At 65.9% G+C, this 57,671-nt stretch carries 36 protein-coding genes and 1 pseudogene; 23 read left to right on the top strand and 14 right to left on the bottom strand.

The features are described from left to right. Positions 1-22 precede the first annotated feature (22 nt). Both FHW79_RS33395 and FHW79_RS27620 read right to left on the bottom strand, forming a co-directional pair. A complete protein-coding gene (locus FHW79_RS33395; RefSeq protein ID WP_183181886.1) occupies positions 23-3,346 on the bottom strand; it encodes a carbohydrate-binding domain-containing protein in 3,324 nt (1,107 codons plus the stop codon). Between the two features lie 197 nt (positions 3,347-3,543). Then, positions 3,544-4,563: a sugar phosphate nucleotidyltransferase gene (locus FHW79_RS27620; protein ID WP_247884636.1), complete on the bottom strand. Its 1,020-nt coding sequence runs from the start codon at positions 4,561-4,563 to the stop codon at positions 3,544-3,546. A 240-nt stretch (positions 4,564-4,803) separates the two neighbouring features. Here FHW79_RS27620 and FHW79_RS27615 point away from each other — a divergent pair, with 240 nt between their 5' ends. From FHW79_RS27615 to FHW79_RS27600, 4 genes are all read left to right on the top strand, one after another. Then, on the top strand, positions 4,804-5,973 hold the full coding sequence (locus FHW79_RS27615) for a DegT/DnrJ/EryC1/StrS family aminotransferase (protein WP_183181885.1): 1,170 nt from the start codon (positions 4,804-4,806) through the stop codon (positions 5,971-5,973). 62 nt (positions 5,974-6,035) lie between these two features. Beyond that, positions 6,036-6,791 (top strand): crotonobetainyl-CoA--carnitine CoA-transferase, encoded by a 756-nt coding sequence (locus tag FHW79_RS27610; RefSeq protein WP_183181884.1) that lies wholly within the window; start codon positions 6,036-6,038, stop codon positions 6,789-6,791. Continuing rightward, a complete protein-coding gene (locus FHW79_RS33580) occupies positions 6,788-8,563 on the top strand; it encodes a glycosyltransferase (protein ID WP_183181883.1) in 1,776 nt (591 codons plus the stop codon). Before FHW79_RS27610 ends, FHW79_RS33580 begins: the two co-directional genes overlap by 4 nt. A gap of 268 nt (positions 8,564-8,831) precedes the next feature. Continuing rightward, positions 8,832-10,025 carry a tetratricopeptide repeat protein gene (locus tag FHW79_RS27600; protein ID WP_183181882.1) on the top strand — a complete coding sequence of 398 codons (1,194 nt, stop codon included), beginning with the start codon at positions 8,832-8,834 and terminating at the stop codon, positions 10,023-10,025. Positions 10,026-10,287: 262 nt separating this feature from the next. On the opposite strand, the gene FHW79_RS27595 is transcribed toward FHW79_RS27600, so the two are convergent. The 3 genes from FHW79_RS27595 to FHW79_RS27585 all read right to left on the bottom strand — a co-directional run bounded on the left by FHW79_RS27595 (position 10,288) and on the right by FHW79_RS27585 (position 14,307). Further along, positions 10,288-11,361, bottom strand: coding sequence for a kinase (locus FHW79_RS27595; RefSeq protein ID WP_183181881.1), 1,074 nt, complete (start codon positions 11,359-11,361; stop codon positions 10,288-10,290). Positions 11,362-11,515: 154 nt separating this feature from the next. Further along, the gene (locus tag FHW79_RS27590; protein WP_183181880.1) at positions 11,516-12,460 is read right to left on the bottom strand and encodes an NAD(P)-dependent oxidoreductase; all 945 of its coding nucleotides are present in this window, start codon (positions 12,458-12,460) and stop codon (positions 11,516-11,518) included. 299 nt (positions 12,461-12,759) lie between these two features. Then, complete coding sequence (locus FHW79_RS27585) at positions 12,760-14,307, bottom strand: radical SAM protein (RefSeq protein ID WP_183181879.1); 1,548 nt, start codon at positions 14,305-14,307, stop codon at positions 12,760-12,762. A 1,181-nt stretch (positions 14,308-15,488) separates the two neighbouring features. Between FHW79_RS27585 and FHW79_RS27580 the strand changes: the two genes are divergently transcribed. From FHW79_RS27580 to FHW79_RS27555, 6 genes are all read left to right on the top strand, one after another. After that, a complete protein-coding gene (locus FHW79_RS27580; protein ID WP_183181878.1) occupies positions 15,489-16,334 on the top strand; it encodes a transketolase in 846 nt (281 codons plus the stop codon). Next, complete coding sequence (locus FHW79_RS27575; RefSeq protein WP_183181877.1) at positions 16,331-17,251, top strand: transketolase C-terminal domain-containing protein; 921 nt, start codon at positions 16,331-16,333, stop codon at positions 17,249-17,251. The genes FHW79_RS27580 and FHW79_RS27575 overlap by 4 nt, the downstream gene beginning before the upstream one ends. Before the next feature lie 176 nt (positions 17,252-17,427). Continuing rightward, complete coding sequence (locus tag FHW79_RS27570) at positions 17,428-19,173, top strand: cobalamin-dependent protein (protein WP_183181876.1); 1,746 nt, start codon at positions 17,428-17,430, stop codon at positions 19,171-19,173. A 133-nt stretch (positions 19,174-19,306) separates the two neighbouring features. Next, complete coding sequence (locus tag FHW79_RS27565) at positions 19,307-20,395, top strand: class I SAM-dependent methyltransferase (protein ID WP_183181875.1); 1,089 nt, start codon at positions 19,307-19,309, stop codon at positions 20,393-20,395. A gap of 162 nt (positions 20,396-20,557) precedes the next feature. Beyond that, the gene (locus FHW79_RS27560) at positions 20,558-23,389 is read left to right on the top strand and encodes a hypothetical protein (protein ID WP_183181874.1); all 2,832 of its coding nucleotides are present in this window, start codon (positions 20,558-20,560) and stop codon (positions 23,387-23,389) included. A gap of 198 nt (positions 23,390-23,587) precedes the next feature. After that, positions 23,588-24,892 (top strand): nucleotide sugar dehydrogenase, encoded by a 1,305-nt coding sequence (locus tag FHW79_RS27555; protein ID WP_183181873.1) that lies wholly within the window; start codon positions 23,588-23,590, stop codon positions 24,890-24,892. 6 nt (positions 24,893-24,898) lie between these two features. Here FHW79_RS27555 and galE read toward each other — a convergent pair whose 3' ends face one another. Then, positions 24,899-25,900 carry a UDP-glucose 4-epimerase GalE gene (gene galE / locus FHW79_RS27550; RefSeq protein WP_183181872.1) on the bottom strand — a complete coding sequence of 334 codons (1,002 nt, stop codon included), beginning with the start codon at positions 25,898-25,900 and terminating at the stop codon, positions 24,899-24,901. Between the two features lie 516 nt (positions 25,901-26,416). On the opposite strand from galE, the gene FHW79_RS27545 reads away from it, so the two are divergent. The 9 genes from FHW79_RS27545 to FHW79_RS27505 all read left to right on the top strand — a co-directional run bounded on the left by FHW79_RS27545 (position 26,417) and on the right by FHW79_RS27505 (position 41,109). Then, positions 26,417-27,436: a calcium-binding protein gene (locus FHW79_RS27545; protein WP_183181870.1), complete on the top strand. Its 1,020-nt coding sequence runs from the start codon at positions 26,417-26,419 to the stop codon at positions 27,434-27,436. Between the two features lie 313 nt (positions 27,437-27,749). Then, positions 27,750-31,895: a glycosyltransferase gene (locus FHW79_RS27540; RefSeq protein WP_183181868.1), complete on the top strand. Its 4,146-nt coding sequence runs from the start codon at positions 27,750-27,752 to the stop codon at positions 31,893-31,895. A 20-nt stretch (positions 31,896-31,915) separates the two neighbouring features. After that, positions 31,916-32,563, top strand: coding sequence for a class I SAM-dependent methyltransferase (locus FHW79_RS27535; RefSeq protein WP_247884635.1), 648 nt, complete (start codon positions 31,916-31,918; stop codon positions 32,561-32,563). 73 nt (positions 32,564-32,636) lie between these two features. Then, on the top strand, positions 32,637-33,914 hold the full coding sequence (locus FHW79_RS27530) for a glycosyltransferase family 4 protein (RefSeq protein ID WP_183181866.1): 1,278 nt from the start codon (positions 32,637-32,639) through the stop codon (positions 33,912-33,914). Next, positions 33,911-35,482 (top strand): class I SAM-dependent methyltransferase, encoded by a 1,572-nt coding sequence (locus FHW79_RS27525; RefSeq protein WP_183181864.1) that lies wholly within the window; start codon positions 33,911-33,913, stop codon positions 35,480-35,482. The genes FHW79_RS27530 and FHW79_RS27525 overlap by 4 nt, the downstream gene beginning before the upstream one ends. 155 nt (positions 35,483-35,637) lie before the next feature. Next, positions 35,638-36,210, top strand: coding sequence for a D-sedoheptulose 7-phosphate isomerase (gene gmhA / locus FHW79_RS27520; protein WP_183181863.1), 573 nt, complete (start codon positions 35,638-35,640; stop codon positions 36,208-36,210). Between the two features lie 446 nt (positions 36,211-36,656). Next, positions 36,657-38,420 carry a M10 family metallopeptidase C-terminal domain-containing protein gene (locus FHW79_RS27515; protein ID WP_183181862.1) on the top strand — a complete coding sequence of 588 codons (1,764 nt, stop codon included), beginning with the start codon at positions 36,657-36,659 and terminating at the stop codon, positions 38,418-38,420. 117 nt (positions 38,421-38,537) lie between these two features. Further along, positions 38,538-40,217, top strand: coding sequence for a glycosyltransferase family 4 protein (locus tag FHW79_RS27510; RefSeq protein ID WP_183181860.1), 1,680 nt, complete (start codon positions 38,538-38,540; stop codon positions 40,215-40,217). A gap of 37 nt (positions 40,218-40,254) precedes the next feature. After that, the gene (locus FHW79_RS27505; RefSeq protein ID WP_183181859.1) at positions 40,255-41,109 is read left to right on the top strand and encodes a GNAT family N-acetyltransferase; all 855 of its coding nucleotides are present in this window, start codon (positions 40,255-40,257) and stop codon (positions 41,107-41,109) included. 31 nt (positions 41,110-41,140) lie between these two features. On the opposite strand, the gene FHW79_RS27500 is transcribed toward FHW79_RS27505, so the two are convergent. The 7 genes from FHW79_RS27500 to gmd all read right to left on the bottom strand — a co-directional run bounded on the left by FHW79_RS27500 (position 41,141) and on the right by gmd (position 50,703). Further along, a complete protein-coding gene (locus FHW79_RS27500) occupies positions 41,141-42,877 on the bottom strand; it encodes an SEL1-like repeat protein (protein ID WP_183181858.1) in 1,737 nt (578 codons plus the stop codon). A gap of 37 nt (positions 42,878-42,914) precedes the next feature. Then, positions 42,915-44,273 (bottom strand): HlyD family type I secretion periplasmic adaptor subunit, encoded by a 1,359-nt coding sequence (locus FHW79_RS27495; RefSeq protein WP_183181857.1) that lies wholly within the window; start codon positions 44,271-44,273, stop codon positions 42,915-42,917. Beyond that, positions 44,236-46,473 (bottom strand): peptidase domain-containing ABC transporter, encoded by a 2,238-nt coding sequence (locus tag FHW79_RS27490; protein ID WP_183181855.1) that lies wholly within the window; start codon positions 46,471-46,473, stop codon positions 44,236-44,238. Before FHW79_RS27490 ends, FHW79_RS27495 begins: the two co-directional genes overlap by 38 nt. 324 nt (positions 46,474-46,797) lie before the next feature. Further along, the gene (locus tag FHW79_RS27485; protein ID WP_282184038.1) at positions 46,798-47,778 is read right to left on the bottom strand and encodes a GDP-L-fucose synthase; all 981 of its coding nucleotides are present in this window, start codon (positions 47,776-47,778) and stop codon (positions 46,798-46,800) included. 40 nt (positions 47,779-47,818) lie between these two features. Then, a complete protein-coding gene (locus FHW79_RS27480) occupies positions 47,819-48,580 on the bottom strand; it encodes an ABC transporter ATP-binding protein (RefSeq protein WP_183181853.1) in 762 nt (253 codons plus the stop codon). Further along, positions 48,580-49,425, bottom strand: coding sequence for an ABC transporter permease (locus FHW79_RS27475; protein WP_247884634.1), 846 nt, complete (start codon positions 49,423-49,425; stop codon positions 48,580-48,582). The genes FHW79_RS27480 and FHW79_RS27475 overlap by 1 nt, the downstream gene beginning before the upstream one ends. Before the next feature lie 195 nt (positions 49,426-49,620). Then, positions 49,621-50,703 carry a GDP-mannose 4,6-dehydratase gene (gmd, locus tag FHW79_RS27470; RefSeq protein WP_183181852.1) on the bottom strand — a complete coding sequence of 361 codons (1,083 nt, stop codon included), beginning with the start codon at positions 50,701-50,703 and terminating at the stop codon, positions 49,621-49,623. 376 nt (positions 50,704-51,079) lie between these two features. On the opposite strand from gmd, the gene FHW79_RS27465 reads away from it, so the two are divergent. The 3 genes from FHW79_RS27465 (at position 51,080) to FHW79_RS27455 (ending at position 55,047) form a co-directional block, all read left to right on the top strand. Beyond that, a complete protein-coding gene (locus FHW79_RS27465; protein ID WP_183181851.1) occupies positions 51,080-53,293 on the top strand; it encodes a glycosyltransferase family 2 protein in 2,214 nt (737 codons plus the stop codon). 189 nt (positions 53,294-53,482) lie between these two features. After that, positions 53,483-53,812: an NAD/NADP transhydrogenase alpha subunit-like protein gene (locus FHW79_RS27460; protein ID WP_247884633.1), complete on the top strand. Its 330-nt coding sequence runs from the start codon at positions 53,483-53,485 to the stop codon at positions 53,810-53,812. Continuing rightward, positions 53,809-55,047 carry a peptidase G2 autoproteolytic cleavage domain-containing protein gene (locus FHW79_RS27455; protein ID WP_183181850.1) on the top strand — a complete coding sequence of 413 codons (1,239 nt, stop codon included), beginning with the start codon at positions 53,809-53,811 and terminating at the stop codon, positions 55,045-55,047. Before FHW79_RS27460 ends, FHW79_RS27455 begins: the two co-directional genes overlap by 4 nt. Positions 55,048-55,080: 33 nt before the next feature. Here FHW79_RS27455 and FHW79_RS27450 read toward each other — a convergent pair whose 3' ends face one another. Further along, the gene (locus tag FHW79_RS27450; protein WP_183181849.1) at positions 55,081-56,259 is read right to left on the bottom strand and encodes a hypothetical protein; all 1,179 of its coding nucleotides are present in this window, start codon (positions 56,257-56,259) and stop codon (positions 55,081-55,083) included. 431 nt (positions 56,260-56,690) lie between these two features. On the opposite strand from FHW79_RS27450, the pseudogene FHW79_RS33575 reads away from it, so the two are divergent. Next, positions 56,691-57,233 (top strand): annotated as a pseudogene (locus FHW79_RS33575) (CatB-related O-acetyltransferase); the annotation flags it as partial. Between the last annotated feature and the right edge of the window lie 438 nt (positions 57,234-57,671).

Here is a 57,671-nt window from a genome sequence, read left to right as displayed (position 1 = left end):
CGGGTCCTGCGCGCGGGGCTGGCTACAGGGTGATGAACGCGATGTAGGAGTCGTTGCCGGCCATGCCGGTGGTGACGGTCATCGCGCCCACCGACTTGCCGGTGAAGGTCATGCTGGCGTCGATGGTGCCGTTGCCGTCGATGTCGCAGCGGACTGTGGCGCCCTTGTAGCCATCGGCGCCGCCCATCTCCTCCCAGGTCAGCCGGGACTGGCCGGGCACGAACCCCCAGAGGGTCGCCCATTCGCCCCGCTCCAGATCGACGATGGTGGACCAGGTGACCTCGCCCCCGCGCCCGTCCACGAAGAAGGTGTCGTGGCCCGGCCCGCCGATCAGCCAGTTTGAGCCCGAACCGCCGTCCAGCACGTCATCACCCGCACCGCCCCAGGCCGCGTCGTTCCCGCCCATCAGGTGGATGAAGTCGTTCCCGTCCGACCCGCCGACCACCTCGTCCTCGGCGGTGCCGTAGAAAGCCCATTGCAGGTTCGCCACCGGGCCATCATAGGCATAGGCGGCCACCGTCTGCTGGACCCCGTTCACGGTCCGGCTGAAGGGAACGAAGGGCCGTTCCGACGTGGCGTCGGGAAGCGGGGACGAGGCGGGCGGGGTGGGGGACATGCCGCCGCCCGGCTCGAGGACCGGCGGTGTGGCGGGGGTCCCGTTGTCGGGCGCTGGCACCGGGGCGGGCGGCTGGTTGGCCTGGGGATCGGACGGGGGAAGGGGGGTGATGCCCCCGCCACCTTGCTGCGGGGGTGTCGTGCCGCCGCCGGAGACGATGCCCATCAGCGTCCAGGCGAGATCCTGGAGGCCGGCGGTGAGCGCCGGGGACAGCGGCAGCAGGCTGTAGTCGTGGTTGTAGGCGTCGGCGAACAACGGGTCGCCGGCCCGGTCGTTCGCCCCATAGGCGCCGACCTGGTGCAGGAAATTGGCGTCGATGGCGTTCTGCCCCGCCGACAGGACCGTCACGTAGCCGCCGAGCGGCACCGCCCCCGACACGAGGTTGCCGGTGACCGTGTTGTTCGCCGGGATGCCCGCCGCGCCCGCCAGGGGCACCCATTCGATGCGGATGAAGCTCTCGCCGTTGGCGCCGAGCACGCTGACGTTGTTGGTGACGGTGTTGTCATGGCCGCCATGGATCATGACGGCGGCCCAGGCGGTGTTGCGCAGGAAGTTGCCCGTCACCGTCACGCCGCTGGTCAGGTCGTCCAGATAGATGCCGTAGCCTTTGTAGTCGCGCAGCCACTGGCCGGTGCTGGTGGTGGCGATGCCACCGGTGTGCTCGACCCGGTTGCCTTCGATCCGCGTCCCGGTGTTCAGGTTCGACCGCCCGAGCAACTCGATGCCGCCGGAATCCGCCGTCTCCAATCCCGTGTTGCGGACGCGGTTGTAAAGGATGGCGTTGTTGAGGCTGATCGTCGCGGTGTCCCAGTTCTTGACCGAGATGCCGTAGCGCGAACTGTGGTCGATGTCGTTGTGGGAGATCACCGTGTCGCTGATCCCCGACGCCATGATGCCGCCGGCGTATTTGCGCACCTCGCCGATGTGTTGGATGCGGTTGCCGGTCACCGTGTTGCCGATCGACTGGCCGGTCAGCGCGATGCCGTTGATGCCGAGATGGTCCAGATAATTGCCGCTGACCAGATTGCGGTCCGACCCCTGGGTCAGCCGGATGCCGGTGCCGACGTTCACGAAGCTGTTGCCGGCGATGGTGTTGACGTCGCCGTTCAGGACGTCGAGCGCGTTGCCGTCCGTCGTCGTGTTGGTGAAGGTCAGCCCCTGGATCGTCACCCCGTTGGCGCCGTTCAGCCGCAGCAGCGTGCCGAGCCGGGCGACCTCCACCCCGGTTCCGGTGAAGTCCTGCCCCGCCTTGATGACCAGCCGCCCGTCCGAGGCGCGGTAGGCGAACTCGCCCATCTGATCGACGTGGGCGCTGTTGCCCAGCAGCTTGAAGGTGGAGCCGTCGCGCATGGTGAAGGGCGCGTCGGAGGTGAAGGTCAGGGTGCGCGTCACCGTGTCGATTCCGGCAACGGTCAGGATCGCGTCCTGGAGCCGTTCGGTGTCGAAGACCTGGACCCGGCTGCCCGGCACCAGATCGGCCGTGGTGACGTCGCCCGCGCGGTAGCGCAGCGCGTTCTTGCTGGCGCCATAGGCGCTCGCGTCGGCGATGAACCAGCCGGTGGTCGCGTCCTCCGGGTCGTAGGCCCCCTTGGAGGCCAGCCGGTAGCGCACGCCATCGACGGTGACGTCCAGCCCCGGAGCCGCGGACAGGGGCGCCGACCAGACGCCGTTGCCCTCGTAGGTGAAGCCGGTGACGCGCTCGCCGCCGCTGAGGACCGCCTGCTCGCCTGGATAGCCGAGGATACGGACGCCGCTGTCCGGCGCGCCGAGGCTGAGCGTGCCCGTCGGATTGTAGGAGCCCTCGCGGATGTAAGTGGTCTTGACGGTGCCGGCGCGCATGGCCGCCTGCGCCCGTTCCAGGCTGGCGAAGGGGCCGTCGGTGCCTTCGGCGTTGGGGGCGGCCAGCCGCCCGGACCAGGCGTCGTTGCCGGTCTTCGCCACGTAGAAGGCGTCACCCTGCGGGGCCGGAGCGTCCGACGCGCTGCCCTGAAAGACCGGGGCGGTGACCGCCAGGGTGACGGACCCGTCGTTGGACGGCGCAAGGGGGGGCAGGGTCTTGCCGTTCACCGTCACGGCGCCGAGCGTCAGGTCTCCCACCGGCAGGATCCGCACCGTGTGGGCAACGGACGGGTCGAGGGTGACGCCGAAGGTGAAGCGTTCGGCGGTGCCGGACACGGCCTCCGCTTCCCCGACCAGGGTGCCGTCCACCAGGATCTTGAAGCGCACCGGCCCTGTGGCGGACGCGCCGCGCGCCGCCTCGACGGCGATGGGGATGGGCCGGGTGATGAGCTCCTCCGGCTTGGGCGGGGGGCGGACCAGCGGGCCGCCGAACATCTCCTCTCCCAGCCCGAAGGACAGCAGGCCGCCCCAGTAGAGGCCGACCTGGCCGGCAACCACGTCCTTTCCGTCCACCGCCCCCTTGTCGTAGGTGACGCGCGTGTCGGTGGATTTGACCTCCTGCCCGTCGACGACAATGGAGCCGACGAAGAGGTTGCGGTCCACCCCGTTCACCACCCCGTCATTGTCGTACCAGATCGAGATCCGGTGGGCCTGATCGGGATCGACCGTGGCGGTGAAGCGGTAGGGCGTGCTGGAGGTGGCGGCGACCCACGCCTCGCCGATCATCACGCCATCGACCAGGAGTCGGAAATGCGGCGCTTGGCCAGCGGACACGCCCCAGGCGTTCACGACGATCGGGATGTCGATGGTCCGTTGCGGGGACGTGGACATGCGGGACCCTGGAGCCTTGCGGGCGGGAGTCCGCCCGTCCCGAGGGTTGCGGAATGCTCCCTCGCGTCCCGAAGCTGACATACCACTATCGATTGGGGTGTGACATTGGTCCCAGAATGGCCACAGGAGGACCACTGGTCACAAGCATACGGAATGAACCGGTTTTGGGGCCGTGTGGGTGGTGTGTTTGCCTTCGGCTAGGTGATGCTGTGGCCGATGATCACGCTGGCCGCAGCCGCAAGGCTTTCCGGAGTGCCGATGTCGATGAAGCGCGCTTGGATGACATGCGCGTTGAGCGTTCCGGAAGGAGCGACCTCCAGCACGTCGCGTTCGAGCGAGATGGCGCCGGTCGCGGGAAGCCGGTCGAGGAAGGTGGTGGACAGCAAATACATCCCGGCATTGATCGTGCCGCTGCCCGGAGCCTTTTCGACAAAGCGGCGAATCCGGCCATCCGGCCCAATCTCCACGCGGCCGAAGCGGGACGCATCCGGCACCTCCACGCACAGGATTGACGCCTCGGCTTCCGACCGGCGGTGCGCCTGGACGAAGGCGTGCAGATCGGCGTCGGTGAAGGTATCGCCATTCATCACCAGCACGGTGTCCGAACGCAGTTCGTCCCGCGCGTGGCGCAACGCCCCGCCGGTGCCGAGGGGCTGCGGTTCGGTTCGGCAGATCAGGTCAAGGTCGTCGTGCGACTCTTCCCGTTCCAGCCATGTGGTCACCTGATCGGCGAGGTGGCCAAGGCACAGCACCACGCGCCGTGCGCCGCTTGCCGAAAGCTGGTCCAGCAGATGGCCGAGGAAAGCCCGTCCGGCGATGGGGGCCAGAACCTTCGGGGTGTCGCCCAGGACGCCGCGGATGCGTGTGCCCAACCCGCCCGCGAGAACCACGACATCGATATCTGACAAGACATCTTGAGACCGCACGAGAGAGTCCTTCCGTTGACTGTGACCTAAGACCGAAGTTCCTTCCGGTCCTGGGCAGAATCTCTGTGAGTTGTGATGCCCCAAGCGGGCAGTGATGGCAAGCTGGGCCGGGCATGCCCCGGCCCAGCTTGCGCTGCGGCGGCGATGGCGGTTTCCAGCGGGCGTGGCGCCGCTGAAACCGGAGTGCGGTCTAACGTGGTTCTCGTCCTCCTTCCGGGTGGCCAAGCCGGTTGGGGCGTGAGACAGGTTCCAGGGCAAGATCGCCAAGCTGTCGGCGACGAAGTCCCGCAACCAGTGCCTCTGCCCATTCCTGGAAGAACTTTCCGGACTCAGATCACCGACTTTACGGGATCAAGCGCCTTTCGCGGAGGGCTGCCTTATTGACCTGTGCGGTGAAATAGGTTTCCTTTCCCCACAGGGTTGAACCTCATTTACACCCCGTTAACAGCTTTACCGCTACCTGAAACGAGCGTCCACCCGTCCGGCCCCCCGATTTTTGCTGCGCCCCCCTTGGTTTTGGAGATTGAACTTATGTTTTATGAACTGGCGGCTCCTTCCTGGGGTACAGAAGAAGCCGACGCCATGACTCGTGTCATCAATTCTGGCCGGCTGACCATGGGGCCGGAAGTCGCAGCTTTCGAGCAGGAGTTTGCCGCGTACTTTGGAATGAAGCACGCGATCATGGTGAATTCCGGTTCTTCCGCCAATCTGGCGGGTATTGCGGCTTTGTTCTACAAACAGGATAGGCCGTTGCAGAGGGGGGACGAAGTTATCGTTCCGGCCATTTCCTGGGCCACCACGTATCACCCGCTGCAGCAGTACGGTTTGAAGCTGCGGTTTGTCGATGTCGAGCTCGATACGCTCAACATTGATCCGACAAAGCTGGAAGCCGCGCTGACTCCACGGACCCGCGCCATCGTCGCGGTGTCGATTCTTGGCAATCCAGCGGCGTTGGACGTCCTTCGCACGTTCGCCGATGCCCATGGCCTGTACTTGTTCGAAGACAATTGTGAGTCCTTGGACGCCGAATTGAACGGCCGCAAGACCGGTACCTTCGGTTGCCTGAACACGTTCAGCTTTTTCTTCTCGCATCACATCTCGACCATGGAAGGCGGGATGATCCTGACCGACGACACGGAGCTGGCGCATCTGTGCCGGTCGCTGCGTGCCCACGGCTGGACCCGCGACCTGCCCGCCGGCACGGGGCTGTACGAGCCCCGCTCCAACGATCATTTCGAAGCCTACCGTTTTATCCTGCCGGGCTACAATCTGCGCCCGCTGGAGCTGGAGGCCGCCGTGGGCCGAGTGCAGTTGCGCCGCCTGCCGGAGATGACCACGGCGCGACGCCGCAACCTCGCCCTGTTCCAATCCCTGTTCGATGGCGACGAGCGTTTCATCATTCAGCGGGAAAACGGCCTGTCTTCCAGTTTTTCCTTCACCATCATCCTGAACCCGGCCCATCACCCTGATCGTGAACGGGTTTTTGCCGCGCTCAAGGACGCCGACATCGGCTTCCGCATCATCACCGGCGGCTGCTTCCTGCGGCACGACGTGATCAAGTATTATGATTACGATGTGGTCGGTGGGACGGAAAATGCCTTCATCGCCCATGACCTGGGTTTCTTTGTCGGCAACCATCCTTTCGACCTGACGCCGCAAATCACGCGCCTGCGGGAGGTCCTGGACAGCGCGTGCCGCTAAGCCGATGGTCCGCTGATCCGGAAAGTTTGTCCCCCCGCACTCGAGCTGATGAGGATGCCGCCATGGCTGACCCGACTTCCCTTGACATTCTGACCTTTGGTCCGGCCGGTGAAACCGAACGTCGCCGCGACGTCGTCGGGCTGTTGCGGGACTGTCCCATCCCCGAAGGCGAGCTGTTGATGAACATCGGGCTGTTCTTGACGCCCCAGACCCTGTCGCGGGTTCTGTTCATGGATTTTCTGTACCGTCAAGTGCTGGAGGTGCAGGGGACGGTCATGGAGTTCGGTTGCCGATGGGGGCAGAACTCGTCGCTGTTCTGTGCGCTGCGTGGGGTTTACGAGCCCTTCAACCGGTTGCGCAAGGTTGTGGCCTTCGACACCTTCGCCGGGTTCCCTTCGGTGCGCCCCGAAGACGGCGAGCAGATGAAGACTGGAGCTTACGCGACCACAGAGGGATACGAGGCCTATCTTGACCGGGTCCTTGCCCATCAGGAGCAGGAAAGCCCGCTCAGCCATCTGCGCAAGTATGAGATTGTGAAAGGCGATGTGATCGCCACCGTGCCGGAGTATTTGCAGAAGCATCCTGAAACGGTGATATCGCTGGCCTATTTCGATCTTGATCTTTATGAGCCGACTCTGGCCTGTCTGCAGGCGATCCGCGGCCATATCACCCGGGGGACGGTGCTCGGGTTCGACGAGGCCAACGATCCGGCGACCCCGGGGGAAACGGTCGCCATCCGCGAAGCGCTGGGCCTCGACCGGTACGCCTTGCGACGCTACCGCTACAACGCCCGCACCAGCTATCTGGTGATTGAGTGATCGAAGCCGCCGGTGATGTCGCCGGTTTGATCGACCGGCGCCGCTACAAAGCGGCCCTCGCAGCCCTGGATGCCATGCCGGGGAAGGAGGATCTGTCCCGCCGCCGACTACGCCGGCAATGCTTGGCACGCATGGGGCTTTTCGCCGAAGCGGCGGCGGTTGGACATGCGGTCATGGCCGATCCAGCGGCGACGCCAGACGACATCTTCCGGCAAGCGCAGATCCTGATCGAATGCGGGCGGTGGGGCGAAGCGGCGGAGGCGGCCGCAACCGGTCTCGCGGGATCGCCCGGCGAGGTGCGTTTCGTCGTGCCCTTGGCACAGGCGGCCTTGGCTGATCCCAGGCTGCAGCCTCTCGTGACGCGGGCTTGCTCTGGTTCCGGTTCCAGTTCGGCGGGGCGAGTTCCGGAACGCGCGCCGGCGGTCGGCCGGTTGTTCGCGCCGCAAAGGCTTCCCTTCTACAGCACCCTGGACGCCGCACATCCCGGCAGCGTCGGCATGGTGTCCAGCCTTGGGGCAGGCTGGGACGTGTGGATGCCGACGGCTCTTCCCGCCGATTGGCCGGCGGCGGTGGCTCCGCTTTTGCGCTTGGCGGCACCACTGGTGGACCGGCTGACCACATTGTCCCCATTGGTCGATCGAGCCGCCGCCGCCCGCTACGTCGGGCAGCGGGTGCTGACACTGCTGGCGGATGATGGCGGGGCGGTGCTGGATTTTCTGCCCAATGCCCCGATGACCCTGGGACAGCGGCATTGGGTGCTTTGGTACGACGTGCTGCCGGTTCTGTTTCAGCCGTTCCTGCCCTTTGACGCGATGTGCGTGAACCCGCGTCTTTGCCCCTACCATGCCATCATTGGGGCGTTCCTGGCATCGGACCGCTGCGCCGCCATCATCACCCATTATCGACTGGACGATAACCCGTTGCTGCGGCTGTTCCCCGATCGCCGCATCGCCGCCAAGCTGGCCTTCGTCAACCCGCTGGAAACCGATGCGCCGTCGGGTGGCCGCGCGGACGGGTCGGCGGCGTGCCCCGCGTCCGGCCGGCCTTTCCGTCTGCTGTTCACGTCAAGTTGGAATGCCCGCGATGACGACTTCTTTTATCGCGGTGGAATCGACGTGGTCACCGCCTTCCTGACCCTGGCGCAGGAGTTCGAGGACGTTGAACTGATTCTGCGTTCGCCCTTGCCGGCGACGCTGTCGCCGGCGCTGCGCCAAGCGATCACTGGCCATCCCCGGATCATATGGCGGCCGGATCGCCTTCCCGCCGGGGAATTCCAAGACCTCGTGGCCGGTTCCGACCTGTTCGTGATGCCAATGTGCGTGCTGTACCGCAATGGCTTGGTCCAGGCGATGAAGGCGGGGATTGTTCCGGTGGTGGCGAACGCCATGGGCGTCGATGATCTGGTGACGGACGGGGTCACCGGCTGCGTCATCCCGGGACGTGGCGGATTCTACACCGTTGGCGGGGAGGATGGGATCCTGCGGCAGGATTTTCATCCACTGCTGCAGGCCACCGACGCTCCGGCCGATCCGGCTTTTCACGCAGCGCTGGTCGAGCGTCTGCGGATGCTGCTGCGCGACCGGCCGCAGGTCCGCCGAATGGGGAATGCGGCGCGGAGCGAGGCGCATCGACGCTGGAGCCACGCCGAACATACAGCACGCTTTGCCGAGGTGATGACCGGGGCGATGGACAAGGCGGTGCGAGCCGCCGCAAGCTCCCGAGGGGACAAGATGGCGGACAGCGCCGACCGCTGGCTGCAGATTTCCACGTGAGGCCGTCCTGCGGACGCCAGCGTTCGGTCACAGCGTGGAGAGCACGGCCAAAGATCGCGTGAGTCCTGTTCGCTTCCATCGAAGGCGTCTACAATCGCTGGAAGGCGGCCCCGCCCGGCGCCTCATCCTGCCTATGGAAGGATCGGGCCATGGACCGTACAGGCGATGTCCGCCATAAAGAAGGCGCTTAGCGGGGCGTGTTTGACAAAGAGCAATGGCTTCGGACTTGGCATTTCGGCGGATTTCTCTCAAGGCAAACGGGACACTCATGGCATCCACCATTTCCCAGGATTCCGCTCCGGCCATTGATGTCGACGCCTGGCGGGCACGGATACGCGCGGAAACCTTTGGCTCGTACCATCTTGAAATGGGGATTGCTCTCCGCCGGGAAGGGGCGTCCGAGAAGGCTCTGGAGAGCTTTGAGCGCGCGCTGGGGCAATGGCCCGCCTCCAGTGCGGCGCATTTTGAGTTGATCACGACGCTCGACGAGATGGGGCGCACAGTCGAGGCGGAGCAGGCGCGTCGGCGGGCCCTGGCCGTCAACCCACGGTATGTGCGGGAAGGGCTGCTGGAACGCGCCCGCGCCCACCGGCTGGCGAATGCCGAGGACGCGTTGGCACTTTACCCACAGGTGGCGGAGGCGTGGCCGGAATGCGCCGAAGCCCAAGTCTTCTCAAGCTACTGGTATGAGGTGACCAACCGCCCCGTCCAAGCCGCGGCGGCATGGGACAAGGCAGTGCGGGCCCCCGGCGGCTTCGATGACGAAGCGCGCTCGCTGGCGCAGTCTTACTATCGCTTGGCCATCATGAGAATGGCGTCGCCGGTGGCGGACACCAGCATTCCTTGCTTCGAGAGGGCCGTGGCGTTGGAGCCGGAGCGGTCGGAGTTTCTGATTCAGATGCTCCAGGCGTTGGCGTCCATCGGGCTTGCCGACCGGGCCGTCGCCATGGAGCCGGCCGCGAAAGCGTTGTTTCCTGCCGACGCTGGCGTGGAGATGTCATTTGTCGCCAGCCACCTCATTGCGGGCGACTTTCGGAAAGCGATGGACAGGGGCGAACGCTGCGCCCGCATCGCGCCGGAGAACGTGGATGGCGCCCTGTTTCATGGTTTGGCTTGCTTGGTGGCCGGCGACATCGAAGCATCCGCGGCTTTGCTGAACACACCCCGCGTTGCCGCCGTGCCTCGTGGCGCGACGTATCTCGGCTTGCTTCTGCACACCCAGGGCCATCTTTCAGAAGCCGAAGCGGCGCATGATCGCACCCGGCGCGACAATCCGCAGGACGTCTTCGCAATGGTCAATCTGGCGCTGCTGTACGAAGACACCGGCCGTCTTCAAGAAGCAGAAGACCTGCATCTCAAGGCGATCGCCGGCGCCCCGCGGCTCTTGCGGGCATTGGCCCACCTGCGCCCGGTCTGGGCGCGGGATCGGCTGCTTCGCCGGTATGACGTGGCCGGCATCTGATGCGCTCGGCCACAGCTGGTCCCTGCTGTCCAGTCAAAACAGCAGAGCCTTCCGGCAACGCATGTTTCAAATGGCCGTGACCGCCTCCGCCGCATCCCGCGGTGGGTGAGTCGATCAGCATCGCGACCTCCTCGTTCAGAGGGGCGATAAAGCTGTTCCAGTCGTCATGGGAGCGCCAAGCATGGTTTGGAAAATATCAAGCATCATACGGTTGCTCCTTCTGGCGGTTGCTCCTTCTGGTTCTGCCAGAGCGGCTGAATGATCACAGGAGAGCTTCCGAATCGGCGAAGGCGGGAGGGCAGTGTACGGTGTTCGCGTCCTCGGTCGGCAGGGGACGGCGCTCGAAATCGTCAGGATCGTACACCACGATTTTGCTGCCGTTGGAATCAAAGCGGAACGGCAGCGTGATTAGATGTTCCAGACGCTTTCGCACCGCCGCTTGGCGCTCCGGCGGGATGCACAGCAGGAGAAAACCGCCTCCCCCCGCTCCCAGAAGTTTTCCCCCCAACGCACCGGCGGCTCTGGCGGCATCATAGATCGCGTCGATGTTGGTGTTCGAAACGTTGGGCGATAGCCCCCGTTTCAGCAACCAGCTTTCATGGAGCATCCGCCCCAACTCTTCGAGCGATCGGTTGGGTGATTTCAGGATGTCCGCCGCCGCGTCCACCATAGCCCGCATTTCCCGGAGGTTTGCTTCGCGGGCGGAGAAATTCGCCACCTTTTCCTTTTCGATCTCCGAGGCAAAGCGGGAAAGGCCGGTGAAGCACAGAAGGAAGTGGCTTTGCAGTTCTTCCCGCCGGTCGCGCGTGAGGACCAACGGCGTGACCTCAAAGGAACCGTCCGTGTGGAAATCGATGCGATTCAACCCGCCGTAGGCCGCCCAAACCTGATCTTGGCACCCAACCTGCTCGCCGATCACCTCTTGCTCGATGCGGATCGCTTCTGCCGCCAGTTCGGCTTTGCTGACCATGCGCCCTTGATAGGCGTAAACGGCGTTCAGAAGGCCGACCGTGAAGGATGAGCTGGAGCCCAGGCCAGAGCGGGCCGGCAGATCGCCATCATGGTGGATTTCCACGCCATTGCGCACCCCCATTTCCATCAGCACGGCCCGCACCGACGGGTGGCGGATTTCCTCGGCGCTCTGCACCAGCTCAATGCTGGAGTAAACAATGCGTGAGCGATGCTGGAAGAACGGCGGCAGCGTGCGCAGGCTGATGGTGCAGTACTTGTCAATGGCGCCGCCGATGACGGAGCCGCCGTGCTTCCGGTACCAAGCAGGAAGATCGGTGCCGCCGCCGAACAGCGACACACGAAACGGCGTACGGCTGATGATCATGGTCGTCTTTCCTGTTTGCCTGCGCCGACGATGCGATAGGGATGGCGGGAGCCGCGGTCACGTGACGTTGGGTGGGGCGAGAGGCGTCCATTCGTGTGTGGCATGCGGACGACCGGCCCGCCCACGCGTGCGCCGTGGCTTCGCGCTGCTCCCGTCACACATTGCCATGCACAGCGTTGCGCAGCATGCGGTAGCCCTTGATCAGTTCGGCGATCCCATCGTCCAGCGAGTGGGCCGGCTGGTATCCGGTCGCCTCGATGCGGGCGTTGGACACGATGTAATCCCGCTTGTCGGGGTCTTCGCCGATGGGGGCCTCCAGGAAAACGAAGCGCGGCAGATGGTGCCGAATTCGCTCGCACAGTTCCCACTTCGACAGGTTGGCGTCGGACAGCCCGACGTTGTAGGGCCGATCCTTCATCGTTTCGAAACGGTCCAAGCCGTGCAGGAACGCGCGGGCGACGTCGCGAATGTGAATGTAATTGCGTTTGAAATGCGGTTCGAACAGCACCACGGCCCGATCGTTGACGGCGCGATAGACGAAATCATTGACCAGCAGATCGATCCGCATGCGCGGAGCCATGCCAAAGACGGTGGCCAGGCGGAAGCTGATGGCGTTGCCGCGATCCAGGACGGCCTTCTCCGCCTCCACCTTGGTGCGGCCATACAGGGAAATCGGGCGCAGTGGGCTTTCCTCGGTGCAGAACTTGCCGACCTCGCCAACGCCGTAACCAGAATTGGTGACCGGCATCATGATGCGTTGCTGCGCCGATGACAGCTTGATCAGCGACAGCACCGCGTCGCGGTTGACGCCTTCCGCCGCGGCTTTGTCCATGTCGCACAGCGGCGCGCCCACCAGGGCCGCCAGCGGAATGATCACGTCGGCATCCTTCAGCAACGGGCGCAACACGCTTTCATCACGTGCATCCCCGCGCGCCACATCGAACTGCGGATGGGCACAGACATGCGCCAGCGAGACCTGGCGGAACATGAAATTGTCGAGAACGGTAACGCGGTGTCCCGCATCCAGCAACGCCGGCGTCAGAATGGACCCGATGTAACCAGCACCGCCGGTGATCAAAATATTGAGACGCTCGGACATTTGTTCTCCTGGCGAGTCTGTGTGTGAAGGTTCTGCTTCCCGGACCCCGGAGGGAGCTTAGCGGAACGGCTGTCGGGCTTCATCGGAAACGGAACCTGCAGAAGCGTGGGCGTGGATCGTGCCGCTGCGGTGCGGTGAGGCCATCGGTCCTCGCGCGGCGGTCCTGGCACGCTTCAAGGGGTTGTGGACATGAGCCAGTCCGTTGGGCAGCAAGACCCGGCTGCCGGCTGGCAGTTCCAGAATCGCCACGTCGGTACCGGGTTGATTCGCACCCAGGCTCTTCATCGGTCCGGTCCTGCTCACGCCGCAGGGTGGGGATGACGGACTGCCTGCGCGCCGAGCAGGCGATCATAATAGGCTGGGTCTTCGTGGTGCCGCCGCCGCAAGGTGATGTCGGTCATCTGCTTGATATGGGCGCCGGTTTCCGGGCCAAATTTCTTGTCCACCAGCGCCAGATAGGCTGGGTTGGAGTAGTAGGCCTGAAAGGCAGCATCGCGGAACTCCAGCACCTGCATGGCGCTCAGATGCTCGGTCGGCAAGGGCAGCGTCTCGAACGCGTGCTGGGAATAACCGATCCAGCCGGGACCTCCCGGCGATTCCGGAAGAAGCCAGCCGCGTTCCGTCGCGACCTGATGCAGCTTCGATCCCGGATAAGCCATGGCGGCATAGAAATTTGCCCATTCGGTGTTGAGGTCGAGGGCAAAGTCCAACGTCTCCTGCATGCTGTCCATGGTGTCGTCGGGCAGGCCGAAAATGAAATTGCTGGACACATGGATGCCAGCGTCTTGCACCTGCCGAACCACTGACGTGATGGCCGCGTTGTCGAAGCGCCCTTTTTCCACCCCGTCGCGGACGTAGCCGCTTGCGGATTCGATCCCCAGCCCAAGCCATCGGAAACCAGCCGCCCGCAGCTTATCGAGGAATTCGCGTTGGATGGTGTCGATGCGGGCGTAGGCCCAGATGTTCAGGTCGTATCCCCGTTCAATCAACCGGTCGCAGATGCCCAGGACGTGCCGTTTGTTCAGCACGAACATCTCGTCGGGAATCTTGATCATCTGCACACCGTAGCGGGCGACCACATGGTCAATCTGGGCAACGATGGCGTCGGGGCTCCAGTAACGGATGCCGTTGCCCCCGAACGGGGCGTTGATGCAGCAGAAGCTGCAAGCGTAAGGGCAGCCAAGGCTGGTCTGGATCGACAAGTAAGGCTGGCGGCGGTGCGGCGCCCCGAAGGACTGCCAGTTGTGGGCGCGATACAGGGACATGTCGACCAAGTCCCACGCCTGCGTTGGCAACGCCTGGTCCAAGTCCTTGATCTTGGGAGCCCAGCCGTTGGACACGGGCGCTCCATCCCGGCGCCACCACAGCCCGGCCACGGACTCGACCGACCGGCGGCCGCTCAGGTGTTCAAGCAACTGGGCGATGGTGGTCGGGCCTTCGCCTTGGCAGACATAGTCGAATGTGGTTTCGTCCAGGGTGCGTGCGGGCAGGGCCGACGGATGGGTGCCGAGCGCGATGCACGGTCGGTCGGTCAGCCGTGCCGTGGCTTTCGCCGTCAGGACGGCCGCAGGCATGCATTGGGTGGATGCCGACGGCTGCTGCCCGTAAATCATGAAAGCATTCAGGCGGGCATCGGCTGCCGCAATCCGGCGCGCCGTTTCATCGTACGACAGCCCCAGCGCTTCGGCGTCCAGCACCGCCACCGACCACCCCAGCCGACGGATGTGTTCGGCGATCAGCAGCGACCATACCGGCGGCTCGATGGCCGCGTAATCCTTGCTCAACTCCTGGTAAACGACCGCCCGTGATGGTGGCGTCACAAGAAGAAGGTCGATCTGTCCGCTCATGTCCTGCCGTTCCCTGAACCACGTTCCCGCGTTGTGCGAAAACGCCATGTTGTTTGATCCGCTTGCCGACGCCGCCTTCAGGCGACGTGCGCCAGATTACCCGTGACACGATAATGGAAGGTTTCTCCTCCGTCTTCGGCGAAGCGCGGCATCGTGTCCCTCATCGAAGCGGCAAGAAGGACGGGGCGCGCGACGGCACGGCTCCGGCCGCGCACCGCCCACCCGGACCACGCTGGCGGATCAGCGGCCAGCGGGCCCAATTCGGCTGGGACCTCGATGTCTGGAGTTTCCCTTGGACAGATGGAGGGAAGATTGGAAATCCGGACGTTCTGAGAAAACGTGTCGGAGTTCGCTCCGTCCCGGTGAGGCAAGCCGCCGGGGCGGAGCGTTGGCCATCCGCGGAGCCGGGCGGTGGCCTGAGGGCCGGCGATGCGGGGGGCTCCCTGCCGTCGCTGGGCTTTCAGAGCGACGTCTCCACCACGGCTGGTACCGTAAATACAGATCCAGCTGGCAGGGACATTGCTGCTCGCCTCCTCGATGGCCTTCATTGCTCGCACCTGTTCCTGATCGCGGCGTTTGTCTGTAATGCACCATTGACCGGCGTGAAACCGAACAGCTTGGCAAGCAAACGGGGAACGCTTCAGAACAATTCACAATGCAAAAAACCGCATTCCATGCCTGCCAAAATAGAGTGTGCTGATTGCGGAGGAGGTCGCCGTGTCTGCGCGGTTTGTCGAATGAATTCTCTCTAGAGGCGTTATAACTGAAAGATTTCAAATTCCTTAATTCTGTCGATGGCCGGGGATGTTCGCTGGAGCAACGCGCGGATTCATGCCGCCGACAGCGGGAAAGCCAAGTGATGAGGAGGGCAGGGCTTCGCGGTTTTGGTCGCAAGGCAGCCAACGCGGAATTGCTGGACTTGATCGGCTGACTAATGTATCTTTCTGAAAAAATTTAAATAAATATCCCGATTTTCTGATCAAGCAGAGCAGACGTTTCTTTGAGCATAATTTTTTTAGGAAAGTATCAATGTATCCGGCTGCATTTCTCTGCCCAAGGCTGCCGGGTTTACTGGGTGTGAAGAGCGTGTGGTTTTTTGGAGATGCCGCAAGCCAGGGACCGATCGGTGTTCTTTTCGGCAGGGGAGTGAGGGTTTGACAGGCATGGACGGAACACACACGATGGATGATGTCGATTTCGACGATCTGCGTTTGCGGGCACGCCGAATGCGCGCAACCTGCATTCGCATGGCCCATGACGGGCGCGAAGGCCACCTGAAATCGACGTTGAGCTGCATCGACCTGCTGCTGGCCCTTTACGGGACTTGGCTGCGAGTGTCCCCCGACGACCCCCGCCACCCTGACCGCGATCGCTTTCTGCTGTCGAAGGGGCACGGCGTCACCGCGCTTTACGCCGCGTTGGCGGAATACGGCTTCATGCCGCCGTCCCTGTTGGACACCTATGCCCAGCCCGGAGGGGCACTGCCCAACCATGCGTGCCGCCACGCCTTGCCGCTGCTGGAAATCTCGTCCGGCAGTCTGGGGCATGGCTTGGGCATGGCCACGGGCATGGCCTATGGCATGGAGTTGGACGGGCGCGGTGGGCGTGTCGCGGTGTTGATGAGTGACGGCGAATGCAACGAAGGCAGCGTCTGGGAGTCCGCCATGTTCGCAGCCGCTCGGCGGCTTGACCGGGTGGTCGCGATCATCGACAACAACAACATGCAGGCGGTCGGGAGAAATGATGAAATTTCCGGCGGCATGCCGCTGGACGACAAGTTCCGCGCTTTCGGCTGGGCCGTTCGAACCATCGATGGCCACGACTTGCCGGGGATCGTCGCTACGCTTCGCGGACTGCCTTTCGAGCCGGGCAAGCCGTCGGCGATCGTTGCCCGGACGGTCGGTGGCTCCGGCGTCAGTTTCATGGAAGACCAAATGATGTGGCATTATCGTTCGCCGTCGGCGGAGGATGTTGAACGGGCGCTTGCCGAACTGGGCGTCGCCCCCTTGCACCGGGCCACGCCATGAGACGCGCCTTCGCCGACACCCTGGTGCAGATGGCGCGTGCCGACGACCGGATCATTTTCCTGACCGGTGATCTTGGCTTCCAGGTGTTTGATGCCTTCTGCGCCGAATTCCCACGTCGCTATCTCAACGTCGGAGTGGCCGAGGCGCATCTTGTGGACTGCGCCGCCGGCTTGGCCCTGGAGGGCTGGCGGCCGGTGGTCTACTCCATCGCCTCGTTTCTGACCGGACGGGCCTTCGAGCAATTGCGCCTGTCGGTCGGCTATCACCAGTTGCCGGTGATCGTCGCCGGTGCGGGCGGCGGCTACATCTATGCTCCCAGCGGCGTCACCCATCATGCCAAGGAGGACGTTGCGCTCATGTCGCTGATTCCTGGCATGACGGTGACTGTTCCTGGCGATCCGACAGAGGTGGCCGAGTTGCTGCCGCAACTGGCACGCCTGCCGGGCCCGAGTTACATCCGTGTCGGCCGCTTCGGGGAACCACGGCTGGACTCCGCCGAACCGATCGAGGTGGGACGGGGGCGCTGTGTCCGGCCCGGTCGCGGCGTGGCGGTCCTGACCACCGGTGGCGCCGTCATTCCCGCGGTCAAAGCCGTCGATTCCTTGGCGGTGGAAGGGATTGAGCCATTGCTGGCCCATTTCCACACGGTGCGCCCCTTGGACCTCTCCTTGGTCAACGCAGCGGCTGCGGCGGCCAGCACTTTCATCATCGTGGAAGAGCACGGCATTCAAGGCGGGCTGTACAACACGGTCGCCGCTTGGGCAGCGGAACAGCGTTCCCCGGTCACGCTGAAGCGTTTGGGACCGGGCGACGAGTTGGTGTTCGGCAACCCCCATTATGATGATTTGCTGCGTCAAACCGGCCTCGAGGCCGGAGCCATCGCCGATACGGTGCGGCAGTTCTGGTCGCCGGATTGACACGAAGGGCGCGGCTTGGAGAGCGGATCAAGGAAAACCTGCCCTGGACCGAGACAATTCAATGGCTCATGTCCACGGAAATGAGGTGCTGATCCGCGATTTAAGCTGCGGAGGCAAATCCGCCGCATTTCATCCAGGGGAAGTGGGGCGCACAGCGGGACAAAGGAGGGTCGGTCATGCGCGTTCTTCTGGTCGTTCCAAAGTTCAACTACCCCACTCCCCATGCCAGAGGCGACCTGATTCCCCAGGGCGTTGCTTATGTCGCCGGAGCGCTGGAAGCCGCGGGTCACCAGGTTTTTGGCTGCAACATCAGCTACATGCTGACGTCACTCAACAGTCGAGGCTTGTTGCACCGGACTCTTGAGCGGCGCATCGCCGAATATGATCCGCACATCATTGCTGTTGGCGGCTTGTCGGCGGACTACGTCTTCATTGCCGATGCTGTCGCCTACAGCCGCCGGCTGGCTCCGCACATTCCCATTGTTATTGGTGGTGGCATCGTCACTGCAGACCCAGCCTTCATTATGGCCGATCTGCGGCCCGACTACACCATCAGCGGGGATGCCGAAATTCCCATTGTGCAGCTGCTGGCCGCTTTGGAAAACGGCGGCCCGTTGGACGGTATTCTCAACTTGGCTTATTGGCGCAACGGAATTCCTGTCTTCAATCCTCTGGAAAAAGAGAGCAAGCGGATCAGAGACTATGCGCTGCCATCGTATGACCCTATTGATATTGAAGGATATTTTCTCGCCAGCAGCCATCGTTCGGCGTCGCACCTGACCAGCTACCATCCGCGGCCGCGGCCACTTCCGGTAAGCGCCGGCCGGTCCTGCCCGTTTTCCTGTTCATTTTGCTTTCATTCCAATGGACATATTTACAAGCAAAGAAATATTCAAGATGTGATTTCTGAAATGCAGTATTTCCACGAGAAATATCGTAATAATTTTTTCATCATCTACGACGAGCTGTTTTCGGTGAAAGAAAGCCGGCTGCGGGAGTTCTGCGACGGCTTCAAAGCACTGAAGCTTGGCGATGTCCGCTGGACCTGTGCTCTGCGGGTGCCTGACGTCAACCCGGACATTCTTGCTCACATGAAGGACGCCGGTTGCGCCGTGATCGGCTTCGGCCTGGAGAGTGCCAGCAACACAGTGCTGCACAGCATGCGTAAAAAAATTACCAAGGAGCAGATGCGCCGCGCCCTGGACCTGACCAGCGCCGCGGGGATCGGCTGGAATGGAAATTTCATCTTTGGAGATGTTTGCGAAACCACAGAAACCATGGAGGAAACCGTCGATTTTTTCCGAGAGTACAGTCGAAACTGCGTAAATGTCGGTTACATTATGCCGTTCCCGAGCACGCCGATCTTCGACGAGGCCATGCGACGCGGCCTGATCAAAAGCAAAAGCTTGTACTACAGCACTGTCAACACCTACGCGATGTACAATGTGACAAAGGTTCCCTCGCCGCAGTACCAGGAGAAGATTCGAGCTATTCTTGATGAAACCCGGCGGCTTTACCGAGATGGTTGGGTGAGGGGCAAGGTGGTCATGACAACGCAACCCGGCCGCTTGGGAACGGATGACCACCAGCGTCACACCGCCTGCTTCCTGGTGGAATGCTCCCATTGCGGTGACAGCCACGAATACATGTTGGATGTTCCCATGAACGTCGTCGACGCTCGCGCCAGTGATGGCGAAGCACGCCAGGATCTGACGACTCTGCTGAACCAACCGGTGGATCTGATGTGCCGCACCTGTCACACCCGCATGGCGACGACGCTGGCCGGTGCGGAAGTGGTGGATGTGGCTTTGCCTCCGGGTTCCATTCCGTTGTATTCGGATTTGCTGGCTCTGGCGGCGGAAGCCGACAGTCGGGAAAAACTTCATGACGTCTCCACCGCCGCCACAGCGGTCGGCGCATGATGCCCGGCGCGTTCCACTGGAAGCCTGATGGCCGTGCGAGTGTTTTTCCAATGGTTCGGGCTTCTTCACTCCTGGCCATAGGCATTCACGATCATGGTCTTCTGCGTTGCTCGTTCCGGACAAGGATCCTAAAATGAGAATATCAAATTTCGTTGGAAACGAATTCTTTTTTCCGGATAACTTGTCTCCGCATAAAAATGTTGATTTTCGTCATGGCATGCTGATGACGATAGTCTCTCGCGTTCTTGAGCAAAAAGACCATATCCGTATATTGGAAATTGGCTCCTGGTGCGGTGTCTCCTCTTTGATTTTTGCTGAAGCAATCCAAAAATTCTCCAAAGGTGAAGTTCCCAACCCGGATTCATTTTTGTTGTGTGTCGATCCTTGGACTCCATACCTGGATAATGCCGATCTCGCGCATCAGGAGCATTACCGACTGATGGAGCAGGCCGCCGCCAGTGACGCCGTCTATGAGACTTTTCGGCACAACACCGCCCTTGGCGCTCGTCTGACCGGTGTTCGGATCGACCATGTCCGCGGCGATTCCCGAAGCGTCCTGCCCTACTTGCGCAACGAATACTTCGATATTGTTTACATTGATGGGTCACATTACTATGAGGCGGTCAAATCTGACATTGAGCATGCCATGCGCCTGGTCGAAAGCGGCGGTTTCATCTGCGGCGACGATCTGGAAGGCCAGTTGCACGATGTGGACGAGGAGCAGTGCGTCGCCAACCGCAACAGCGATTTCATCAGAGATGTCAGGACAGGTGGCCAGTACCACCCGGGCGTGACGCTGGCCGTCGGACGCGCCTTCGGCAACGTGTCGAACTACGGTGGGTTCTGGGTCGCGCGCAAAGGTGCCGACGGCTATGAGAAGGTCGCTGTCGACGCGCTTCGCTGTTTCGCTCCGCTGTTTCTATCACCGGAAGAAGGAAAGGCGTTCCAAGAGAAAATGAATGGGATCACGCCAACGAGCGACGTCCCCCCTTTGTTGAATCCTGAATTCATCGAAGAGCTTGGAACCTACAACATCATCCGATACCGGCAGCAGTTCTACTGCATTCCCCATCATGCCGGTCCGTTCAGCACGGCACCGGATTGGCTGGAGACGCTGAACGGGTGGGGCGTGATCCGCAGCACCTTGGAAGAGGCCCGCGCCGAATGCCGTTTCCTGACCGAGCGCCGGGCGGAAAGGGAGGCACGGCGGCGAACGGTTTGACCCGGAAGCGGTCTCAGGGAGCGGTCTCAGGGCTTTGCCGCGACGAAGTTTCCCAAGAATGACGTTCCCCAAGAATAAGGTTGTTTATCTGGGGCCATGCATTTAGCTCATCGGCGCGTGGGATGGGCGGATTTATCCGGATACGGCTCAGGACAAGCGGTCATGCAGGACATTGCTCGGGGCGAATACGCTGATGACGCGCGCTTGGCCGCCGCTTTTGAGAAGGGCGATTACACGACCGTCGCCATGTCGCCACGCAACGATCTGTGGCGGGTGGCGGCGGCGCGCGGTCTGATCGGTTTGACCGATGCGGCGCTGACCGTTCTGTCCGCCCTCGATGGGAACGAGATCCGCTTCTACCGCGGTGTGGCGCGCTGGATCGGTGGCGACGAGGATGGCGCTCGCTGGGAACTGGCCCCGTTGACGTCGCCTCACGCCCGCGGTTTGCTGTCGCTCATCGAGCGACCGCGCATTCCCGTGCTGTCGATGCTGGCGGATGGGGGGGAAACCTGCCTCACGCTGAAGGCGGGCGCCGCCGCGGACGAGAAGTTTGACATCGTCAACATCGGCTACGGTGCGGGCGACCGTCCCAATCGGCTCGGCGCGGCGGTGACGGACTATGTGGACCTCGCCCGGCTGCCCGCGTTCTTCCTGTGCCAGATGATCGAATGGCACCAGTTTCCAGCGCAGCTGGCGGCATTGAACTGCCCGTTGATCGGCCAAACCTCCGATTTTTTCGTTCACATCCAGAGCGTCGCGCCCTGGATCCGGCTGTTCGACGAGATCATCGTCACCGATCACAGCGAACATGCGGCGGCCCATCCCCTGTCCTCCGCTCCGGTGTCCACCTTTCCCAAATCCTATGGCGTCCCGTTCTCCCTGCCAGCCTACCGGGAGACGGAACGCCCCATCGACGTTCTGATGACGGGCACCGCCGTATCACCTTATCATCCGGAAAAAGCGGAGATTCTGCGTCAGTTGACGTCCATGGATGGCCTTCGCCTAGCCATCGTGAACGGACATCTGACCACCGCCGCGTATCACGACCTTCTGTCGCGCAGCAAGTTCACCGTCTCCCATTACCGCTGCGGCGGCGGGCTGGTCACGCGAAGTCTGGAAGCGGCAGCGCTGGGTTGCGTGCCGCTGATCCAGCGCGACAACGTGCTGATGCTGTACGCCGGCGATGACCCAGCCTTGGTGGTCTACGACCTTGAGAACGAGGGTGTCGCCGCCGCCCTGGCCGCCGCCATGGAGCGCTACCCGGTGCTTGCGCCGCGCCTGGCACCTTCCGCAACGGCCTTGCGTACGGCTCTGGATCCACAGGTCGGTGCTTCGCAGTATTTGCGCTTTGCGACGTTCCTGGCCGCCCGGCCACGGTCGCGGATGCGCCCGGCTGCGGACCCCATCGCCAAGCGGGCGATGTTCTGGAAAGGGTGGATGCCGGGCAACGGCAATCCCGGAGTGGTTCACCGGCTGCGGCGGGTCAACGCCGCTCGTTGGGCGGAACAGGGAGAAACCAGTCAGAGCGTCAATGAAATCTGTCGCGAGATGCTGCTCGAAGCGGGCAGCCGCCTGTTGCGTCAAGCCGGCGGTGATCTTCTCATCGAGGAAACATTGGCCACCTACCGTAAGGGAATGAGCCGTTTCCCGCGGGCACTGGCGCTGCGCTTCAACGCCATCCGGTCAGCCATCCATTACGGTAGCACCGCCGCTGTGGCGCAGGCAACGGAATGGGCACGATCAACCGTCGCAGCCGGGCATGCGGCATGGGACCTGACCTGCGATGACGACGTCCTGCCCTACGACTTCGCCGGCAAGGCCTTCAATTACCGCGTCTATCTTGACTTGCTCACAGATGCGGCGGGTGGCGCAGCGGTTCCTGTCGAGCGACTGAAATCCCTGATTTTCGCCTCTCTCGCCCATTATGTCGCAAAGATCGACGACGATCTGCCGCACGCCCGCATGGCGGTGGCGTTCGATGATCAGTTTCCACCCTACCGCCTGACTCTGGCGAAGCTTTTGGCTGAGGGGACGGCGGCCGAACGCACCGAGGCTGCGGACATGCTGACGCGCCTCTGCGACCATCCGCTGGTGGGACCGGAAGCGTCGTACGTTCTCCGTCGTCTGCTTGCCGAGGGGACCGTTTTGCCGTTCGATGCGCAGCGGGCACTGACGTTGGCCCAGCGTTTCATGCACGCAATGACGGATACCGAGGCCTATCTCCAACGCCAGCATGGGCCGTTCCTGGCCGCGATGCAGGTCGCCACCGGCGGGGTCCGGGGACTTGTGGCCAAGCGGCTGCGCGCGCCTCAAACTCCGCCGGCGGTGTCGATCATCGTCGTGGACGCAGCCGGCGCGTTGGCCGCAGCCACTCTGGCCGCGCTGGAGCGCCAAACCTTCAACCGCCGCCGAATGGAAATCATTTCCGTCGACGTCTTCGATCGGATCGGCCCCGCCGCTCGGGCGATCGCCGACGTAGCCGCGGCCTGCAACGCCGATGGTTGCCTGCCCCATGAAAATCGCGCCGGGAACGAAGGGCTGTTGCTGGCCGGTGCGGAGCGGGTTCTTGTGTTGGCCAGCGGGGCTGAGCCCGACCCAGGCTTGGTGGAGCGCATGCTCCGCCGCCTGCCGCAGGACTCCGGCTTGGCCTCGTCCCCGGTGATCGTCGATTGCGACCCCGCTTCGGGGAACATCCGCGCTCTGTGCGCCCGCCGGGTCGATTTGCACCTGCTGGGGGGCTTCGATCCCCATCATGCCTATTATGCCATGCCGCTGGGCCTGGACGATTTGCTGCGCCGGGCACGCTTGGCGCGGATCGTCTGCGAAACCCCCAACGGAAGTCCGGCGGAGCCGCAGCCTCGCTTCCGGACGTCCTTCGCCCGCGAAGTGGTCCGCGGCTTGATGTTCCCCGGCATTGACGCGCCGGACCGCGCTTGGCCGCGCCACGAAACCCTGCGCCTTGGAACCGCAACGCCTTCCGTTTCCGACGAATGAGCGGCTGGCTGCTCCACACGGTGCGTCTGGTTATACGAGCAGAGCAAAGGGCATGATTGATTGAGAGCTGCGGCTTTGGTTTGAGCGCCGAAAGCTTGCGAGTGAAATCCCGGAGCGGTAAAGCGGCGGACGTCCGGTGCCGTGAGGCCCGGTACGGCCATTTTTGCACCGCTCGCTCGATCAGGAACCCTTGTCACCATGACCCATTCCCGCCGCATCTCGGTGATCGGGCTCGGCTACGTCGGTCTGCCGGTCGCCGTCGCCTTCGGCCGGGCGGACGATCCCGCCGGTGCGCCCGTTGTCGCCTTCGACATCGATGCGCGGCGCATCGCGGCACTCCGGGCCGGGCACGACCACACGGGCGAGGTTCCGGACGCGGATCTGGCCGCGGCCAACCTGCATCTGACCGACGATCCGGCGGATCTCGCAAAGGCGGACTTCCACATCGTCACCGTTCCGACCCCCATCGACGACGCCAAGCGGCCGGACCTGCGCCCGCTGCTGGCCGCCAGCCGCACCGTCGGGCGGCATTTGAAGCGCGGCGACGTGGTGGTCTATGAATCCACCGTCTATCCGGGCGCCACCGAGATGGACTGCGTGCCGGTGCTGGAGGCGGAGTCGGGCCTGAGCTGCGGGCGGGACTTCACGGTCGGCTACTCGCCGGAGCGCATCAACCCCGGGGACCGGGAACACCGCTTCGAGACGATCACCAAGGTGGTCTCCGGCTCCGACCCGGCGACGCGGGCGCTGGTCGCCGCGGTCTACGGCAGCGTGGTCAAGGCCGGGGTGCACGAGGCCGCCTCGATCGCCGTGGCGGAGGCCGCCAAGGTCATCGAGAACACCCAGCGCGACGTCAACATCGCGCTGATGAACGAACTGGCGGTGATCTTCCACCGCATGGGCATCGACACCCGCGACGTGCTGGCCGCCGCCGGCACCAAGTGGAACTTCCTCAAATTCCAGCCGGGCCTCGTCGGCGGCCATTGCATCGGCGTCGACCCCTATTACCTGACCCACCGGGCCGAGCAGCTGGGCCACAACCCGGAGGTTATCCTGGCGGGCCGGCGCATCAACGACACCATGGGCCAGTACGTGGCGCAGGAGACGGTGAAGCGGCTGCTGCGCGCCCACGGCGGCCGGCCCGGCCCGCTGCGCGTCACGGTGCTGGGCCTTACCTTCAAGGAGGACGTGCCCGACATCCGCAACACCCGCGTCGTCGACATCGTGACGGAGCTGCACGGCTTCGGGGTGGCGGTGGCGGTGCACGACCCGCTCGCCGCGGCGGATGAGGTCGCGCACGAATACGGCCTCGCCCTGACCCCGCGCGGGGATCTGCCGCCGGCCGACGCCGTGGTGCTGGCCGTCCCGCACGCCGCCTTCCGGGCCGAAGGCTGGGGGCTGGCGGCCGGCCTGCTGAGGGACGGCCACGGTCTGGTAATGGACGTCAAGGGCATGCTCGACCGCGAATCGCTGCCGGACGGCGTGGAGCTGTGGCGGCTGTAAGGCTGCTCAGCCCGGCAGCGACCGCTCCCAGGCGAGCGCGTTGCGGACGATCTCGTCCAGCCGGTCGTGCTTCGGGACCCAGCCGAGCCGCTGGCGAATCCGGTCGGCCCCGGCGACAAGCTGGGGCGGGTCGCCGGGGCGCCGGTCGGCGAAGGTGGCGGGAACCGTCTCGCCGCTGACCGACTCCAGCGTGCGCACGACCTCCAGGACGGAGGCGCCGCGCCCGTAACCGCAGTTCAGGGTCAGGCTCTCACCGCCGCGGCGCAGGTGGAGCAGCGCCAAGACGTGCGCCTCGGCCAGGTCGCTGACGTGGATGTAGTCGCGGATGCAGGTGCCATCCGGAGTCGGGTAGTCGGTGCCGAAGATCGACAGGGCCGGCCGGCGGCCGAGCAGCGCCTGGCAGGCGACTTTGATCAGGTGGGTCGCGGTCGGCGTCGCCTGGCCGGTGCGGCCCGCCGGGTCGGCGCCGGCCACGTTGAAATAGCGCAGGATGACGCTGCGCAGGCCGTGGGCGGGCTCGGCGTCGCGCAGCATCCGCTCCGTCATCAGCTTGGAGGCGCCGTAGGGGTTGATCGGGGCGGTCGGCGTCTCCTCGTCGATCGGCACGCGGTCGGTGGCGCCGTAGACGGCCGCGGTGGAGGAAAAGACCACCTTGTCGATCCCGAACCGCGCGCAGGTGTCGAGCAGGGTCAGGCTGTTGACCGTGTTGTTGCGGTAGTAGGCGAGCGGCTTTTCCACCGATTCCGGCACGACGATGGACCCGGCGAAGTGCATCACCGCATCCACGCCATGGGCGCGGATCACCCGCTCCAGCAGATCGGCCGACCCGATATCCCCTTCCACCAGGGGCACCGCCTCCGGCACGGCGGCGCGGCGGCCGGTCGACAGGTTGTCGATGGTCACCGCGGGAATCCCGGCGTCGGTCAGGGCATGGAGGACGTGGCTGCCGATGTAGCCGGCCCCTCCGGTCACCAGGACGCGGCGCGGAGCCGCCGGTTGGTCGAGCATGCTGGGCACTTCCTTAATCCCGTGTCATCCGGACAACGCCGGCCGGGCCTCCCGGCGGCGTGCTCCGGAACTAGGCGGGGGGGGAAGGGCTGTCAACCTGACCGGAATGGCCGCAGCAGACCGGACCGGCCAGGGAACGGTCCAAGGGGAGTGCCCCAATCGATTGCCTGATCAACAGGCGGAGCGACGCGAATCACCGATCCGCGAAACGCGCGGGAGTACGACGACCATTGGAGGGAAGGACCATTTGCCGCCAACGGAACCCAACACTTCAACTTCGACATGGAGATTCTGCGTCGACGGTGCGAAACCCTACGCAACATAGAGCTTCACGCAGCTCCATATGCATATTTTAGAAATGCAACATTATCGTCTGGGAGCACCGCCCTGTGACATAGGTAACCTGATGGTGGTCAGTCCGATGACAAGTTCCATTCCGCACTTGCAAAAAGGGATTACCAATGGTATCCGACCCTTAGGCATAAGTTTTATTCGCTTTTGCGGGGGGTCCTTACTATGTCTACGGTCACCACGGTCACTGGTGGTATCACCAATGCCACCGCCCCGTCCACGCTGGCGGGCGCCATTCTGAAGAACACGAGCCTGGTCGATTCCACCAAGCTGAACGGCAACGCGATCGTCAACGCCACCGTTGGCGGCGTCTACGCGCTGTCGACCGTTTCGGGCGGCGCGGTCATCGCCTCCGACAACACCGCTCCGGTGACCCTGATCGGCGGCGCCGGCAACAACCAGCTGCTGGTTGCCAACGACAAGGCCGGCACGATCCTCCAGGCCGGCACGGGCACCAACCAGACCATCGTCGGCGGCGCCGGCGGCCAGCTTCTGGGCACCTCGACGGTCGCCGGCGGCTCGGCCACCATCCTCGGCGGCTCGGGCGCCGACACCGTCGTGGCCGCGGCCGGCAACAACGTGCTGACCGCCGGTGAAGGCAACAACCTCATCGGTCTCGTCGGCGGCAACAACCAGGTCTTCGCGGCCGGCAACGACACCGTCATCGCGGGCGGCGGCAACGCCACCATCGGCGCCGGCACGGGCAACGCCGTGATCAACGTGGTCGGCGGCTCCAACCTGGTCATCGGCGGCGCGGGCAACTCGACCATCGCGTCGGCGGCCGGCAACAACACCCTGTTCGGCGGCTCGGGCAACACCACGATCGCCGGCGGCGGCGGCAACGACTTGCTGATCGGCAGCACCTCCAAGACCGGCAACGCGGTTCTGGGCGGCTTCGCCGGCAACGACACCCTGATCGGCGGCGTCGGCAACGACACGCTGTTCGGTGGCGAGGGCAACGACGTCTTCGTGTTCAGCACCGTGTTCGGCGGCGGCAAGCACGTCATCGGCGACTTCAAGGCCGGCACCGACCTTATCGCGGTCCAGGGCTACGGCCTGTCCGCGGCGCAGGTTGCGGCGAAGGTCACGGTGACGGGCGGCAGCTCGATCATCTCTCTGTCGGATGGCACGCAGATCACGGTTGCCGGCGTCAGCAACCTGACCGCCAGCAACTTCGCCGTCTGATAAGAGTAAAGGGCCCCTGCAAGCCCCCAATGGACCTGCCGAGCGATCGGCAGGTCCATTTTTATGCCGTTTTTGTGCCGTGCCTTTTTCTTGGGTAGCTTGCATCATGAAGCCTCCCAAGAGACACGCCGAGCCGCCAAGGCACCGCTTTCAGCAATACCCGCCCGGGCGCTTCGTCAGCGCCGTCGGCGCTGGGCGGACGCGGCCCCGGCAGGGCATCCGGCCATCCTCGCCATTCCATTCACGGGCCAGGGCCTGACGTCATGATGAAGCTCGGTTCTGCCGGTGCCCAGCTTTCCACGCGGCGAGACGGATGAGCCCCCCGAAGACGCCGAAGCCCGATCCAGGCCCCCTGGAACGCGCCATCGCCGACGGCCGCTGGGCCGAGGCTGAGCGGGAAGCCTGCGTCCTGCTGCGCGACGACCGCAGCCACATCCACGGCGCCACCGGGTTGGCCCGCTGCGCCGTCGCCCGCGGCGACCTCCGCGAAGCCTTGCGCTGGGCCGAACGCAGCGCGCGCTTTGCGCCCAACGACATCGCGCTCAAGGCCTTCTTCGCCGCTCTGCTGATCGCGGCGGACCGCCCCGGCGACGTCCCACCCCTGCTGGAGGCGGTGGCCGAGCGGGCCGCCACCCCGACCGCATCGATCGTGCTCGGTCAGGCCCTGGCCCGGCTTGGCGCCATGGACCGCTTCCTCCCGCTCGTCGGGCGGCTGCTGCACCGTTTTCCGGTGAGCGTCGCCCCGCTGCTCGCCGACCTCGCCGACCATGCCGCGCGCTCCGGCGACGCCGCGGGCTGGGCGGCGGCCGACGTCGGTCTGCGAATCGTCGGCGCTCTGCACCCAGACCGGACGCGGGCGGACAGCGTTCTGCGCGTCGAGTCCGGCCGGGGGCCGCTCCTGGTCCTCGACGGTCCGTCCTTCCTGCAACGCCACGGCCAGCCCGATCCGGCGTCCGGCCTCGTCCGCTTCGCCCTGCTTCTGGGGCCGGAGGCCGAAGGCGAGCCCCTGTCCGTCACGCTGGACGGCCAGCCCCTTCTCGGCGCGGCGCTGCAACCGTGCCGCCACGCCGCCGTCGAAGGCAGCGCCGTGCTTGAGGATGGGCCGGACGGCACCACGCGCCTGTCCGGCTGGGCCTGGTGCCCGGGGGACCCGCCACAGCGGGTGGCGGTGCGGGTCAGCGACTCTGCCGGCCGCTCCGTCACGCTGGCCACCGACCGGCCGATGGAGGCCGCCCAGGCCTTCGGAATCGAGGACGGCGACTATGCCTTCGCGCTCGACCTGGACCGCAGCGGCCTCGCGCCCGGCCCGCTGCACGTCGCCGCCGGACCGGGGGAGGTTCCGCTCGCCGGCAGCCCTCTGCCCTGGCCAGGTCCCGGTCGCCTGCCCTTCCGGCCATCGCCGGTCGGACCAATCCCGGCCAGACCGGCAGGACGAAGGCCCGTCTCCCCCATGGTCGACGTCGTCGTCCCGGTCTACCGCGGCCGGGAGGAAACTCTGGCCTGCCTGCGCTCGGTCTTCGCGGCAGCGAGGCAGGACGGGACACCGCACGAGGTCATCGTCATCGACGACGCCAGCCCGGAGCCGGATCTCGTCCGCGACCTCGCGGCGCTTGCCGGAGAGGGACGGATCACCCTGCTGCGCAACGACCGCAACCTCGGCTTTCCAGCCACGGTCAACCGGGGCCTTCGCCTGCACCCGGACCGCGACGTCGTCCTGCTGAACGCCGACACTCTGGTCGCCGGGGACTGGCTGGCCCGCCTGCGCGCCGCCGCCAACGAGTCACATGACACCGGCACGGTGACGCCCCTGTCCAACGACGCCACCATTCTCAGCTACCCTTCCGGGACGGACCGCCCCCCTCCCCCCTCCCCCGCCGCAACGGCGCGGCTCGACCGCCAAGCCCGTGCGGTGAACACCGGCCTGCGGGTCGAGCTGCCGACAGCGGTCGGCTTCTGCATGTACATCCGCCGCGACTGCCTGGAGGAGACCGGCCCCTTCGATGAGCATTTGTTCGGCCGCGGCTACGGCGAGGAGAACGACTTCTGCCTGCGCGCCCGGGGACTGGGCTGGCGCCACCAGGGCGCGGCCGACGTCTTCGTGGCCCATGTCGGCGGACGCTCCTTCGGCCGACAGAAGACCATCCTGGCCGCGCGCAACGGCCGCTTGCTGGAACGGCGGCACCCCGGCTACGACGTGCTGGTGCAGGACTTCATCGCCGCCGACCCGCTGCTGGCGGCGCGGCGGCGCCTGGATCTTGCCCGCTGGGCCGCCGAGGAGCCGGAACCGCGCCCCCCGGCCGTGCTGCTGGTCACGCTGTCCGGCCGCGGCGGCGTCGCCCGTTTCGTGGCCGAACGCGTGGCGGCGTTGCGCGCGGAGGGCCGGCGCGTCCTGCGCCTGACACCGGAGACTGGGGAGGACCCGGATGCGCCGCCCCCCGAGGATGAGGATGGCGACGGGAGCGACGGGGGGCGGTCCCGGTCCCCGGACGATCCACCCGAGCGGCGTTGCCGGGTCGAAGTGACGGACCGGCCCGATCTGCGTGACTTGGTGTTCCGCACGCGCGCCGAGTTCGAGGAGCTGGTGGCGGCGCTGCGGCAGGCCGGGACGGCGGCGGTGGAGATCCACCACACGCTCGGCCACGATCCCGCCGTCCTCGACCTCGCGTCCCGGCTCGGCGTGCCCTACGACATCACCGTCCACGACTACGGGCTGATCTGCCCGCGGGTGAATCTGGTGGACGGGAACGGGCGCTATTGCGGCGAACCGGATCTGAGGGCCTGCGAGCGCTGCACCGCCGACCCGGACGACCGCGCCGACCCGGACCTGACGGTGACCGCTCTGCGCCGGCGCACGCGCGCCCTGGTCGCCGGGGCCCGCCGGGTGACGGCCCCGACGCGGGACGTCGCAGCCCGCCTGGCCCGCTACACGGCCCCGCGCGCCATCGACGTGCGCCCCTGGGAGGCGGTGGAACCTCCCCGCCAAGTCCGTCCGACCCGCACGCCGGGGGGACGCTGGCGCGTTTGCACCATCGGTGCCGTCGGCATCCAGAAGGGCTACGAGGTCCTGCTCGCCTGCGCGCGGGACGCCGCGGCCCGCGACCTGCCGCTGGAGTTCGTGGTCGTCGGCTTCAGCGAGGAGGACCCGCCGCTCTTCGAGACCGGGCGCATCGTCGTGACCGGCCGCTTCGCCGAGGAGGAGGCGATCGCCCTGGTGCGGGCGCAACAGGCCCATCTCGCCTTCCTGCCCTCCATCTCGCCGGAGACCTGGTGCTACGCGCTGTCCACCGCCTGGCGGGCCGGGCTGGAGGTCGCGGCCTTCGATCTGGGGGCGATCGGCGAGCGGATACGGCAGGACGGCGGCGGCCATCTTCTGCCACCGGAACTCGCCCCTGCGACAATCAACGACATGCTCCTGGGTATCCTTGACGCTCACACAGTGCATAGCGTAGCAATCGAAAGGCCTATTTCCTTCCGGCCTGATTACAGGCGCTCCGGCCCGGTGACGGAATTGGAAGCGCCCATTCGCCAGTTTTCAACCTTTCACGCCCGCGGGGGGTCGTCGATGATCGGTAGCGTTGCGTCCGCAGAAGCCACTCAGTCCAGCCAGATCAAGGCCACGGCGCAGACCCTGTCCTTGGTGCCGGGCTTCTACTCCCTGATCGTCACGGGTGGCGGCGCCGTCGCGGCGCCGGGCGAGTTCCCGCTGCCGAGCGTGCAGCTGGCCGTTGCCCCCAACGGCCTGGCCGGCGCCGGCGTGGAGATGATCGGCAGTGTTCCGGGCAACTGGCTGACCAAGCCGGGCGACACGATCATCATCAAGGTCACCGGCGGGCCCGCCAATGTGATCCTCAGCTCCTACAAGCACATCGACCGCACCAACGCGCTGCTCTCGCTCCAGTTCGCCCGCATCGACGACGTTCCGGCCGCCGCCCAGCCCGCGGTTGCGGCCCCCGCGGCTGCCGCGCCGGCCGCTGCGCCGGTTGCCATGCCGGTTGCCGCGCCGGCTCCCGCCGTCCGCCTCCCGCGCACGGAAATCCTGGCCCATGTCCAGCGCCAGGGCGACCTGCGCTTCACGGATTCCAACTGGGCCGGCGCCGTCGGGCAGCGGCTGTGGATCGAGGCATTCTCGATCACCCCGGTCGAGGGCCTGTCGCCCGAGGACATCGAGTACAAGGGCCTGACCGCCAACGGCTGGGAGACGCCCTGGATCACCGGCGGCGGCATGTGCGGCAGCCGCGGCCTCGGCACGCCGCTGATCGGCTTCTCGATCCGCCTGCGCGGCGCCGCGGCCGAGCGGTTCGACTGCGTCTACGAGGGCGCCTTCGTCAGCGGCTACCGCTCGCCGACGGGGCAGAACGGCACCCCCTGCCGGTCGGACGCCATCGGCGACCCGCTGGAAGGCATCCTGCTGCGCCTGGTCGAGAAGCAGGGCGCCTTCGCCCAGCCGCGCCCCTTCTGATCGGGAGCGGTTCCAGGCTGATGCTCCATCCGGAGATGCCCGACACCCCGCCGGCGGCGACGTCCGCGCCCAGGACCGTGCTCAACGTCGGCTGCGGTCCGCGGGCCATCTCCATCATCGGCACCGTCTTTCCGGTGGAAGGGTGGCGGGAACTGCGGCTCGACATCAACCCGAAGGCCGACCCCGACATCGTCGCGTCGATGACCGACATGACGGCGGTCGCGGACGGATCGATCGACGCCGTCTGGTCGTCGCACAACCTGGAGCACCTCGATCCCCACGAGGTGCCCCTGGCCCTGCGGGAGTTCCTGCGCGTGCTGCGGCCGGGCGGTTGCCTGCTGCTGGCCGTCCCCGACCTTCAGGCGGTTGCACGGCGGATCGCCGCGGACCACATCGACGAGCCGCTCTACCAGTCCGGGGCCGGGCCGGTCTTCCCCCTCGACGTCGTCTACGGCTTCGGGCCGGCGCTTGCCGCCGGCGACCGCTTCATGGCCCACCGTACCGGTTTCACGCCGCGCATGCTGGAGACGGCGCTGCGCGACATCGGCTTCGGGCCCGTCATCATCTGGCGCCTCGAAGAGGCCTACGAACTGCGGGTGCGGGCGTACCGGCCGCCGGCGCCGGCGAACGCGCTGGACAGCGCCGCGTGGGACTTCCCGACGGCCTGACGGGCCGCGGGGCAACAGGACGTGCAACGTGACTCGGCCCGCGACGGGCCTTCTGCGGAATCGGCGACGCGCAATGAATTATCTCTTCGTCCACCAGAACTTTCCGGGCCAGTACCAGCACATCGTCCAGCATCTGGCGGCGCAGCCCGGCAACCGCGTGGTCTTCATCTCGCATGAGAGCCCCACGCAGATTCCCGGGGTGGAGCGCGCGACCTACCAGCCCTTCCGCGCGGCGCGGCCGTCGACCCACCATTATCTCCAGGAGCTGGAGCAGGCGGTCATCTACGGGCAGGGCGTCTACGAGGTCTGCCGGCGCCTGCAGGCCGAGGGCTTCCGCCCCGACATCATGATCGGCCACAACGGCTGGGGCGAGACGCTGTATATGAAGGACGTCTGGCCGGACGTGCCGCTGCTCGCCTATTTCGAGTTCTTCTACCATCTGGCCGGGGCCGACATCGGCTTCGACCCGTCCTTGCCGGTCAGCCTGAACGACGGCCCGCGGGTGCGCACCAAGAACGCGATCAACACGCTGGGCTTCGAGGCCGCCGACTGGGGTCACACCCCGACCGGCTGGCAGTGGTCGCTCTACCCCGACTACATGCGGTCCCGCATCAGCGTCATCCACGAGGGCGTCGACACCAGCATCGTGCGGCCGGAACCGGACGCATGGCTGCGACTGCCCTCGGGCCTGACGCTGACGCGCAAGGACGAGGTGGTCACCTACGTCGCCCGCAACCTGGAGCCTTACCGCGGCTTCCACGTCTTCATGCGCGCCCTGCCGGACATCCTCCGGCGACGGCCCAAGGCCCATGTGCTGATCGTCGGCGGCGACGAGGTCAGCTACGGCCATGCCGCCCCCGGTGGCCGGAGCTACCGCGACATCCTGCTCGACGAGGTCGGGGCCGGCATCGACCGGGAGCGGGTGCATTTTCTCGGCAAGGTGCCCTACCCCAGCTTCCTGACCATCCTGCGGATCTCCTCGGCCCACGTCTACCTCACCTACCCCTTCGTCCTGTCCTGGTCCTTCCTGGAGGCCATGGCCGCGGGCTGCCTGGTCATCGGCTCCTCCACCATCCCGGTCGAGGAGGTGCTGCGCGACCGGCAGAACGGGCTTCTGGTGGACTTCTTCGACGGCGCCGGGCTGGCCGAGCGCATCGACGAGGTGTTCGAGCACCCCGACCGGATGCAGGCGCTGCGCGACCGGGCGCGGCGGACCGCGGTGGAGCATTACGACCTGCACACCGTCACCCTGCCCCGCTTCCTCGCCCTGACCGACGACCTGATCGCCGGCCGGACCCCGTCCCACAGAACAGCTGCCAACGGACGACTCCCGGAAAGGACACCGGCATGAGTGGCTGGAGCGACGGGTACAACGCCGACATCGCCTACACCCACGGCGCCTACCGGGAGCTGGCCCCCGGCTATCTCTCCTACGTCTGCCTGCTGAACGGCATCCGGCCGCCGCGCACCGACCGGCCCTTCCGCTATTGCGAGCTGGGCTGCGGCCAGGGAATGACCCTGAACATCCTGGCCGCGACCCACCCGCAGGGGCGCTTCACCGGCATCGACTTCAACCCGCTGCACATCGCGGGCGCCCGCCGCCTGGCCGAGGAGGCGGAACTCGCCAACGTCGCCTTTCACGAGCGCAGCTTCCAGCAGGTGGCCGCCGGCGACCTTCCCGGCGAGGAGACGAGGGCCGGCGAGGGGTTCGACATCATCGCCCTGCACGGCGTCTACAGCTGGATCAGCCCGGAGAACCGCCAGGCGGTGGTGGACATCCTGGAGCGGATGCTGAAACCGGGCGGTCTGGTCTATCTCAGCTACAACAGCCAGCCGGGCTGGGCGCCGCTGATGCCCCTGCAGAAGCTGATCCTGGCGCACGCGGCGGCCAATCCGGGACGCAGCGACCGCCAGTTCGACGCGGCGCTGGGCTTCCTCAACCGGCTGAGCGAGGCCGGGGCCGGCTACTTCGCGGTGAACAGCGCGGCCGGGCAGCATCTCGGCATGATGGCGGGGCAGGACCGCCGCTATCTCAGCCACGAATATCTCAACAGCCATTGGGAACCGCTGGGCCACGCCCAGGTGGCCAAGGATCTGGCCCGCGCCAAGCTCGGCTACGCCGGTTCGGCGACCATCCCGCAGAATTTCGACGACCTCGCGGTGCGCGCGGAACTGCGCGCCATCCTGGCGGAGATCGCCGACCCGACGCTGGCCCAGACGGTGCGCGACTTCGCGGTGAACCAAGTGTTCCGCCGCGACGTCTTCGTGCGCGGTCCGGACCCGATGCCGCCGGCGGAGACCGAGGCGGCCCTGCGGCAACGGCGCTTCACGCTTCTGGTCCCGCGCGAGGACGCCAGCCTGGCGATCCCGGTGCCGCTGGGCGAGTTGCGCCACGACCCGTCGCTCGGACTGCCGATCCTCGACGCGCTCGCCGCCGGAACGCCGAGCCTGGGCGAGATCGCCGCGATGCCGGAAATGGCCCGGCACGATTTCGGCACGCTGTCGCGCTTCCTGGCGCTGCTGGTGTCCTCCAACCAGGCGCACCCCCTGGTGGACGCGCCGGAAGAAGGCCGGGCGGCGGCCGGGCGGCTGAACCGGGCGGTGGCCCGGCGCATGGGGCTGGATGAGTCGCTGTTCCATCTGGCCGCGCCGGTCGTCGGGCAAGGCGTCGCGGCGGACTCGCTGGAACGCCTCGTCCTGGCCGGCCTGCTGACCGGCCAATGGGACGGCCAGCCGCTGGACGTCCAGGCGCTCGGCGGCTTCGTGGCCGGAACGCTGGAGGGATTCGGGCGGTCCGTGCTGGCCGAGGACGGCAGTCCGGTCACCGGTCGCGAAGCCATGCGGGACCGGCTCGCCGTGGTGCTGCCCGACCTGCTGAACCGGAAGCTGCCGGCGTGGCGGCGCACCGGACTTCTTTGAGCATTCCTTTCGATGCACCGGGGGGCTGCCACACGGCCACCCGCCAAGGCCACCCGCCAAGGATGGCGGAAAAGAGCGGGATGGCGCCGCCGGGCGCCCCCATCGTATGGTGCGGGACGAAGGACCCGCCCTCTCGACGTTTCCAGGAAGCCCTCATGACCAACCCCGCCGACCGCGTCCGCGATGCTTTTCTCGAGACGTCCCGCAACTTCGTTGCCTTCGCCGAGCAGGCGGACTCCATCGCGGCCGCCGCCGTTGTGATGATCGACGGCCTGCGGGCGGGCGGCAAGGTGCTGTTCTGCGGCAACGGCGGTTCGGCGGCCGACGCCCAGCATCTGGCGGCGGAGCTCACCGGACGCTACCTGCGCGACCGGCCCCCGCTGGCGGCGGTGGCGCTGACGGTCGACACATCCGCCCTGACGGCCATCGCCAACGACTACTCCTACGACGAGGTCTTCGCGCGGCAGGTGCGCGGGCTTGGACGGGCTGGCGACGTGCTCGTCGGCATCTCGACCAGCGGCAACAGCCGCAACGTGGTCGCCGCCCTGGAGGCGGCGCGCGCCCTCGGCCTGCGCACCGTCGGCCTGACTGGCGCCGGAGGCGGGCGGATGAAGGGGTTGTGCGACGTCTGCCTGTGCGTTCCCTCCTCCGACACCCCGCGTATCCAGGAAATGCACATCGCCGCCGGCCACATGCTGTGCGAGCTGGTCGAGAACGCCTTCGTCTGACGCGGCGCGCAAGCCGCCCCGGCCCGTCGGGACACCCCATCCGTCCGCCCGGCCGTCGCATCCGGGCGGTCGCCGCACATTCGAGTGAGAGTATCCGGGCGCACTGCCAAGCGGATGAGTGATGCGGAGATGCCGCGGACGCGACCGGGGCGCCGCCTTCATGCGAAGCTCATCCGATCCGCTGTTCCCTTTGCGCTCCCCTGCGCGGCCGGTTGCCTCCACGGACAACCCGGCGCACACCGATGGTTTGCGCGATCCGGCGGGGCTACATCCATGCGCCGCTACACCTCGAAAAAGAAGCGAAATAATACCGCTTTAACGCTCTCCTTATGGCGGCGAATGCTTCTGGGTAGCCGCTCATTCGAATAATTGTCTGCCTCGCATCCATCCTGAAATGAAGACCAATCCGCTCCGCGCGGTCCATCTTCATTTCAGGATATTGAGCGATGAGCGCAATTGATTACGCGTATCCCGTGTCCGGGATTGTCGCGAGCGGTAGCATCGCCATTGATTCCCTGTTGTGGGGTTACAAATGGGGGGCGGACGGCACGCCCGGCACCGGTGTTTCCCTGACTTATTCCTTCGGCGTGGCGGGGCTCTCCGCCTACCGCGACGGCTATGCGACGCCGGACCCGGCCAGCGTCTGGACGCTGTCCGGCACGGCCCAGGGGGCGATCCGCCAAGCCATCGGGAGTTGGAGCGCGGTGGCGAACATCGCCTGCACCGAGGTCGCCGACACGGCCGCCTCCTGCGGCGACTTGCGCATCGGCGGCAGCGCATCGCCCGCGGTCGCCTACACGATCATGACCACGGGCGATCTGCCCGAAGGGGGGGACGTCTGGTTCGGCAGCACCTTCGCCGATCCCTCCCTGTCCTGGAGCAGCGGCTCCTACGCCTACCTGACCGCCATGCATGAGATCGGCCACGCGCTCGGCCTGAAGCACACGCACGAGGACGGCGGGGCCGGCTTCCCGGAGGCGCCCACCGCCATCGACAGCCAGCTCTACAGCGTGATGAGCTACAAGTCCTTCGTCGGGGCCTCGCCGACGATGGGGTACTGGCAGGACCGATTCGCCACCACGCCGATGATCAACGACATCCGGGCGATCCAGTACCTGTACGGCGCCAACATGGCGACCAACGCCGGCGACACCGTCTATTCCTGGGCGCCGGGCCAGGCGATCTATGAGACCATCTGGGACGCCGGCGGCAACGACACCATCAGCTGGGCCAACCAGACGACCGACGCGCGGATCGACCTGCGCCCCGGCCATTACAGCGACCTGGGGCCGGCCTGGTCGTCGGGCTTCCTGCTGGAGAGGCGGACGCTCGGCATCGCCTACGACTGTTGGATCGAGAACGCGGTCGGCGGATCGGGCAACGACCTGCTGATCGGCAACGAGCGCGACAACCTCCTCATCGGCGGCGCCGGCAACGACACGCTGATCGGCGGTGGCGGCAACGACACGCTGGACGGCGGCGAGGGGATCGACACCGCCCTGTTCGAAAATCCGCCCGAAGCCTACAGCATCCTGCACACCGGCGACGGTGCGGTGACCGTGACCAGTTCCCAGGGAACGACCACCCTGCGCAGCATCGAACGGCTGTCCTTCGGCGACATGACCCTGGCCCTCAACCCCGACGCCCAGGCCGGGACCGTGCCCACCACCTTCTACGCGGTGGCCGAAAGCGCGACCGGCAAGAGCATCCTTCAGGAAGCCTCGTCCTATTCCGGTCCCCTGTCCTCCCTGCAGTGGCAATGGATCGGCAGCGCTGCCGGCGAGGCCATCGCCGGCAGCGCCGGCAACGACTTCATCAACGGCCTGGGCGGCGACGACGCCATCGACGGCGGGGCCGGCGACGACGTGCTGGACGGCGGTACGGGGTCGAACTTCCTGACCGGCGGGGCGGGCCGGGACACCTTCTTCGTCGACGGGCGCGCGGGGGCGCCGGTCTGGTCCACCGTGACGGACCTGGAGATGGGTGAGACGGTGACCGTTTGGGGCTGGCAGGACGGCCGATCAACCCTGTCATGGGCGGAGATGAACGGGGCCGACGGCTACAAGGGCGCCACCGCCCAGATCGACATCGACGGCGACGGGCGCATCGACGCCAGCCTGACGCTCACCGGCAAGACGGTCGGGGCGGTCGCGACGATGCCCGGTACCGTGCAGGGCAACGGCTACCTCGCGCTCTGGCTGAACGGGTAGCGTCGTCGGGCGCGGCGTTCAGGCGCGTTGCCCGGGGCGGGTGGTCCCGCTACTCTCCAGCTGGCATCCACGCTCCGCCGCCCCGCCCCGTCGCACCATCCAGGACGTCCGTAGCCCGTGTCCAACGCCGCCATCTACTTCCACCCCGAGGGCTACGAGACCGCAAGGGCCGACCTGAAGGGTCGCCACGTCGCCGGGGAGTCCTTCCTCATCGGCTTCTTCCGGCATTCGGGGCTGGACAGCTTCGCCTGCCACATCGACCGGCCGGATCTGGCCCACCTGTTCACCGATCTCGCCGCACGCCATGCCCCGGGGCGGCGCGTGGCGCTCTACCCCACGTCGGAGCCGTCGAGGCTCGCCGGAGTCGGTTGTCTGTTCGTGCCGGGACCGGGCATCGATCATTACGCCTGGCGCCGGCGCTCCCGCGACCAGCGCGGCTACAGCCTGTGCGGCATCACCCACACCACGTCGGAAACCCCGGAGAATCTGGGCGCCTTGGCGACCGCGCCGCTGCAATCCTGGGACGCGGTGATCTGCACCTCCCAGGCGGCGCGCGCGTCGGTGGAGGCCGTCCTGCGCCCCTACGCGGCGTATCTGCGCGACCGCCTGGGCGCCGCCGAAGTGCCGATGCCGAACCTGCCGGTGGTCCCGTTGGGCGTGGACACCGACGCCTTCCGCTTCGACCCGTCGGTGCGCGCGGCGGAACGCGCGGCGCTCGGCATCGGCGCCGACGATGTGGCGGTGCTGTTCATGGGCCGCCTGAGCTTCCACGCCAAGGCGCACCCGCTGCCCATGTATCTGGCGCTGGAACAGGCCGCCCGCCTCACCGGCAAGCGGATTCACCTGATCCAGGCCGGCTGGTTCGGCAACGACGCCATCGCCGCCGCCTTCGCCGCGGGGGCGCGGCGCTACTGCCCCAGCGTCAACGCCATCTTCCTGGACGGCCGCAAGCCGGAGGTGCGGACCCGCGTCTGGGCCGCCGCAGACCTGTTCACCTCGCTGGTGGACAACATCCAGGAAACCTTTGGCATCACCCCGGTGGAGGCGATGGCCGCCGGGCTGCCCTGCGTGGTCACCGACTGGAACGGCTACCGCGAGACGGTGCGCGACGGCGTGGACGGCTTCCGCGTGCCGACCGTCCTGCCGCCGCCGGGCGCCGCCGCCGACCTGGCCGACCGCTACGCCGCCGGGCTGGACAATTATGATCACTACATCGGCCGCACCTCGCAGGTCAGCGCCGTGGACGTGCAGGCGGCGGCCGGCGCCTACGCGCGGCTGGCCGCGGACGCGGATCTGCGCCGCCGGATGGGCGAGGCCGGTCGCGCCCGCGCCGTCGCCCTGTTCGACTGGCGGGCGATCATCCCGCAGTATCTGGATGTCTGGCGCCAGTTGGCCGATATCCGCCGTCACGCGCCGGAGCGCGCGCCGCGCCCCCCCGAGGAGGACGGCAACCCGCTGCGCCCCGATCCGCTGCGCATGTTCCAGAGCTACCCGACGCGCGTGCTGGAGCCGGGTTTGCGGCTGGTGCGCGCCGACGGCGCTTCGCGGGCGGCCGTCAGCGACGCCCTGGCGGTGCTGCACGCCGACCCGCTGAACTCCCCGGCGCGCGGCATCCTGTCCCCGACGGCCGATCTCGTCCTGGCGCTGGACGCCCTGGACCCGCCGGGCCGGGCGGTGGACGAACTCGCGGCCCTGGTGCCGCCGGAGCGCCAGCTTCTGCTGCTGCGCAGCCTCGTCCACCTGATGAAGTTCGGCCTTCTGCGCACGGTCGAGCCGCTCGCCGCGCGGGAAGCGTAGGGCGGGCCGGCACCAGCCGGATACAGAGGGCCGTGCCATGACCATCAAGCCCGAAGGCTGCCTCGACCTCGTTGGTCCCCACGTGACCGGCTGGGTATGGCTGCCGGTGGAACCGGGCCGGCGCCTGCGCGTGGAGGTCCTGTTCGGCGAGTCCCCCTTGCGGGTCGAAGCCATGGCCGACCGGCACCGCCCCGACCTGGAGGCCGCCGGCAAGGGGGATGGGCGCCATGGCTTCACCGTGCCGCTGCCCGAGGCCCTGGCGGAACGGGAGCCTCTGGTGGACGTGCGTCTGCCGGATTTCCCCGCCGCCCGGCTGCGCGGCACCCCGCGGCGGGTCATCGTCGCGCTCGGTCTCGTCACCCTGCGGGACGTCCGGACGACGGACGGGGATCTGGAGCGCTTGCGCGGCTTCCTGGCCGGCATGGTCCGGCTGAACGGCGGGTGTGTCGACACCGCGGTTCCCGGCGCGGCGGATCTCCAGACTTGGCTGGCCGGCGCGGGGGACGGCGACGGCGGGACCGACCGTTGCTGGCTGATCGCGGAACGGGGGGACCGCATCGTCGGTCACGTTCGGATCGGCCCCGGTTGGCCCGCTCTCCCGGACTCGGCCGCCCTCACCCTCGGCATCGAGCTGCACCCGGACGTCCGCGGCCTCGGCCTCGGCCGACAGCTCATGCTGGCCGCGCATCGCTGGGCCGCTGGGCGCTGCGCGCGGCTGGAACTGGCGGTCCTGCCGCACAACGCCCGCGCTCTCGCGCTCTACCGCGCCCTGGGCTACGCCGACCTGGGGCCGGTGGCCCTTCCCGAGACCGGGGAGATCCACCGCCGCATGGCCGTCGGTCTGCCCGCCCCTTACGGGAACGCCGGACGGGGCGTCACCCTGGTAAGCTGAGCCAGGGGCGAGCTGAGCCGACCGGGCGGCGTCACCCCTCGCGGACCGCGCGGAGATGGCCGGGGGCTTGGATTTCGAGCGGGCTCTCGCTCGGGCCGGCCGTCGGGTCGTCGGACGGATCGGTGGGGGGAAGCCGCTGCAACAGCAGCTTGGCCCGCTCATCCCCAAGGGCCGCCGCGCGTTCCAGCCAGCCGCGGGCGCGGGCGAAATCCTTCTGCTCGCTCCAATGGCCGTGCAGTTCGCCGAGCGCCGTCATGGCGGAAGGCTCCTTATGCTCGGCGGCCGGGGTCAGCCAGCGGAGCGCTTCCTCAATGTCGCGCTCCATCCCAAGCCCCTGCATGCAGAAGCGGCCCAGATTGATCATGGCGCCGACATGACCCTGCTCAGCGGCCTTGCGCGACCAGAACGCGGCGCGCGTGTAGTCCTGCGGCACCCCGTCGCCCGCGGCGAACATCGTGCCAAGCCGGAACTGGGCGAGCACGCTGCCCTGCTCGGCCGCCCGCTCGTACCAGGCCAGGGCGCCCGCCGGGTCACGCGGGACACCAAGGCCGAGGCTGTGCAGCGTGCCGATGTTGTAGACCGCGTCGCTGTTGCCCTGCTCGGCCGCCCGGCGGAACCAGTCGAGCGCCCGGTCGTAGTCGCGCACCACTCCGCGCCCTTCGGCGTAGAGCGCGCCGATGCGCAGTTGTGCCTGCGGGTCGCCCTGGCCGGCGGCGCGCTCCAGCCAGCGGACCGCCTCCATCTCGTCGCGCGGCACACCGGATCCGGCGAAATACATCTGCGCGATGATCTTCTGCGCCTCGCGATGCCCCATCTCCGCCGCCGCCCGGTACCAGATCGCAGCGTCAAACAGGTTTGGCTGCATCCCCGCTCCCCGGCTGTTCAGGTGGCCGAGATGCAGCATCGCCTCGGTGTCGCCCTGGACCGCCGCCTTGCGCAGCCAGGTTTCGGCCGCGTGCGGATCGGCCGCCACGCCGCCGCCACGCGCGTACAGCAGGCCGAGCGCCCGCTGCGCCGCTGCGGCGCCCGCCTCGGCGGCGCGGCGGAACCAGGAGACCGCCTCGGCAAGGTCCTGCGACACCCCGATCCCGGAAGCGTACTGGGTGCCGAGATAGTACCAGGCCATCACGTTCTTCTGATCGGCCGCCTTGCAGAACCACTGGTGCGCGGCTTCGGGGTCCGACTTCCCGCCATAGCCGCCGGCCAGCAACGTCCCCAGCCCGAGTTGGGCCGCCGCGTTCCCCTGCTCGGCGGCGACTCGGTACCAGCGCTCCGCCTCGGCGTAATCCGGGGTGATGCCGAAACCCGAGGCGTGCATGTAGCCGAGCATGGCCTGCGCGCCCACGACGCCCTGTTCGGCGGCGGCGCGCGCCCAGCGCAGCGCCTCCTTGTAGTCCTGCTCGATCTTCAGGCCGTTGGGGAAGAGAAGCGACAGTGTCTCGTCGGTCGGGGTGATCCCCTTCGGCGCGTCGCAGCCGTAGTAATAGATTTCGGCCAGCCGCGCCTGGGCGTCGCCATGGCCGTTGTCGGCCGCCTGCCGGTACCAGCCGACCGCGTCAACGGCGTTGCGCACCACGCCTTTGCCGAGGTCGTACAGGCGGCCGATCTGGTTCTGGGCACCCGCATGACCGGCCCTGGCCGCCGGAAGCCAGGACTCCAGGGCCGCCTTGTAGTCCTCGCGCTCCAGCGCCTTCAGGCCCTTGGCGTACTGGTCGTCCGGCGAAGCGGCGCCGAACAGCCGCCCCGCGGCCTCGATGAGCTTGCGCATCGGCCTCCACACCCTTTCCTTGCAGCCGGCGCGGCCCTCAGGGCTCGCGCATGCCTTCCGAACCGTTTCTCAGCGCCCCTTCGACCAGATAGGACATGATGGTCCGCTCGCCGACCACGATGTCGGCCACCAGCGGCATCCCGGGAACCAGACGGAAATCGGCCGGCACGTCGCGCAGCGTGACGTCGGTCAGCTCGATCCGCGCCCGGTAGAAGGGACGCTGCACCTGCGACTGGTCCTCGCGCTTGGTGAAGGAGTCCTCGCTGATCGTCTTCACCACGCCCTTGGCCATTCCGTGCTCGACGTAGCGGTAGGCGTCGAGCTTGACCTGCACCTGATCGCCGGGCTTGACGAAGCCTTGATCGATGCCGGCGATCTCCACCTCCACCTCCAGCTGCGCGTTCAGCGGCATCAGAGTGTAGATCGGCTGGGCCTGCTCGACCACCGAACCGACGGAGTACTTCCCGACCTCCAGCACCACGGCGTCGTCCACGGCACGCAGCTCGACGAGTTCCCGGCGCCGCTGGGCCTTCGCCAGCTCCTCGCGGGCGCGCTCCAGGTCGATCTGGCGGGTCGACAGGTCGGTCAGCAGGCTGCTGCGCCATTGCTGGATATAGACCTCGCGTTCGGCACGCATCGCTTCCAGGTCGTGGGAGGCCGTGCGGATGGTGTTCTCGCTGTTGCCGAGGTTGCGCTCGGTCTCCACCCGGGTGTCGCTGGCGATCAGGGAGTTGAGGCGGCTGCCGGTCTGGTTCTTCTCCAGCGTCTGCCGCATCGTCTCGATCTCACCGACGATCTTCAGGCGGGAGCGGAAATGCTCGGCGTCCGTCTGGTTGCTCTTGATCGTCGCCTGGAGGGTGGCCATGCGCTGCTCGAAGTTCGCCAGCTTGGCCGTGTACTCCGCTTGGCGGTAGCGCCAGATCGATTCCTGGAGCAGCCGGTCCGGATCGTTGCCGCCGGCCGTGAAAGCCTCGTTCCGGGCCTCCGCCTGCATGCGGGCGATCTCGGCGGTCAGCTTGGAGACCTGCCGCCCGAGCTGGGCGACGTCGGCCGACGAGAAGGTCGGGTCGAGCGTGGCCAGCACCTGCCCGCGCCGCACGGTCTCTCCGGCGCGGACGTTCAGGCTGCGGATGATCGAGATTTCCAGCGGCTGCACGACGATGGTCGGCGACTGGGACACGATGCGCCCCGTCGAGGTCACCACCCGGTCGAGCTTGGTCACCGACGCCAGGGTGATGAACAGGGCGACCATGGCGGCCAGCGTCCAGACGACGGCCCGCGCCACGACGGGCTCGGGCCGGCCGGTGATCTCCGCAGTTTCGCCCTGGAAATCGTTGATGACCTGCTCGGCAGCCCGATCAGGAGTTTGCGGCCGGCGTAAGAGGAGCGCGGTCATGAGTGCTTCCCGGGGAAAGGTGGCGGTTCTGCTGGAACCAAAGATGCCGATAGACGTCGCAACGCTGGAGCAGCTCGTCGTGCTTGCCCATGTCGTAGAGCTTGCCGCGCTCCATCACGATGATCTGGTCGCAGTTCACCAGCGAGGCGAGACGGTGCGAAATGACGATCATCGTCCGGCCCTGGGCGATGCGCGTCAGGTTGTTGTTGATGATCGCCTCGCTGTCGGGGTCGAGCGCGCTGGTCGCCTCGTCGAGGATCAGGACCGACGGGTCGACCAGCAGCGCGCGGGCGATGGCGATGCGCTGACGCTGACCGCCCGACAGGTTGGCCGAGCCCTCCTCGATCATCGTCTCGTAGCCGCGCGGCAGGCGTTCGATGAACTCCTCCGCGCCGGCAAGCCGGGCCGCCCGCATCACCTCCTCCAGCGAGGCGCTGCGGTTGGCCGCCATGATGTTCTCGCGGATGGTCCCGTTGAACAGGAAGTTGTCCTGCAGCACCACGCCCAGGTTGGAGCGCAGGTGGGTGAGGTCGATCTCGCGCAGGTCAACGCCGTCGATCTTGACCAGGCCTTCGTAGTTCTGATGAAGGCCTTGAAGCACGCGGGTGACCGTGGTCTTGCCCGACCCGGACCGTCCCATGATGCCGATGACCTGGCCGGACTTGACGTCGAAGGAGATGTTGTCGAGCGCCGGGTTCTGCGAGCCGGGGTAACGGAAGCGCACCTCGGAGAAGCTGAGGTCGCCCTTGATCACCGGGCGGACGCCCTGCCGCCCCAACCCCTGCTCCTGCGGCTGGTTGACCACCGAGGCCACCTGGGCGACGGCGCCGCGGACCTCCTGGAACTGCTGCATGAGCGAGGCGATCTGGACGAAGGGCTGCGTCGCGCGGCTGGCGATCATGCTGAAGGCGACCAGCATGCCGCCGTAGGCGGAGCCGCCGTCGCTGAGGGCCAGATAGGCGCCAACCGCCAGCGTTCCGGAATAGATCAGCTTCTCCAGAGGCTGCAGGATGGTCTGCGGCTGGTTGGAAAGCAGCTGCATCTTCGTGTTGGCGCGCACCGCCTCGGCCACACGCACGTCCCAGTCGAAACGCTTGCGCCCTTCCAGCGCCAGCGACTTGACCGTGCGGGCGCCGTGCAGCACCTCGATCATGAAGGAGCCCTTGCGCTGCTCCGCCTTGATCACCTCGCCATAGGCCCGCGCCAGCGGACCGATGTAGATGGCCACCACCAAGCACATCAGGAACGCCACGCCCAACACCAGGAAGGCGAGCAGCGGGCTCATGATGAACATGGCCGGGATCAGGACGATGAGCGTCATGCTGTCGAGCAGCGTCCCGAACAGCTGGCCGGTCAGGAAGCCGCGGATGCGCCAGACTTCGTTGAGCTTGTAGGAGATCACGCCGGTCGGCGTGCGCTCGAAGAAGTCGATCGGCAGGCCGATCGTCCGGTCGAAGATGTAGGTGCTGAGCCTTGCATCCACCTTGGCCGTGCCGATCGCCACCAGATAGCGGCGCAGATAGCCGAAGACGGTGTCGAACAGCAGCACGAAGAGGATGATCCCCACCAGCACGTAAAGCGTGGACAGGCGCTGGTGGACCAGCACGCGGTCCAGGATGACCATGAAGACCATCGGCGGGACCAGCGCGAACAGGCTGAGAACGAAGGCGGAGACGCCGATGTCCCGGAAGATCCGCTTCTCGCGCAGGATCTGACCGATCATCCAGCCAAAACCGAATGGCCGCTCCTGGTCGCTGATCCGGTGGCGGCGCTTGACGAAGATAGCGTCGCCGTCCCACACGGAGCTGAGCCGCAGCTCGTCCACGGCGATGCAAGCTTGGTCGGCGCTCAGCGGATCCTGCAGCATGGCGGCCGGGGCGCCGCCGTCCTTGCGGAAGGAAACCAGGACCATGGTGCTGCCGTCGCGCAGGCGGAGCAGAACCGGCAGCGCCTTCTCCAGGCGCGCCAGGTGCTTCCAGCGCAACGTCGTGGACCGGACGGTCAGGCCGCTCTCCTCGGCGATCTTCAGCAGCAGCCCGGTGGGCGGCTCGCCGTTTTCGATGGCGTAGTCGCGCCTCATCTGGTCGACCGAAAGATGCAGCCCGTGGTGGCGCGCAACAATGGCGAGCGCGTGGAGGCTGGTGGCCCGCGGCGCCTCGGCTGAGGCGGCTTGCGGATCGATGTCGGTCTTGCTCTGCATCTGGCCCCTGTGTTCCAGTCGCTCGTCGTTACCAGCCGCAGTTCCGGTGGCTGGACCGGCGGCTCATCCGGAGGTGGGACTGTACTGTACCACCTACATCGGACTCAAGCACCGCACTTGTGTAGCTCAATTCGAGCGAACCCGGAGGGGGAAAGCCCTCAAAGTTGCGCTTATGACCATTTGTTGATGGCGCCACTTGGCATAGGCCACTCCTTCCGAACACACCGTGTACCCCGGTTTATCAGGGAATTCGTTGGATCGGGCGAGGATCAAATTGCGGCCTGCGCCACCCGCATCATGGGTTCCCGCGGGTCCGCTACGCGCTCAGCGGTTGTCTGGAAGGCCGCGCAGAGTTCCAGATCTCAAATTTTCCACATACCAGCGGTAGGTCCGCTCGAAGCCGTCGCGCAGGCTGGTCGGCGCGCTCCAGCCCATGGCCTGGAGCCGGCTGCCGTCCATGATCTTGCGGGGAGCGCCGTTCGGTTTGGAGGTGTCAAAGCGGAAATCTCCCCGGTAGCCGATCACCGAGCCCAGCAGTTCGGCCAGTTCACGGATGGACAATTCGTGACCGGACCCGAGGTTGACGTGCGCTTCACCCGAATAGTGTTTCGTCAGGAAGACCAGCCCGTCAGCCAGATCCTCGACGAACAGGAACTCGCGCAGCGGGCTGCCGTCGCCCCACAGCTCGACGCTGTCGGCCCCCTCCTCCTTGGCTCGGTGGATGCGGACCATCAGGGCGGCGGCGACATGGCCCTGGGCGATGTCGAAGTTGTCGCCGTAGCCGTAGAGATTGGTTGGCATCGCCGCGATGAAATCGCAGCCGTACTGCCGGCGGTAGGCTTGACACATCTTGATGCCGGCGATCTTGGCGACCGCGTACCACTCGTTGGTCGGCTCCAGTGGGCCGGTGAGCAGCGCCTCCTCGCGCATCGGCTGCGACGCCAGCCGGGGATAGATGCAGGAGGAGCCGAGGAACACGAGCTTGCGCACCCCCACCCGTTTGGCGGCGTGGATGACGTTGGTCTCGATCGCGAGGTTCTCGTAGAGGAATTCGGCCGGACGGCTGTTGTTGGCATGGATGCCCCCGACCAGTGCCGCGGCCAGGAACACGACATCCGGCCGCGCTTCAGCCATCCAGTCTTCGACCTCGGCTTGGCGGCTCAGGTCGACGCGGTCACGGCCGACCGTCAGGATGTCGCACGGTTCCCGCTCCAGCCGGCGGACGATGGCCGACCCCGCCATGCCGCGATGCCCCGCAACCCAGACCCGCTTGCCAGCCAGGGAAAAATCCGCGCCCGTGGTCATGCATCCCGCCTTCTGAATGTAACGGTTGAGCAAAATTCTTTTACGAAAGCCCCTCGGCGTTCTGGGCGTGATAGGCTGCCAGAACCTCATCGACCGGCCCGAAGCGCTGGATGGTGCCGCGTTCGAGCCAAAGCAGCTTGTTGCACAAACGCTTCAGCACGTCCTCGACATGGGAGGCGACGACCATGATGCTGGATCGGTTCACGAAACCCTCGGCCCGGCGCTGGGCCTTCTCCAGGAACTTCGTGTCGCTGACGGCGAGCCACTCGTCCATCAGCAGGATCTCCGGATCGACGGAGGTCGCCGCGGCAAAGGCGAGGCGGAGCGTCATGCCCGCCGAATAGGTGCGGACCGGCAGGTCGAGATAATCGCCCAGTTCGGTGAAGGCGGCGATGTCGTCCATCTTCCGCTCCACCTCGTCGGCATCGATGCCGAAATAGGCCGCCCGCATCCGGATGTTGTCGTAGCCCGACGCGTCCATGTCGAGGCCGAGGCCAATGTCGAACAGCGGCGTGACGCGCCCGTCGACACGGATGCGCCCGGCCGTTGGCTCGTAGACGCCGGCAAGCACGCGCAACAGCGTCGTCTTGCCGGCGCCGTTGCCGCCGATCAGCCCCACCCGGTCGCCATGTTCCAGAGTCAGCGAGAAATCGCTCAACGCCTTCACGGTGACCCGGTGATGGGCATCGTGCTTCAGCACGCCGCTGGTGGAGGAGCGCAGCAGGGTCTTCTTCAGGGAGCGCGCGCTTCCCTGGTAAAGCACGAAATCGACCGAGACGTCGTTCAGATGTATCGAAGCCATCAGAGCCAGTAGGCGATGCGTTTGCGGAAACGGGCGAAGACGGCGAAGGTGAAGGCCCAGCCGGCCGCGGCGAACAGCAGGCCGACCGCCCAGTTCTCCCAGCCTGGAAGCTGGCCGAGCAGAGGCGCCCGGATGACCTCGATCAGATGATACAAGGGGTTGAGCGCCATCAGGTAACGCCGGTCGCCCAGCAGCTCCGGCTTCCACATCACCGGGGTCACGAAGAACAGGAGTTGGATCACGCTGGCGACGATGGGCGGCACGTCACGGAAGCGCGTGCAGATCATGCCGCACAGGAGCATGATCCAGCCGGCATTCACCAGCAGGAGTCCAAGCCCCGCGACGGCGAGCAGGATGCCGCCGACTCCCGGCCATATCCCGAAGACCACCGCCACCACCGCGAAGATGACGATGTTGTGAGCGTAGATGATCAGGTTTCGCCACAGCACGCGCAGGATGTGCAGCGACATCGGGATGCGCACGTTCTTGATCAGCGGTTCAAGATCGATGAAGCTCGTGCAGCCTTCGTTGAGGAAGGACGCGATGAAGGTCCAGGTGGCCAGACCGATGGCGAGGAACGGCAGGTAATTTTCCAGGTCGAGCCTGAACAGCGTTCCGTAGATGAGGCCAAGGCTGGCCACCATGACCGCCATGCTGAGAGTCAGCCAGAAGGGCCCGAGCACCGAGCGGCGGTAGCGCTTGCGGATGTCGTGCCAGCCGAGCTTGCTCCACAGCCGCCAACGCCGGCCACCCTCCAGCAGGTCTTCCCAGGCCCGCTCCGCTTGGCCGCGCCCCCCGGAATCATAGACATCCGTGATTCGCCGGCGCATCTGGGGGGCAGTCATGCTCTCACTCGTCATTGCAGGCGCCTTGGGTGCAAGCCGCGACCGCACACAGGCAGCGCCACGGCGAGGAGGCTCTGGACAACACCACACGAACTCCGAACGAAACCAACCGAACGGCGGCTTGTATACTCCGTTCGTCAGTGGCTTCACAGCCTTAACGCGCCGGACCGCTCCGGGGGAACGGCGCGTTAAGGATCAGGAGCGGCGCCCGGTTTCGCGCCCGTTTCGGGCAGGATCGTCCTGCCCGAAACGGGCGAGGTCGCTCTCCATCATCTCGCGGACGAGGTCGGCAAAGCTGGTGGTGTAGGTCCAGCCCAGCCTGTCCCGCGCCTTGGACGGGTCGCCCAGCAGCAGGTCCACCTCGGTCGGACGGAAATAGCGCGGATCGACCTCGATCAGCACATCGCCCGTGTCGGCGTCGATCCCCTTCTCGTCCACGCCCGTCCCCCGCCACTCGATCCGGCGGCCGACATGGCCGAAGGCCAACTCCACGAACTCACGGATGGAGTGGGTCTCGCCGGTGGCCAGCACATAGTCGTCCGGCCGGTCCTGCTGAACGATGCGCCACATCCCCTCGACATAGTCGCGGGCATGGCCCCAATCGCGCTTGGCGTCCAGGTTGCCGAGGTAAAGCGTCTTCTGAAGGCCGAACTGGATGGCGGCGACCGCGCGGGTGATCTTGCGGGTCACGAAGGTTTCGCCGCGGGTCGGCCCCTCGTGGTTGAACAGGATGCCGTTGGACGCGTGGAAGCCGTAGGCCTCGCGGTAGTTCACCGTGATCCAGTAGGCGTAGAGCTTGGCCACCGCATAGGGGCTGCGCGGGTAGAAGGACGTCGTCTCCCGCTGCGGCGTCTCCTGCGCCTTGCCGAACAGCTCCGACGTGGAGGCCTGGTAGAAGCGCGTCTTGCCCTCCAGCTTCAGGATGCGGATCGCCTCCAGCAGGCGCAGCGTCCCCAGCCCGTCGGCATTCGCCGTGTATTCCGGCGTCTCGAAGCTCACCTGCACATGGCTCTGGGCAGCAAGGTTGTAGATCTCGTCCGGCTGGACCTCCTGGACGATGCGGATCAGGTTCGTCGCGTCGGTCAGGTCGCCGTAATGCATCCGGAAGCGGACGTCCTCCTCGTGCATGTCGCGGTACAGATTCTCCACCCGTTCCGTGTTGAAGGAGGAGGAGCGCCGCTTGACGCCATGGACGACGTAGCCCTTCGACAACAGAAGCTCGGCAAGATAGGCACCGTCCTGCCCCGTGACCCCGGTGATCAAAGCAACCTTGCTCAACTCATGCTCCTGTTTCCGAAACCTGTTCCGCGCGTGCTCCGGGCAGCACGGGTCGGACCGGGTGGCCCTGGCCGCCCCCCTTCACGACGCCGAAGGGGCTCCATGGCGGAGTTCTGCATGAATGCGCGGTTCAGCCGCTGACTTCAACGTTTTTGCTCGCCGGTCCCCAGCGGCCTTCGGGAACGCGGCCCATGGCGCAGAGAGAACGCGCGAGCCATTTTCCGAATGCCCGGCGGCGGCCTGGAGAATTCAACCGGAAAATGCGCGCCGTTTGAAAAAAGCTCTATCGTCCGCCGCTTTCAAGCGCCAAACCTACGGTCGAGTATGATGTCCCATACTTTCCCCGAGGCGGAAACCGTCGGCAGCCGTGGTGCGCATGATCGATACGATTGAAGGCTGTGTTCAGGGCTATTGGAACGGCAACATCGTCGGATGGGCCTGGAATCCGCGCCAGCCCGGCATGAGGCTCGTGCTGGAAGTTCTGGTCGATGGCACGGTCAGGGCGATTGGCGCCGCCAACCGGACGCAGGACGATCCGGCTGCCTCCGGTCACGGCGACGGAGGCTACGGGTTCAGCATTCCACTGCCTTTGGGCGAGAGGCAGCTGGCCCGCGTGCGCGTCGCCAACAGCCTCTTCATGCTGCCCGGCGAAGCGCGCGGCCCGGCCCGGCCCACGGCTCCGACCGTCGAGGGCTATGTCGAGCACAGCCACGGCTTGGCGGTGGAAGGCTGGTGCTGGGACCGGGCGGCACCCGACCGGCCGCTTCGCGTCAAGGCGGTCGTGGACGGCGCGGTGGTGGCGTGGGCCACAGCCGATGAATTCCGCGGTGACCTGCTCGACGCCGGCTTCGGCAACGGCAGGCATGTTTTCAGAATTCATCTGCCGCCGGAACTCGCCGATGGCCGGGAACGCTTGGTCACCATCGAAGCCGAAGGCGACGTTGCCCTGAAAGGCAGCCCGGTGCGGGCGATGGCTGTCCCCCATGGCCCCCGCTCCGTGCTCCATTCGATGATGCGCGCGCTGCCGCTCGAAAGCTCCCAGCGGATCATGGTGCAGGTCGGTGTCATCGACCGCTACATCCAACAGGTCGAAGCGCGCTATCCCTGCTCCATTCCCTGGCACGATTATGAATTCTGGCGGATGTGCTTCGGCGGCTTCGCGCGCGGAGGCAACCATCCACCGATCGCCCTCCCCGCCCATCGGATCATCGGCGGAGGCGGCTTGCCCACGCTTCCGGGCCCGGCCGACCAGCCCGAGATCCTGGCCTTCGTCGATCCCTTCGCGCAGCTGCTGCCCGACGCGCTGCACCGCGCGTTGCGGCTGTTCGTCGAAACCGGCGCCGACATTCTCTATGCCGACGCGGAGGTGGAAACCCCGGAAGGGGTCCGGCCATGGTTCCGCCCGGACTGGAACTACGACCTGTTCCTGTCGCAGGATTACACCTGCGGGATTTTTCTGGTCCGCTCGGGCCTTCTGGCCGGCAAGCCTCCCGCCCTCACCATTCCGGATGCGAAAGTCTCCGCCATCGAGGACGCCAAGCCCGACCGGATCGTCCATGTGCCGGAAACGCTGACCCGCCTGAAAGGGGTGGACCAGTGCACCGACGGCTGGGTCGCTGCCATCCAGAACCACCTGCATCGCCGCGGCTTCCCCGCAACCGTCCAGGCGGCGGCCGGCAACGGAGCGAGGCGCCGCGTGCGGTGGCCCGTCCCGCATTCCCGTCCCCTGGTCAGCCTGATCGTTCCCACGCGCGACCGGCTCGATCTCCTCAGGACCTGCATCGACAGCATCCGCAGGCGCACGACCTATCCGAATTACGAAATCATCGTGATCGACAATCAAAGCCGGGACGCGGAAACCGTGGCGTATCTGCGGCGGGAATCCGCAACCGGAAGCATCCGCGTGGTTCCCTACGATTCCTATTTCAACTTCTCGGACATGAACAACATGGCCGCGGGGATCGCCAGGGGGGCCGTGCTGGGCTTCGTCAACAACGACGTCGAACTCATCACGCCCGGCTGGTTGGAGGAGATCGTCGGACTCCTCGGCCGTCCCGAGGTCGGGGCGGTGGGAGCTAAACTCTTGTACCGCAACGAGATGCTCCAGCATGGCGGGATCGTCATCGGCGTCGACGGGCTGGCGGAAAACGCGTTCCAGCACACGCACCGGAACGACGACGGGTATTTCGGCAGGACCAGCGTCGCAGGGAACTATTCCGCGGTCACCGCCGCCTGCCTGTTCTGCCGGACAGAGACGTTCCACGGGGTCGGGGGCTTCGACTCCGCAAACCTTCCGGTCGCATACAACGACGTGGATCTGTGTCTCCGCATCAGGGAAAGCGGAAAGCTGATCGTCTGGACGCCGCATGTCGAACTCTATCACGACGAGTCGGTCAGCCGCGGCCGCGATGTCCCGCCCGACCGCCAAGCCCGCGCCCTCCGGGAAGAGATGCACATGCGGGCGCGGTGGCGGCACGCCATGCTGCGGGACCCGCACTACAGCCCGAACCTGAACCTCGACAAGCGTCCCTTCACCGGCCTGGCCCTGCCGCCGCGCCATGTCTGGGGGGAATCGATGCTTCGTCGGTGAGAGACCCTGCGACGGTGAATCCGCTTTCTCCAACGATGATGAGATTGCACTAGGATAATATACCTTGACACGGCCTTGCAGCGCCGCCAGGCTGCGCCGATCAAGGCCCTATTGTGTCGTTTTTTCACCCCGCCCGGTTGCACCGCGGCGGGGTTTTTTGTGCTCGCGACGACGAGCCGGGAGAAAGCCATGCAAGGATTTCGAACCTACCAGGACGATATGGGATTGCCGACCGCGATCCTGCATCCGTCCTCCAGCCGCCATGTCGTGGCACTGACGGCGGGGGTTGGGCAGACGGTCACCGTTCCGAATGAAGCGGTCAGCGTCCTGTTCAACGCCACCGGCCTCTTCTGGGTGCAGTACGGTGGCGGCGCCGCGCTGCCGACGGGAAGCGACCTGAGCGGCGGTGCTCCCGAACTGGCTCCCCAGGCGCGGCGGGTCGAGGCCGGCACCGTCCTGGGGCTGGTCGCTCCGGCTGCCTGCCTCGTGTCGCTGTCCTTCTTTGGAGGACGGTCATGAGTGGGGCCTATCATCATGACATGATCGTCCCGCTGCCGCTGCCCCCGTTGCAGGTGACCGGCGGCTCGGCGGCGGCGGCAGCCGTTGGCTTCGCCGGGGACCCGGACACCGGCCTGTTCTCGCCCGCCGCCGACACGCTGGCGATTGCGACCGGGGGAGCGGAACGGGTCCGGGTGGACGCCGGCGGTCGGATGGGCGTCGGATGCAGCCCGACGGTTCCCCTGGAAGTCCGGGCCGGAACGCCGCAGATCCGCCTGTACGATGGAAACGCCGTCGACGCCCGCTGGTACACCGTTGCCGGTGGCGGTGCGACCGTCTTCGGCAACCTCAGCAACCACGTTCTGGCGCTCTACGCCAACAACGCGGAGTTCCTGCGCGGCCAGCCCGACGGCAAGGTCGGCATCGGCACGTTCTTTCCCGGCGCCCGGCTCCATGTGGCCAGCACCGGCCAGAGCCTTCTGGCGACGACCAGCGATTCCGCATCGCCGGCGATGCGCGCCCATGTCAGCCACGGCGCCTACGCCAGTCAGGCGCTTCTGCTCGACGCCGACCGTCCGGGATCGAACGGGTTCATGTTTCTGCAGGCGCGGGCCGGCGTTTCCTCCACCCCCGACACCAAGTTCAAACTCCTGGGCGACGGCAGCGCCTACGCCGACGGGGCTTGGACCGGCGGGGGCGCCGATTACGCCGAGTTCTTCGAATGGGCCGACGGCAACCCGGACGCCGAGGACCGGCGTGGCCTGGCCGTGGTGCTGGAGAGCGGGCGCATCCGTCCAGCACTGGCCAGCGACCCGCCTGCCCGCATCGTCGGCGTGGTCGGCGCCAACCCGACCATCGTCGGCGACGCCGCCTGGAATTGCTGGGCCGGCAAATACCGGCGCGACGATTACGGCAGCCTGCTGACCGAAGAGTACGAACTTGTGGAGTGGCAGGAAACGGTGCCAGCCGCCGACCCCGGCGCTCCGCCCGACATCCGCCCGCACCGCTGCCCCGCCGACGCCATCCCCCAGGACACGGCGGTTCCTCCGGAGGCCCGCCGGACGGTGCAACGGCGACCGATCCTCAACCCGGCCTTCGACCCGGCCCGGCCTTATCGCCCGCGCGCCGAACGACCGGAATGGACGATTGTCGGCTTGATGGGGAAACTGCGCGTCCGCCAGGGCCAGCCCACGGGCGACCGCTGGATGAAGCTGTGCACAGTCTCCCCCACCGTCGAGGAATGGCTGGTGCGGTAGCCGCTTGCCCGTTCCCGGACCCTGGAGTTCACATCACGTGGACTCCGGGGCTCGTGGGGCCGCCTTTGGAAATCTCATATATCGTGGGCTGCCCTCGATGACCCATTCATCGACACCCTCGACTTCGAATTCGATCTTGTGAACGTTTCCATCCAGAAAGCGGTCGTCGAGCGCAACGCAGATACCCGCTGCGCCAATGAACCCGGCTGGCTCGAGGTCGTCCCGCGGGTAATCCGCTTTGACGGTGGCGACCTCCTGGTCGTCGATCTTGTACCGGATCGTGAGGCCTTCGGCGGACTGGCCGTGCCGGTAGACCCATCCACGCTGCGTCTCATTCAGTATGTCCTCCAGGACTCCGAAGACGGCGGGAATTTTCAGAACCTGATCCTGGCCACCGATCCGCACGGACGACGCGTCCTTGATGGACAGCCGCATGGTGCGCTCGACGCCATCGTAATAGGAAGCCGGAACCTTGTACTGGAAGCCATGGTGGAAATTCTCACGGCAGTATTCCAGCAAATCCCCACGGTGCAGATTCGCTTCGATGTTGCCGACGACGGTTCCATCGATCTCGATCTGGACGGTGATGGTTGTGTGTTCGTTCGTCAAGTCGAGGGCCCAGCCATAGATGTAGCCGGCCTGGAATCGCTCCAACTGGCCGACAACCTGGGCGTTTCCGCTGATTTTGAGATACGCCTCCGGTGAGGGCATGATCTTCGCGATCGCCGCGTCCCGCTGCTCGGGCGTCGGACTCAGCCCGAGCGCCCCGACCAGTTCGTCGACGAACTTCGCAGGGTCATGAAGAACCTTCTCATACGAGAAGCCCAAAGCCGGAAAGCGCGTCGTCAGGAAACAGTCAAGCAACTCGGCCTGAAGCTGCCCGGTGCTTGCCACGGCTTCGGCCGGATCGCGCCGCATCGCTTTGCTCATGCGCTGACTGATGGCGATCGTATCCCGGAAAATGAAGATCAGGACGGGCTTCTCGAGCCACTCGAAGATCTCCGGTGTGCGGAAGATGTTGGGGATCTTGAACCCCCAGACCGGATGGGCGGCATCCCGGCGTCCAAAGATGTCCTTGATGGTCAGGACCTTTTCCTCGGTGCGTCCGGCTATCAAGCTTTTGATCGCAATACCGATTTCATTGTCCTCACCGGTTGCCTCCAGCGATTCGCCCATGAAGACGCCGAGCGTTTCCAGTGCCACCGCAACCATAGAGGTTCCGCCCCGTTCGATGCCGCATACGACAAGGCAACGCCGGCCGTCGAAACCCGCACTTCGTAGAATCATGACATTGAAAACCTTACCAGAACACCACCTTACGGTTAATTGAACGAACAGGCCACACCCGTCAACAAATTGTATTTGCCTCGATAAAAAAACAAAATTCTATGCATCCAGTAATATTTCGAATACGCCTCGTCATCCCACAAATGTCGGCGATGAATAACGTTCTAGAGCCATCTACTAAAAAATTTTTACTTCATGAAATTATCGCAATTACTATGATGTGGATAAGATTTTTGTCATGATATGCAAAGTTCAATTTTACGTTTTGAACTTCACATTAGCGATTCGCTGTTGCTGCCGCGCTCCTTATGAATTACCCTCTTTCTGTCCTGAAGCCTTGCAAAGGTGCCGTCCCCATGAGTTTGGTTCCAGTTTCCGAAGAACTAAAAAAAGCCCTTACCGAAGCTGGCGTTGCGAATTTCTGGACACCTGGGATGACGAACGTACCGCTGGCCGCGACGTTTGAACCGCCATGCCATGTTCAGTGGATGAATTGGGCTTATAGCGGTTCCATGGGGGCTTTCAGCTACGGGGTGAGCGGCTATTTCTTTGGTGCCCGCATTGGCCGCTATTGCTCGTTCGGCGAGAGCATTCAATGCGGACGCGGCAATCATCCTATGGATTGGTTGAGCACCAGCCCGTTCCAGTACATGAATGATTTCCGGTTTCCGGTTGGCCAAGGATGGCCACAAGCTGACCTCTATCGTTCCTACAGCGTTCCGCCGCAACCCAACTCGAATTTGCACGGCCCGAAAGATACGGTCATCGGAAACGATGTGTGGATCGGTCATGGGGCCTTCATCAAGATGGGCGTAACCATCGGCGACGGTGCCGTCATTGGAGCGTGCGCCGTCGTCACCCGGGATGTTCCTCCGTATTCGATCGTCGTTGGAAACCCTGCGGTTGTGAAGCGACTGCGATTTCCAGAGAAGACTGTCGAGAAGCTTCTTGCAGTAAAGTGGTGGGACTATGCACCCTGGGACCTGACCGATATATCATTTGCGGATGTTGATATGGCGATCGACCAAATCCAGCAAAAAAAGGAAAGCAACCTGATCGCGCCTTATCAGGCTGAACTCGTAACGGTTGAATCTATATTGGCGTCCATCTCCAATAGCAATGCTCTTTCCGCCGGTGCTTGACATAAAGCACTAATGTTTCCCACTCATGCGGCTTGAAAGCAACGAAGGCGATCATCTTCAAGCCACAAAATCCGTTGGGTCAGTGCCTTGGCATTAATTTACAGCCCGTTTTAAAAGTCAGGGGGATGGCAGTCGTTTCCGGTTCGGGTGAGCCAAGCGGTGGAGCATGAGGCGGATTGTGGCGAGGGTGATCAT

This window comes from Azospirillum sp. OGB3 (assembly GCF_014192915.1).
Classification (GTDB): domain Bacteria; phylum Pseudomonadota; class Alphaproteobacteria; order Azospirillales; family Azospirillaceae; genus Azospirillum.
Note: the sequence above shows the minus strand (reverse complement) of the source record. Positions and strands in the feature narration are given on the sequence as shown.

What these genes read in the sequence shown, in the direction of transcription:
- FHW79_RS27490 (WP_183181855.1), bottom strand. Translation starts at nt 46,473, where the DNA reads ATGCAGAGCAAGACCGACATCGATCCGCAAGCCGCCTCAGCCGAGGCG.
- FHW79_RS27475 (WP_247884634.1), bottom strand. Translation starts at nt 49,425, where the DNA reads ATGACTGCCCCCCAGATGCGCCGGCGAATCACGGATGTCTATGATTCC.
- FHW79_RS27525 (WP_183181864.1), top strand. Translation starts at nt 33,911, where the DNA reads ATGAGTGGCTGGAGCGACGGGTACAACGCCGACATCGCCTACACCCAC.
- FHW79_RS27590 (WP_183181880.1), bottom strand. Translation starts at nt 12,460, where the DNA reads ATGTCCGAGCGTCTCAATATTTTGATCACCGGCGGTGCTGGTTACATC.
- FHW79_RS27570 (WP_183181876.1), top strand. Translation starts at nt 17,428, where the DNA reads ATGCGCGTTCTTCTGGTCGTTCCAAAGTTCAACTACCCCACTCCCCAT.
- FHW79_RS27560 (WP_183181874.1), top strand. Translation starts at nt 20,558, where the DNA reads ATGCAGGACATTGCTCGGGGCGAATACGCTGATGACGCGCGCTTGGCC.
- FHW79_RS27460 (WP_247884633.1), top strand. Translation starts at nt 53,483, where the DNA reads ATGCAAGGATTTCGAACCTACCAGGACGATATGGGATTGCCGACCGCG.
- gmhA (WP_183181863.1), top strand. Translation starts at nt 35,638, where the DNA reads ATGACCAACCCCGCCGACCGCGTCCGCGATGCTTTTCTCGAGACGTCC.
- FHW79_RS27480 (WP_183181853.1), bottom strand. Translation starts at nt 48,580, where the DNA reads ATGGCTTCGATACATCTGAACGACGTCTCGGTCGATTTCGTGCTTTAC.
- FHW79_RS27535 (WP_247884635.1), top strand. Translation starts at nt 31,916, where the DNA reads ATGCTCCATCCGGAGATGCCCGACACCCCGCCGGCGGCGACGTCCGCG.
- FHW79_RS27555 (WP_183181873.1), top strand. Translation starts at nt 23,588, where the DNA reads ATGACCCATTCCCGCCGCATCTCGGTGATCGGGCTCGGCTACGTCGGT.
- FHW79_RS27600 (WP_183181882.1), top strand. Translation starts at nt 8,832, where the DNA reads ATGGCATCCACCATTTCCCAGGATTCCGCTCCGGCCATTGATGTCGAC.
- FHW79_RS27595 (WP_183181881.1), bottom strand. Translation starts at nt 11,361, where the DNA reads ATGATCATCAGCCGTACGCCGTTTCGTGTGTCGCTGTTCGGCGGCGGC.
- FHW79_RS27585 (WP_183181879.1), bottom strand. Translation starts at nt 14,307, where the DNA reads ATGAGCGGACAGATCGACCTTCTTCTTGTGACGCCACCATCACGGGCG.
- FHW79_RS27455 (WP_183181850.1), top strand. Translation starts at nt 53,809, where the DNA reads ATGAGTGGGGCCTATCATCATGACATGATCGTCCCGCTGCCGCTGCCC.
- FHW79_RS27565 (WP_183181875.1), top strand. Translation starts at nt 19,307, where the DNA reads ATGAGAATATCAAATTTCGTTGGAAACGAATTCTTTTTTCCGGATAAC.
- FHW79_RS27485 (WP_282184038.1), bottom strand. Translation starts at nt 47,778, where the DNA reads ATGACCACGGGCGCGGATTTTTCCCTGGCTGGCAAGCGGGTCTGGGTT.
- FHW79_RS27610 (WP_183181884.1), top strand. Translation starts at nt 6,036, where the DNA reads ATGGCTGACCCGACTTCCCTTGACATTCTGACCTTTGGTCCGGCCGGT.
- FHW79_RS27450 (WP_183181849.1), bottom strand. Translation starts at nt 56,259, where the DNA reads ATGGTTGCGGTGGCACTGGAAACGCTCGGCGTCTTCATGGGCGAATCG.
- FHW79_RS27545 (WP_183181870.1), top strand. Translation starts at nt 26,417, where the DNA reads ATGTCTACGGTCACCACGGTCACTGGTGGTATCACCAATGCCACCGCC.
- FHW79_RS27495 (WP_183181857.1), bottom strand. Translation starts at nt 44,273, where the DNA reads ATGACCGCGCTCCTCTTACGCCGGCCGCAAACTCCTGATCGGGCTGCC.
- FHW79_RS27575 (WP_183181877.1), top strand. Translation starts at nt 16,331, where the DNA reads ATGAGACGCGCCTTCGCCGACACCCTGGTGCAGATGGCGCGTGCCGAC.
- FHW79_RS27615 (WP_183181885.1), top strand. Translation starts at nt 4,804, where the DNA reads ATGTTTTATGAACTGGCGGCTCCTTCCTGGGGTACAGAAGAAGCCGAC.
- FHW79_RS27505 (WP_183181859.1), top strand. Translation starts at nt 40,255, where the DNA reads ATGACCATCAAGCCCGAAGGCTGCCTCGACCTCGTTGGTCCCCACGTG.
- FHW79_RS27465 (WP_183181851.1), top strand. Translation starts at nt 51,080, where the DNA reads ATGATCGATACGATTGAAGGCTGTGTTCAGGGCTATTGGAACGGCAAC.
- FHW79_RS27515 (WP_183181862.1), top strand. Translation starts at nt 36,657, where the DNA reads ATGAGCGCAATTGATTACGCGTATCCCGTGTCCGGGATTGTCGCGAGC.
- FHW79_RS27530 (WP_183181866.1), top strand. Translation starts at nt 32,637, where the DNA reads ATGAATTATCTCTTCGTCCACCAGAACTTTCCGGGCCAGTACCAGCAC.
- FHW79_RS33395 (WP_183181886.1), bottom strand. Translation starts at nt 3,346, where the DNA reads ATGTCCACGTCCCCGCAACGGACCATCGACATCCCGATCGTCGTGAAC.
- FHW79_RS27500 (WP_183181858.1), bottom strand. Translation starts at nt 42,877, where the DNA reads ATGCGCAAGCTCATCGAGGCCGCGGGGCGGCTGTTCGGCGCCGCTTCG.
- FHW79_RS27580 (WP_183181878.1), top strand. Translation starts at nt 15,489, where the DNA reads ATGGATGATGTCGATTTCGACGATCTGCGTTTGCGGGCACGCCGAATG.
- galE (WP_183181872.1), bottom strand. Translation starts at nt 25,900, where the DNA reads ATGCTCGACCAACCGGCGGCTCCGCGCCGCGTCCTGGTGACCGGAGGG.
- FHW79_RS27540 (WP_183181868.1), top strand. Translation starts at nt 27,750, where the DNA reads ATGAGCCCCCCGAAGACGCCGAAGCCCGATCCAGGCCCCCTGGAACGC.